This window comes from Pedobacter sp. (genome assembly GCF_045627485.1).
Lineage (GTDB): Bacteria > Bacteroidota > Bacteroidia > Sphingobacteriales > Sphingobacteriaceae > Pedobacter.
The window spans coordinates 1-41,550 of the sequence record NZ_JAZQNU010000175.1; the positions used below are offsets into that span (position 1 = coordinate 1).

The window sequence follows — 41,550 nt, forward strand, 5'->3', positions numbered from 1 at the left end:
GGTGGCGGGTGCATTCTCTGCCTTGCTTTCCGAGTTGACATATTCTTCTACACCATCAATTACATTTAGCTGCACATTGACCTCATTTAACATGCCATCATTAGCCTGTACTTTATCAAGAAAGAACTGTGATTTCGACGAAATGTCGGTTAAACCAATGCTACTTTTATACCCTTCCACATCTTTTTCAGCGAGCGTTAACTCCCCAGTTAGGGAATCAAGCCTTTCGTCAATAAATTTTAAAGTACTTTCTGTTTCCTTCTGTTTTTCGATAATATTCTGCCGTTTAAACGCAGCAATTAAATTATTCAGAATCCTCTCACCACGTTCGGGGACCTCATCGTTTAACTTTAGGTCGATAATAGGTGCATTTTTATTTAACACCGTCCCTATATGCTTTTGGTATGCGGTGATTGTTTTATTTTGGTTTGTTAGGTCAATGCGAATCGTTTTACCTATATATTTATTAAGGTTTGGTGTCGTAACCAATTTCCAGGTGCCGAATCTGTTTTTCAAGGTGTCGCTAAAGGCAGCTTTTAAAGTCCTGTCTTTAGGGTCGGTTAGTCTAAATTCCGAAGGGCTTAGAATCTCAATGTTGAAATAGGTCCTGGGCAGATTGCCGGTTCCATTGATAAGTTTGAAGTGCACAGGTGTATTTGTATAAATATCCTGAGTTTTAAAGCGGGTCGCCTGGGTATATCTTGTCCATAATTGTAATTCTTCAACCACTTGACCAATTAAAGGTCTTGATTTCAACACCTCCATTTCACTTTCTACCAGTTTAGGGCCGGTAGATAAATTTAATTGTTCAAGCGCTGCTGATTTATCAGTTACTGCCTTATTCTTGTCATCCATGATTGCAAGTTTGGCTCTCACCTGGTACACAGGATTTAACCGTTTGAGGTATAAAAATCCAGCTGATAAGGACAGGCATATGAAGAGCAGGAACAAAGGCCAATGGTGCAGGTAGTTACTAATAACTTGTTTAATGTTATTGCCTTTTTCGTCTCCTTTTGTATTAATCGGTGTATAGTAGAATTCTTCTGTACTCATCTTCTAAAATTTTATAAGACATTGGTTAAAATAATCGCAGCAATAGATAGTGCTGAGAGCACTAAGCTGAATGTGCGGTAGCTGCCGTCAACTGTGGCGTATTTTGTTTTATCGGGTTGAACGTAGATGACATCGTTGTTCTTTAGGTAGTAATAAGGAGATTGAAAAATTTTGGATGAACTGATGTCCATTGGAATGTATTCTCTTTTTCCATCGATCTCCCTGATCAGAATAATGTTATTCCGTTTGGCAGTAATGTTTAAATCTCCCGCTAAACTTAAGGCTTCCATAATGGTGATTCTTTCATTAAGCACCTTATAATTGTCGGGCTTTAAAACATCACCCAGTACGGCAATTTTGAAATTTAACATCCGCACATTTACTGTAGGCTCACTAAGGTACGTTTGTAATTTTTGTTCAATCTGCTCTGACACTACACTTGTAGTAAGCCCCGTTACTTTCATTTTTCCAATCATTGGTAGTTTTATTTCTCCATTATGGTCTACCAGGTACCCTGAAATCCGGGTTGTCGAGTCGTTATAAGCTAAAGGATTTAAACTGTTTACACTTACATCAAGAATATCTGAATTTTGAATAGTTAATGCGGTGAAGTTTACAATGTTCTCGCGGGTAGGTTCAGAGCGGTTGATGTTCTGGAAATAAGGTATTTTGTTATAGGAACTACAGGCACTTAAAAACAATAAACCTGCAATTAAAAATAATTTGCTCCGGTATTTAAACATAGACTTTAGATAAGAGGTGAATTTATACGATTTGTAAAGATTTTTATAGAGTTCCTCCACTCCACTTACAGCGGCTGTTTATTAAATGGAAGATTGTATACAGTTCAGAAGCGAAAGAATTTTACTTCTGTTTTTTTTATAAACATAAGGAGAGTATAAAAAATAAAAAAGCGTTTTACACTATTGTACACCTGATTGTGGAACAATTGTGTAGGTTTGTTTCTCAGACTTTTGGTTTCTTAAAAAAGCCACTTTTTGTGCGTTGCGGTGGTTTTTTTTAATTATCGAGTCGGTTTAAGAATTTTTGTGCTGCTAAAATTGCTTCGGGAAAGCTTAGCTAAGCGGATAATTTAAGGGAGTGTTTTTTACCCAGTTTTCTCATGTTTGCTTTACATGAATTTTTACATTTAACTAAAAAAAACGCAAATTTTTTTAATATTTTCTACAGTTATGTGTACTATAAAGTAACTTATGTGGGGGTTTTTAAGTTTAGATCAACAGACTTGTTGACGGTGTTTACAAATGTTTAGTGAAATATGCGATTAAATCTATCGCATCTGTTCTAAAATCTCGTCCACATATTTTCTGTCATTTGCTAAGCGGGGAACTTTATGCTGGCCGCCAAGTTTTCCTTTTGATTTCAGCCAGTTGTAGAAGGTTCCTGCAGGAGCGTTATGGATTTTAGGCCTGCATAACGCCATGTCTTTAAATCGCTTGGCATCATAATCTGAATTGATCTCTCTCAAGGTCTGGTCCAGTACATCAACGAATTTCTCAAAGTCGTCAGGTTGCTTGTCGAACTCTATGATCCATTCATGACCGCCGGCTTTTTCTCCTTCAAAGTAAATAGGGCAGGCGGTATAGTCCAGAAACACAGCGCCAGTAGCACAACAGGCCGCACTAATGGCAAGTTCCGCATTGTCGATAATCACTTCCTCACCAAATGCATTTATAAAATGTTTGGTCCTTCCTGTAATTTTGATTCGAAATGGATTAATCGATGTAAATTGTATGGTATCACCGATCATATAACGCCATAATCCTCCGTTCGTTGAAATGATAATCGCGTAATTTTTATGTAATTCTACTTCATCAAGTGCCAGTGTCAATGGGTTTTCATCGGCAATTTTGTCCATAGGAAGAAACTCGTAATAAATACCATAATCCAGCATCAATAACATTTCTTCAGAATTCATTTGATCCTGGATACCGAAAAAACCTTCCGATGCATTGTAAGTCTCCAGGTAATACATGTCGTCTGATGGAATCAATGCTCTGAACTGCTCTCTGTAAGGTTTAAAGTTAACCGCACCATGAAAGTATAACTCCAGGTTGGGCCAAACTTCCAGTAGGTTTTTCTTACCGGTCATTTCCAATACCTTTTTTGCCAGTACCAATGTCCAGGTCGGAACACCTGAAATATTTGTCACATTTTCCTTGATGGTGGCTTCGGCCATCCGCTCCATTTTGTGTTCGTAGTTATCCATCAGGGCGATGGATATATCGGGCGTGCGATAGTATTCTGCCCACATTGGCAGATTTTTGATTAATACAGCCGATAGATCTCCATAAAAAGAGTCTTCGTTCAGTTGGTTAATCTGGTGACTTCCACCCAATACCAGACCCTTACCGCTTAATAAATGGTTGTCGGGTCTGTTGTTGCAAAATATAGATAGCAAGTCTTTTCCACCTTTAAAATGGCATTCCTGCAATGATTCCTCCGATACAGGAATAAATTTGCTTCGATCACTCGTGGTACCAGATGATTTGGCGAACCATTTAATCTCTGAAGGCCAAAGTATATTTTGTTCACCTTTGAGCATGCGCTCGATATACGGTTTTAGCGTATCATAATTTTGCACGGGAACTCTTTCCTTAAACTGTTCTACCGTATGGATCGATTTATAATCATATTTCTTACCCCATTCAGTATTCTCTGCACTGGAAATTAAGGTGTGAAACCATTCGTCCTGTACATCTAGAGGATACTTCATAAAAAGTTCTATCTGGTGAACTCTTTTTTTCATGTACCAGGTAAAAAGTGAATTAACAATTGCCATGCTCTTTTCTGTGAGTTATAATTTTTTGCGAAGTACAAAGTTGGAACCCAGGTAAACTTTTCGAACCATTTCATTGGCCGCTAGCACTTCTGGTGTTCCCGATTCTAAAATTTTTCCTTCAAAAAGCAGGTAGGCCCTGTCTGTAATAGAAAGGGTTTCCTGTACATTGTGGTCGGTAATTAGAATGCCTATGTTTTTATTTTTCAGCTTGGCCACTATGGATTGTATCTCTTCTACTGCAATGGGATCCACACCTGCAAATGGTTCATCAAGCAAGATGAAATTTGGGTTGGCGGCTAGCGCACGGGCAATTTCCGTTCTTCTTCTCTCTCCACCAGAAAGTAAGTCCCCGCGATTTTTACGAACCTTATGTAAACTGAATTCATTAATCAGCTCTTCCAGTTTCTCGTTGCGTTCTTCCTTGCCCATTTTAGTCATTTCCAATATGGCCATGATATTATCCTCCACAGTAAGCTTTCTAAAAACCGAAGCTTCCTGTGCCAGGTAACCGATGCCTTTTTGGGCACGCTTATACATGGCGTCCTTGGTAATGTCTACATCATCTAAAAATATAGTCCCTTCGTTGGGCTTAATCAAGCCAACAATCATGTAAAAAGAGGTGGTCTTTCCTGCACCATTAGGTCCCAGCAGACCAACAATTTCTCCCTGACTTACACTAAAAGAAACGTCGTTTACAACGGTGCGTTGTTTATATTTTTTAATTAAATTCTCTGCTCTTAATATCATTCAGGTTATTAATTGTCAATTTTGATTGCCTTAATATTTAATTGCAAACGTCTTTGTTCCTTCCACACATTTTCTTCTATGGTGTAACACACGGAAAACGGTTTATGTTGCGTTAAATCCTTTAGGTAATCAGACTGATTAAAGGCTATACAATCAAAAGTAGTTGAATTTTCTTGTTTTATGGCTAACTTCAAGTGTTTTGATCCTACAATATAAGGAATTCCAACACAATAGACTTGGTGGCTTACGAATACCGGGGCAAGGTTTCCTGGTCCGAATGGTGCCATCTGCGCCAGGATCCGGTGAAATTTACCGTCAATCTGTGATAGTGATATTTCTGCATCTATATTAATTTCCGGGCGAAGAAGATGTTCAGGTATACTGTTGGCTACCACCTGCTCAAACCGATCAGAAAATAACTGCATGTTTTCTGGCTTCATGGTTAAGCCTGCTGCAAATTTATGTCCGCCAAACTGTTCCAACAAATCAGCACAGCTCAATAAAGCTTCATACAAATCAAAACCAGGGACTGATCGTGCAGAACCAGTTAAAAATCCGTTAGACAAAGTTAGTACAATGGTAGGGCGGTAGTAAGTTTCGGTTAGCCTGGAAGCCACGATTCCAATTACACCTTTATTCCAGCTCTCATTATAAACAACGGTAGTTTTTCTGTTCGTTAAAATCTCACAATCGCCAATAATGGCCAATGCCGCTGCTGTCGTTAACTGGTCGGTGGTTTTCCGGTCTGTATTGTGAAGATTGATAAAGGAGCTCTGTTCCAAAGCTTCCTCGTCTTCATTACAAATAAGCATTTTAACCGCTTCACTTGCATGGTCCATTCGTCCTGCAGCGTTAATTCGCGGTGCAAGGGTAAACACCACATCAGTTAGGGTAAAAATCTTCCCGTTGCCTGTAGCAGCACTTTGCATGAGCGCTTTTAAACCCATGCAGGGCTTGCTGTTCAATTTCAACAGACCATGATAAGCTAATATCCTGTTCTCTCCTAAAATTGGAACAATATCTGCCGCCGCACTAACCATAACAAGGTCAATATATTGCTCATATTTTTCTTTTGGTAAATCATGCCGCAAGCAGTAGGCTTGTGCCAGCTTAAAACCAATCCCGCAGCCGGCAAGTTCCTTAAAAGGATAGGGGCAGTCATTTCTTTTAGGATCCAGTACGGCTACTGCATCCGGTATGTCATCTCCAGGTAGGTGGTGATCGCAAATAATAAAATCGATGCCTAAAGACTTGGCATAGCTCACCTTATCTACCGATTTAATCCCACAATCCAGGGCAATAATTAAAGTATAACCATGTGCCTTGGCGTAATCAATCCCCTGTGTAGAAATACCATAACCTTCCTTATGCCTGTCGGGAATGTAATAGGTAATGTGCTCCGTAAAGTGTTTTAAAAAGCTGTAAGCCAGGGCTACCGAAGTTGTGCCATCTACGTCGTAATCGCCATAAATCAATATCGGTTCTTGTGTAGCCAGTGCCTTGTCAATGCGGTCTATGGCTTTATCCATATCCTTCATTAAAAAAGGGTCGTGAAGGTCACTCAGCTGTGGACGAAAAAAATCACGTGCTTCATCGAATGAAGTCACCCCACGTTGCACCAGAATCTGGGCTAAACTACGGTCAATATTTAATTGTTGTGCGAGCGAATCAATGATCTCTTTATTCCCCTGTACTGCCTGCACCCATCTTTTTTCCATATCTTTACAAAGTGATTCGTAAAGATATCATTAATTTTTTTTTTACAAATAACTATGTCCTTGCAAGTATTCACTTTATTCGAAGGTTCCTATTCTGTTGATATCAGTAAGAAATTTATACCTTTTAACCCTGAGGTCGACAGTCCAAAAGACCGTCCGGCATCTTTATTTATTAGCGTACAGCCTTTTCTGGTTAAAATAAATAACCTTCTTGTGCTTTTAGATACAGGTTTGGGGTATAGCAATGCCGATGGTCAGCTAATTCTCCATGAGAATATAAAAAAGGCTGGCTTTGATCCAGACGATGTTGATTACGTTTTAATGTCGCATTTGCATTATGATCATTCCGGCGGTATGGTGCATCATTACAACGGCAATATGGAGCTTAGTTTTCCACATGCTACCTATGTGATCCAGCAAGGTGAATGGGAAACCGCTTTTTCCAGTAGCTCTTCCTCATACCACACTGAGATTTTTGATTTCTTACAAAGGAATGCCCAGATTCAGTTTATTGAAGGCTCAGGCACATTAGTAGACGGTATTCATTATCAATTAACAGGAGCCCATTGCCCTTACCACCAGACTTTTCTTTTAGAAGATGGTACAGATAAAGTCTTTTTTGGCGCCGATGTGCTGCCTGAGCATGAAGAGTTGTTACGCAAGTTTATTGCTAAATATGATTTTGACGGCAGGAAAGCCATGGAACTTCGCGAAGAATTTGGCAAACGTGCTGCTTCAGAAAACTGGAATTGCCTTTTCTATCATGGAAAGAAAAAGGCTACAGGATACGTGCTTTACGAAGACGGTGTCTTTAAAGTGGTATAAACCAATTAAGCTGAAACGGCTCTAAACAATTCTATTAAACGGTCTATAGATAGGGGTTTCGAAATAAATCCCTTTACTACTTTATACGTTTTAGCTTTTTCAATATCATTTTCATAAACCGACGACGACAACATGTACATATCCACTGGTTTGGTGATGTTCATTTTCTCATAAGCTTCAATAAATTCCCACCCGTTAAGCACCGGCATATTAATGTCTATTAATATAAGATGTGGGAATTGTTCAGCGTCCCCAGCAATTTCGTTCAGGTATTCTATTGCTAACTGTCCATTGGTTTTTGCTACCATATTAACAGAGAAGCCCGTTTTCTCTACGATCTTTTTAATGATGAATATATTAATATCATCATCATCGATAACAAGTAAATTGATCTTAAAATCCATGTATGTTTAGTGAAATTGAGCCGTATATAAATTAAAGATATAAAATAGATATGTAATTGCAGGATAAAAAAAAGGCCATTTGTCGATAAATGGCCTTTTTTATTAGTTATATCGCTACTGAATCTTCAATATAGCTTTCAATTGGGGGGCAAGCACATACTAATGACCTGTCTCCGTAAGAGTCATTAACTCTTCCTACCGACGGCCAAAACTTGTTTGCCATTACATAAGGCAGTGGAAATGCTGCAGATTGTCTGCTGTATTGATGGCTCCATTCGTCACCAGTAACATTTACTGCAGTATGCGGCGCATTTTTTAATGCATTGTCGGTTTTATCACTTTTACCATTTTCAATGTCATTGATTTCGCCTTTGATTGCAATTAATGCATCACAGAACCTATCTAACTCATGTTTTGGTTCGCTTTCTGTTGGCTCTACCATTAAGGTTCCTGCAACCGGGAAAGATACGGTTGGGGCATGGAAACCATAATCCATCAATCGTTTAGCAATATCAACTACTTCAATACCGAAGTTTTTAAAGCTTCTGCAATCCAAAATCATTTCATGTGCACAACGGCCTTTACTTCCAGAATATAACACCGGATAGTATTGCTCTAAGCGTGCTTTCATGTAGTTTGCATTTAAAATTGCATACTTCGTTGCATTGGTTAGTCCATCAGCTCCCATCATGGCGATGTACGCATGAGAGATAATCAGAATAGAAGCCGAACCCCATGGTGCAGATGATACCGCAGGAATAGATTTTTCTCTGTTAATGTCAACTACAGCATGTCCAGGTAAATATTTTACCAGGTGTTTAGCTACGCCGATTGGTCCCATACCTGGGCCACCACCACCGTGAGGGATACAGAAAGTTTTATGCAGATTTAAGTGACAAACGTCTGCACCAATATTAGCCGGACTGGTTAAACCAACCTGTGCATTCATATTGGCACCGTCCATGTAAACCTGTCCGCCATTGGCATGAATCGTTTCACAGATCTCAACAATACTTTCCTCAAATACACCATGTGTAGAAGGATAAGTTACCATTAAGCAGGAAAGATCATCCTTATGTTGTTCAGCTTTGGCTTTTAAATCTTCAACATCAATATTTCCGTTTTCTAAAGATTTTACTACCACTACCTTCATGCCGGCCATTGCTGCCGAAGCAGGGTTTGTGCCATGTGCAGAAGAAGGAATTAAAGCCACATTACGGTGATGATCACCGCGATCCTGGTGATAAGCCCTGATGACCATTAAACCTGCATATTCACCCTGAGCACCAGCATTAGGCTGTAAACTCATGGCTGCAAAACCTGTGATCTCACTTAACCATTTGTCTAATTCATTAAATACAGCATAGTACCCGCCTACCTGATCAGCAGGGGCAAAGGGATGTATTTTTGAAAATTCTGGCCAGGTGATAGGAATCATTTCAGAAGTTGCGTTTAACTTCATGGTACATGATCCTAAAGCAATCATCGAATGAGTAAGTGACAGATCTTTCGCTTCTAACGATTTAATGAAACGCAGCATCTCATGCTCTGAGTGGTGCGAATTAAATACTGGATGTGTTAAATATGTAGAAGTACGTTGCAATGCTGCTGGAATAACCGTGTTAATGTTTTCTTCCTGTAGCTCTGCCTCGTCAGCAGCAATGCCTTTCACTTTTGAGAAAATGCGGTTCAATAACCTGATGTCTTCTACTGTAGTGGTTTCATCTAATGCGATGGTGGCAATTGTGCCTTTATAATTTAAGTTAATTTCATTGTCAATACACGTTCCATGAATGGCATCTTTTAAATCGCCTAATTCTACTTGTATCGTGTCGAAATACGATTGCGTCAATACCTTGTAGCCTATTCTCTCTAACGAAGTAGCTAAAGATATCGATAGACCATGAATACGCTCTGCGATCAATTTAAGGCCCTTCGGACCATGGTAAACGGCATAAAAGCCAGCCATAATTGCTAAAAGCGCCTGTGCTGTACAAATGTTGGAAGTTGCTTTATCCCTGCGGATGTGTTGCTCCCTTGTTTGCAATGCCATACGTAAAGCATAGTTATTATTGCTGTCGATGGTTACCCCGATAATACGGCCTGGAATTGACCTTTTGTAGGCGTCTTTAGTTGCGAAATATGCCGCATGCGGACCACCGAATCCGATGGAAACACCAAACCGCTGGGTAGTACCTACTACAACATCTGCTCCCCATTCTCCTGGAGGCGTTAATAGGGTTAAGCTTAATAAATCAGCTACTACTGTAACTTTTACATTTTTTTCATGTGCATTTTGTGCAAATGAAGTGTAGTCAAATACTTCACCGTTACCCGCCGGATATTGAATAATGGCACCGAAAAACTCTTCGTTTAATTCAATCTCCTGGTGGTTTCCAATAACCAGTTCTATACCGAATGGATTAGCACGTGTGTTTAAGACATCAATAGTTTGAGGAAACAACAATTCAGATACAAAAAATTTCTTTGCACCCTTGTTTTTGCTCAAGCTATATTGCATAAACATAGCTTCTGCAGCAGCAGTACCTTCGTCTAGCAAAGAAGCATTGGCAATCTCCATACCGGTTAAATCAATAACCATCGTTTGGAAATTCAACAAAGCCTGTAAACGACCCTGTGCAATTTCTGCCTGGTATGGGGTATATTGGGTATACCATCCCGGATTTTCCAATACATTACGTAAAATAACACCCGGGGTAATCGTATCATAATACCCTTGTCCGATATAAGATTTAAATACTTTATTTAAAGAAGCCGTCTGTTTTAAGGTGGCTAAGTAATCTGCTTCCGATTTTGCTTTAGGCAAATTTAATGGCTGCTTTAACCTGATTTGCTGAGGAATAGTTTCTTCAATCAACTGATCAACAGAATCAACGCCAATTGTACTCAACATAGCAGCTGTATCAGCTGTATTTGTAGCAATATGACGGTTTTTAAAGTCTTCTTTGTAATGGATGTTTAAACTCATGAATGGTGACTATAATGTTGGCGCAAAGGTAAATATTTTCAGCTTAGTTTTTTGTCAGCTTAATTTGATAATTGTAACAAGTACATTTTAATTGTATTTTCCAGGCCTAAATATAGCGCATCTGCTATAAGTGCATGACCAATAGAAACTTCCAGCAGATTTGGAATTTGCTTTGCAAAGTATTGTAAGTTATAAAGGTCAAGGTCGTGACCTGCGTTCAATCCAAGTCCTAGCATGCTGGCGTGCGTTGCAGCTTTTAGGTAAGGGGCGATGGCCAATTCCTTGTTTTGATGGTAGCCTTGTGCATAAGCTTCGGTATAAAGCTCTATGCGGTCGGTGCCTGTAGTGGCAGCGGCTTCAATCATTTCAACTACCGGATCTACAAATATCGATACGCGTATACCAGCTTGATGAAAAATCTTAACCATATCCTGCAGGTAGTGCTGGTGTTTTATGGTATCCCAGCCATGATTGGAGGTAATTTGCCCTTCCGTGTCTGGAACAAGTGTTACTTGCGCAGGTTTATTAGCCAATACCAGGTCTACAAACTTTTGTTCTTTGCAATTGCCTTCAATATTAAATTCAGTGGCAATGACCGCTTTCAGGTCAAAAACATCCTGATACCGGATATGTCTTTCATCGGGGCGGGGATGCACCGTGATACCTTGTGCACCAAAACGCTCGCAGTCTAAAGCTACTTTTACCAGGTTTGGATTGTTGCCTCCCCGGCTGTTACGCAGGGTGGCAATCTTGTTGATATTTACAGAAAGATTGGCCATACTGCAAAGATAAAGTTTTACCCGGGATCGATTGCATACTTTCTAAGCTGGTTATTCGCTCCTTATTACTTTAGTTCCTATCTTGTTTGATATTTTATAAGAGCAAGCTAACCAAATATAACACCTTCCTTTTAAGCCGCCTTATTATAAATATGACCTCTTTATTTCAAACTAAAGGTTGTAAATTTTATGGAAAACAATTCAGAAAATTCAAGAAGAAGCTTTATCAAAAAAGCATCGCTCGTTACGGGGGTAATGGGTTTATCGGCAATGGGAATCAATGCCAAAAGTTATAGCCGCATTATTGGCGCAAACGACAGGGTGCAAGTGGGCATCATCGGTTTCTCTAACCGTTTCAAAGACTCCCTGTTCCCATCTTTTATGGACCATGCCAAGAAACTAAATTTTGAGTTCGTCGGGGTATCTGATATCTGGAACCGGCGGCAGAACGAAGCGCAGGCATTTGTGAAGTCAAAAACTGGTAATAGCATTAAAATTTACCGTAATAATGATGAACTGCATGCCGCAAAAGGCATTGACGCTGTGATCATCAGTACTGCCGATTTTCAACATGCATTAATGTCGGCTGAAGCCGTGCGTAATGGCAAAGATGTCTATGTGGAAAAACCGATGGCCGAGACTTTAGAAGACGCTAAAATTCTGTTAAAGGCAGTAAAGGAAACCGGAAAAATATTGCAGGTAGGCTCTCAACGCAGAAGTGCACCTAATTATATCGCTGCAAACGAATATATCCGCTCTGGGAAGTTTGGCAACATCAACATGGTGGAAATGACCTGGAACGTTAACCAGCCGGGTCGCTGGCGACTACCAAAACTGGTAAGTGAAATCCGCAAGGAAGATACCGACTGGGATCGCTTTTTAATGAACCGCCCTAAAGTAGCCTGGGATCCTCGTAAATATTTGGAATACCGCTTGTTCTGGCCTTACTCTTCAGGAATCTGGGGTCAATGGATGGCTCACCAGATCGATACGGTGCATTGGTTTTCCGGGCTGAAACACCCAAGAAGTGTGGCTGCAAATGGTGGTATTTACACCTGGAATGATGGTCGTGAAAACCCGGATACTGTATCAGCCGTGTTTGACTATGGTCCTGCTAACGATATGAAAAAAGGTTTTCAGGTCCTTTATTCCTCACGTTTTACCAACTCGGCAGGTGGTACCAAAGAGCTATATTATTCTAACGCTGGTATGCTTAACCTGGATACAAATCAGGTAAGCTCAGAAGGTGGCCTGCAGGAGAACCACGCGTCAGCGATGGGCATGAAGGCAAACTTATTAACACCCTTTACCTTATCAAATGCCACAAAAATGGAAACAGCAGCCAATACAGGCAGCGATCCAATGACTTCGCTCCACATGTTAAACTGGATGCAATGTGTGCTTGATCGCAAAACACCAAATGCTTCGGTTGAAGCAGGATATAACCACTCTGTAGCCAATATCATGTCACGTACCGCTATGGAAACTGGTAAAAGGGTAACGTTTAATGATGCAACCCAGGAAGTGGTAGCCGGATAATTAACTTTTAAATAGGTGTTTTAGAAAGTATATACAATGATTAAACCTCATCAAAAATTGGGTGTAATGCTGCTGACGGCCGGTGTGCTGTTGGGGGCTGCAGTCACACTAAGCAGTTTTAAAACCATTAATTTGGCTAGCTTAAATAAAGACAAACGTTTTAAGGTTACAGAGAATAAAACCCAGAAAAGGGTAGATATCACCATTGATGGAAAACCTTTTACCTCTTATATCTATCCGGATGAACTGATGAAACCGGTCTTGTATCCAATACACACATCAACCGGTACTTTGGTTACCCGTGGCTGGCCGATGGACCCGCGTCCCGGAGAACGTGTTGATCATCCGCACCATGTAGGTTTGTGGTTTAACTATGGCGATGTGAACGGCCTCGACTTTTGGAACAACTCTACAGCCATCGCACCAGAAAAGAAAAATGGCTACGGTACCATAACGCATATCTCGGTAAACCAGGTGCTTGCAACCGACGATCGTGCAGAATTATCGGTAACCAAACATTGGAAGAAACCTGACGGCACGATTCTGGTGAATGAAGATGCCAAATACATATTTACTGCGCAAGGTGGGCAGCGTGCAATTGAAATGGTGGTTAAGTTGACGGCCTTGAAGGAAGATGTGTCGTTCAAAGACAACAAAGAGGGGCTAATCGGACTTCGTGTAGCCCGAGAGCTGGAACATCCTTCTGATAAACCAGAAAAATTTACCGATGCCAATGGTATAGCTACTGATGTGGCCAAAATGAATAACGATGGGGTTTCAGGCATATACCGCAGTAGTGATGGTGTTGAAGGTGATGCCGTTTGGGCCACCCGTGCTAAATGGGTGAATTTAAACGGTAAGGTTAAAGATGAAGCAGTTTCTGTAGTGATTATTGATCACCCCAAGAACGTTGGGTATCCAACTTACTGGCACGCCAGGGGATATGGCCTTTTTGCTGCCAATCCTTTAGGCCAACACGAATTTAGTAAAGGAAAAGAACGGTTAGACTTTAAACTGAAAGCTGGCCAATCGGTAGTGTTTAAATATAAAGTACTTATTAATGCCGGAGCCAACCTGAGCGATGCACAGGTAAACAACGCATTTAAAACCTTTTCTTCCTCAAAGTAGCAATACCAGAATAGCGCAACATCCATAAAAAAAGGCGGGTACCCAATTTGGAACCCGCCTTTTAGTTATTAAACGCTTTTTTTTAGTATCTGTATGCGTCAGATTTAAAAGGACCTTCAACTGGTACGCCAATATAATCAGCTTGTGTTTGATCTAATACATCTAATTCTGCACCTACTTTAGCTAAGTGTAAACGTGCTACTTTCTCGTCCAAATGTTTAGGTAAAACATAAACTTTGTTTTCGTAGGCAGCTGTGTTAGTCCACAATTCTATTTGTGCTAATGTTTGGTTAGTGAAAGAGTTGGACATTACAAAACTTGGGTGGCCGGTAGCACATCCTAAATTTACCAAACGACCTTCAGCTAAAAGAATGATGTCTTTGCCATCAATGGTGTATTTATCAACCTGTGGTTTGATTTCTACTTTAGTATCACCATAGTTTGTATTTAACCAGGCAACATCAATTTCATTATCAAAGTGGCCAATGTTACATACAATCACTTTATCCTTCATGGTTTTAAAGTGTTCTGCACGAACGATGTTACAGTTTCCTGTAGTCGTTACCACAATGTCAGCTTGTTTAACCGCATTAGCGAATTTCTGAACCTGGTAACCTTCCATTGCTGCTTGCAATGCACAGATCGGATCGATTTCAGAAACAATTACCCTAACACCTTGTGAACTTAATGATTCTGCAGAACCTTTACCTACATCACCGTAACCAGCAACAACAGCAACTTTACCTGCCATCATTACATCAGTAGCACGACGGATCGCATCTACCAATGATTCACGACAACCGTATTTGTTGTCAAATTTGGATTTAGTTACTGAATCGTTTACGTTAATTGCAGGAATATGCAATGTTCCGTTTTTCATGCGCTCGTATAAGCGGTGAACACCGGTAGTGGTTTCTTCTGATAAACCTTTAATCGCAGCGATTAATTCAGGGAACCTATCGAAAACCATATTGGTTAAATCTCCACCATCATCCAAAATCATGTTTAATGGCTGACGTTCCGGACCGAAATGCAATGTTTGTTCGATGCACCAGTCAAATTCTTCTTCGTTTAGACCTTTCCAGGCATAAACTTGAATACCAGCAGCAGCAATAGCAGCAGCAGCGTGATCTTGAGTGGAGAAAATATTACATGAAGACCAGGTAACTTCAGCACCTAGTTCAACTAAGGTTTCGATAAGAACTGCAGTTTGGATGGTCATGTGAAGGCAACCTGCAATGCGGGCACCTTTTAATGGTTTTGACGGACCGAATTCTTCGCGTAATGACATTAGACCTGGCATTTCTGCTTCGGCTAATCCAATTTCTTTACGGCCCCATTCTGCCAGTGAAATGTCCTTAACTTTGTAAGGAACGTAAGTTGTCTCTACTGATGACATATATTTATTGTTAAATGATTGATTTTATATACTTAACATTAATCAAAAAATGCTTCTCAGGTGAGACCGCTTTAATTGGAAATGGCAGTATTTTAATTACAAAATTACGGAATACTTTTTTTAAATAACAATTACTGTAGAAAGCTGACGTCTGGGTGATACCAATAAAACAATTTGTGAGATAGAATTCCACTGCATAAGAATACCAAAGTAATTTCCAGGTAAAAACTTTTGCAAATCTAGTCATCGTTTTGATGCTATGTCTCAGTACAGTACCTTTGTTATTCAATAGAGATAAACCAACATAATTTAAAGATATGTATCCAGAATATTTAGTTGAACCAATGCGTGCCGAACTTACTAAAGTAGGGTTTGAAGAAATGAAAACGGCTGAAGACGTAGAAAACGCCATCAATACAGAAGGTACTGTATTTGTTGTTGTCAATTCTGTATGTGGTTGTGCGGCTGCAAATGCACGCCCTGCTGCAAGAATTGCTGCTGCAAATGAAAAACACCCTACTAAACTGATCACAGTTTTCGCAGGCATGGAAAAAGAAGCGGTAGATAAAGCTAGAAGCTTTATGTTGCCTTTCCCTCCATCATCTCCAGCAATGGCATTATTCAAAGACGGTAAATTGGTTCACATGATCGAACGCCATCAAATTGAAGGTCGTCCGGCACAAATGATTGCTGATAGCCTGATTGGTGCTTTCGAACAACACTGCTAATCATTTAGCTCCTTAACAAAAAGAGGTTAATCATTTTATAAATGATTAACCTCTTTTTGTTTTACGTGCAACTCGAGTGTAGCCCTTAAAGCGTGCAAATTCCCTGCATATTAAATCTACCATAAGTCCAAGTATTTTCACTAAAAACTTGGTTTCAACTTGGACTTAACTCGGACTTAACCCGGTGGGAGGATTAGCCGATGTCGAATTTTAATGGTCAATTACTTACCTTCCATGAGCCCGGTTAGAAATCCTTATTCAGCAGTTTCTCCAGTTCCCCGAATGAAACGTTCATACGCACCCTGCCTTGTTTAGCATAGGCAATTTCGCCGGTTTCTTCAGAAATGATGACCGCAACGGCATCCGTATTTTCAGAAATACCAATACCTGCGCGATGGCGTAAACCAAATTGTGGCGGTAGTTTATCGTTTTCGGTTAAGGGTAAAATACAACTGGCACTTTTTATTTTATTCTCTGCAATAACAACCGCACCATCATGCAGGGGGCTATTTTTCTGGAATATGCTTTCTAATAAACGTTTTGATATCTTCGCATCGATCACTTCGCAGCTGTTAGCAAAAAGCTGGTCGTCATAAAATTTAACAAATACAATCAAGGCACCGGTTCTCGATTTTTTCATGCTTTTGCAGGCATCGATAATAGGTTTAATGCGCAGCAGGTTATCCCTGTCGGTGTCTTTATGACCAAACAGGTAACCCCACCAGGCCTTGTTTTTCTGTAAAAAGGTGTTCTTGCCAATGAGCAGGAGGAAACGCCGGATTTCGGGCTGGAAGATCACAATCAGGGCAATGATACCCACACTCATGAATTTATTGATAATGGTAGATAACAAACTCATGTGCAGGGCATCTACCACTACATAAAGAATCAGGATAATGAACATACCCAGCAATAAATTTACCGCCAGGGTGTTTTTAATCAGACTGTAAATATAATAAATGAGGACAGCCACAAATAAAATGTCGACCACATCTGTGATAGTTACCTTTAAAAAATCAAAATCAAAACCTTTCATTATCGCCAAGTTAGCAAATTATTGCAGATTAAGCTTGTTGCATTTTTTGTACAAGGGTTATGCATTCAGCAGCTTCCTTCACATCGTGTACCCTTAATATATTAGCGCCTTTTTGCAGGGCAATGGTGTTTAAAACCGTAGTACCGTTTAAGGCTTCTTCGGGGGTAATATCAAGGGTTCTGTAAACCATCCCCTTTCGGGAGAACCCTACCAGCAGGGGCAAACCAAAAATGTGCAGGTCGCACATCTCCTGCAACAGTTTATAATTATGCTGTGTATTTTTTGCAAAGCCAAAACCAGGATCAAGAATAATATCTTTTACGCCTAATGCCTTCAATTTGGCTATTTTCTCTACAAAATAACTTGCCACTTCTAAAGTGACGTCTTCGTAAAAAGGGTCCTTCTGCATGGTTTGCGGGGTGCCTTTCATGTGCATCAGGATATAGGGCACCTGCAATTTGGCCACCATGTCAAACATGTATTGATCGAGTTCACCTCCCGAAATGTCGTTAATGATATGTGCACCAGCTGCGATACTTTCTGCGGCCACAGCTGCACGAAAAGTATCAATGGATAAGACGGCTTCGGGAAAGGCCTTACTGATGGCTTCAATGACTGGAACTACACGGTCGGTTTCTTCTGCAGCACTTACATCCTGTGCACCAGGCCGGGAGGAATAACCACCGATGTCAATGAATTTTGCACCTTCCTCCAGTAATTTCCCTGTCTTATCAAGAGCCATGTCAACGTTTGCATGACGGCTTTCAGAGAAGAAAGAATCAGGCGTAACATTCACAATTCCCATCACCGATGGGGTACTTAAATCAAGCAATTGGCCATTGAGGTTAAGTGTGGTCTTTCGGTTTAAAAATGTATCTTTATCCATTGTTAAGTACAAAATTACAGTATTAATATAGCTTTAAACTAAATATTTCAATTGTTTTGGCAGCAAACACCTCACAAGAATACGACGCCGTTATAGCGGTTTGTAAATCGCTTTTTATAAAAAAAACTAATGATTACGGTACCGCATGGCGTATCCTTCGTCCGCAATCAATTACCGATCAGTTATTTATCAAAGCACAGCGCATCCGTACGCTGGAAGAGAAAAAAGTTTCCAAGATCGATGAAAGCATCACCTCCGAATACATTGCCATTGTTAACTATTGTGTAATTGCCATGATGCAGCTACAGCTTACGGATGCAGATCCGTACGAACTGGACAGTGCTGTTGTAGAGAAACTTTTCGATACCCAGGTGCAGGCAACCAAACAACTGATGATGGACAAAAATCACGATTATGGAGAAGCCTGGCGTGATATGAGAATTAGTTCGCTAACCGACCTTATTCTGATGAAACTGTTAAGGGTAAAACAAATTGAAGATAACCAGGGCGCTACCCTGGCCTCTGAAGGTGTACATGCAAACTACCAGGATATGTTAAATTATGCTGTATTTGCACTAATCAAACTAAATGTTGCCTAGTATGAATAAGATAGCTTTAAACTTTGCCAGGATCTTCGTTGGCGTCCTCTTTATCTTTTCGGGTTTAATTAAGGCCAATGACCCACTTGGTTTTGGCTATAAATTACAAGAGTATTTCGAGGTTTTCCACATGCCTTTTCTCAGTGGTTTTGCCACCGGAATAGCTATATTTTTGTGTGTACTGGAGATTGTATTGGGTGGTTTATTGTTACTCGGCTTGTGGAGCCGAAAGGTAACAACGGGTTTACTGGCCATCATTATCTTCTTTACGTTTTTAACTTTTGTTTCTGCCGTATTCAAAGTGGTTACTTCCTGTGGCTGTTTTGGCGATGCTATTCCATTAACGCCATGGCAGTCGTTCATGAAGGATATTGTGCTCCTGGTGCTAATTGTTTACCTGTTTATTTACCGCGACAAGATTACCCCACTGGTTCATAGTGTGAAAGCACAACGAGCATGGGTGATATTTTTACTCCTGGGTTCCCTTGCCTTTTCTTTGGTTACCTATAGCCGCCAGCCGTTTGTAGACTTCCTGCCTTATAAAATTGGGGCAAACCTGCCAGAACTCATGAAAATTCCTGAAGGGGCCGTACTTGATGAATACCTCATCATGTATAACCTGGAAAACAAAAAAACTGGTGAAAAGAAACAACTGTCTGATAAGGAGTATCTGGCGACAGAAATCTGGAAAGATGAGAACTGGGAAATTGTAGGCGACCCCGATAAAAAGTTGGTTAAAAAAGGTTTTGAGCCTAAGATTAAAGATTTATTTATCAGCGATGCTTCGGGAACCGACTATACTAAGGAGTTGATCGAAAACCCTTATTATAACCTGGTCATCGTGGCTTATAATCTTGACGGGACCAACGAAAAAGCATTGTCAGAACTGAATACGATTGCGTTTAAGGCTGCACAGGAATACAACATGAGAACGGTGTTGCTTACCTCTAACGCTGCACAGGACGCAGATGCGCTAAATAAAAGAATGAAACTTTTTGCGGAGGTGTTTTATGCTGATGCCGTGCCTTTGAAGAGTATGGTACGTGCAAACCCGGGTTTGCTGCTGTTGAAAAATGGCACCGTCATTAATAAATGGCATTATAACCAGGCACCTACTTTTGAAGAGCTGGCCAAACAATATTTCGATAAATAAACATGTTATCCTACGCAATCAAAAAGTTTTTGTATGGCCTGGCCGTCCTGGCTGGTGTGATTGTAGTAGTGTTTTTTTTATTTAATATCCTTCCTGGCGATCCCGCAAGGATGACCATGGGGCAGCGTTCTGATGTACAATCGCTGGAAGCTGTGCGTAAAGAATTTGGTTTGGACAAGTCTAAACCTGAACAGTTTTTATTGTATGTAAACGACCTGTCGGTAATTGGGGTATATGAAAATTCTGCTGCTGCGCAGGAGAAATATGGTTATGTAAAGTTGTTTGGTGTAGGGAAGGATGTGGTTGCGTTGAAATGGCCTTACCTACGGCGGTCGTACCAAACTAAACGTAATGTAACTACCATTTTAGCCGAAACAGTACCCAATACTTTTATCCTGGCTTTAACGTCAATGCTTTTTGCCACTGCGGTAGGTGTGCCGCTTGGAGTGGTTTCTGCCGTTCACTGTGATACCTGGATCGATAAGGCGGCTAATTCGTTTGCCATATTGGGTATTTCTGCGCCATCTTTCTTTGCGGCTATCATTATTGCTTGGGTATTCGGCTTCGTATTGAGCGACTATACCGGCCTGAACATGTCGGGCAGTTTATTCAGTTACGACCCTTTTGAAGGAGAAGTAACCACCTGGAAGAATTTATGGTTACCCATGTTTACCCTTGGCCTCAGGCCTTTGGCCGTCATTGTGCAGTTAACGCGCAGTGCCATGCTCGATGTGCTGGGTCAGGATTATATCCGTACTGCCAGGGCAAAAGGCTTGGGCAGGCATGCAATTATTTATAAACATGCTTTAAAAAATGCCCTTAACCCGGTTATTACCGCCATCTCTGGTTGGTTTGCCTCCCTGTTGGCAGGGTCCTTTTTTGTGGAATATGTATTTGGCTATAATGGCCTGGGCCGAACCACTGTAGCTGCACTGGAAATGTCGGATTTTCCTGTGGTGATGGGCTCCATTTTATTCATTGCCTTTATATTTGTGCTCGTCAATATTTTAGTAGATATTATATACGCCCTGGTAGATCCAAGGGTAAAACTGGCTTAATCATGAAGATTTTTTTAATAGGATTTATGGGCTGTGGAAAGACCACCATCGCCAAGAAATTGGCTTCCCGTTTAGGGTGTCAATTGGTAGATCTCGACCTGGAAATAGAAAAGACCATAGGCAAGAATGTAGCCGGTTATTTTGCTGAGCACGGCGAGGCTGCTTTCCGAAAGCAGGAAAGCGACCTGCTGAAGGGCTTTCCTTACGAAGATCTGGCAGTGGTAGCTACCGGTGGCGGTGCGCCGTGTTATTTTGATAACATGGACTGGATGAACGCCAATGGCATTACGGTGTACATTAATATGCCACCGCTGGCTTTGGCCAAACGGTTGGAAGGTGGCAAAGCCAAAAGGCCCCTGATTAAAGATCTTGACGAAGCTGGTTTAATCAGCTTTATAGAACAAAAATTACAGGAAAGAGCGGCTTTTTACGAAAAAGCGCAGCTTAAGGTTAATGGTCTTGGCCTTACTGCCGAAGAGCTGAGTAAGCAGCTGAACTTCGGTTAATTATTGGTTGTGGCCTTGGAACTGCTCTTCAATAAACTTGATTTTAGTTTTTCCATGTGCTTTTGGATTTCCATATTGATCTACGTTGACAAAGACCATTTTGTCGATTGTTAAAATGCTTTTACGGGTAATTTTATTCCGTACTTCACAGCGCATGGTTAAAGAGGTGTTCCCAAAGTCTGTAGCCGTGATACCCATTTCAATAATATCGCCTTGCCTGGCCGAACTCACAAAGTTGATCTCGGAGATATATTTAGTAACCACATGGTGGTTTTCTAATTGTACAATAGCGTAAATTGCGGCTTCTTCATCGATCCATCTTAATAAACTACCCCCGAAAAGTGTTCCATTAGGATTTAAATCTTCTGGTTTTACCCATTTTCTAGTGTGGAAATTCATAATTGCTTTTTCTGCAAAATTACTGAATTTGCGCTAGCTGAATCTCATTTTAATTTCCTTTTCATGGATTCGTCCACAGATAAGGGGCCGGAGCCAACTACCCAGAATACGATTAACAGGATTAAAACAAGTACAGAAAGCCAGAGCTCGGAGTTAAGCACGGTAAATCCTTTGCCAATATTAACAAAGAAAATAGCGCAAAGCAGGATAGGAATTTGAATGACTACAGCAAAGCGCGTTAACAAACCTATCGTTATTAACAAACCGCCAACAAGGTGTACAAAAGCTACAATATGAATGGCGACGCTGGCCATCATACCTGAGAAGCCGAAAACATTGTTGTGATAAATAAGTTCTTGTGCTACCTGGTGGTTACTAATAAGGGCAATGCCTTTAAAAAAGATAAGCAGACCCAGGGCAATGCGAATCATGTCGAGCCATTTGGTTCTATGTTCATCTCCCCAATGCTCTATTTTATTTACAACATTCATAGTTGAACCCCCATTTTAGCGAAGGCCTCTATTAAAGTTAAATAATAAGTTCTAAATAATCAAGTAGTTAGCGCTGTTGTTACAGGGGTTTCCAAAGCTGATCTTCCTGGTTTGGCAGGATGGATGAAAAAGAGAATCGCGGTGGTAAATTTAAATAGGGGTACACCACTTTGGAGAGATATAAACCTTGTGGATGTGCAGGGGTGATGAGCGCCGGGGTGACCTTACTGATCAGGTGGCCCTCAAATTCATCAACGCTAAGTTCATTTGTGCCAATCTTGAGCAACTGTCCCATCAGAATCCTAATCATTTTCCCAAGAAACCGGTTAGATGAAATCTGGAAACGGATGCGTTCAGCGTTGTCGTCGATGAGCAGGTTGGCCGACTTTACATAGCATAGGGTGTGTTCATACTTATCCGGACTGGTACAGAAAGCCCGGTAATCATTGTATTTGGGTAGTAAGGCAACGGCCTTTTTCATGTTATCCAGGTTCAGGTTATCTAAGAGGTAATATGAACTCAAGCCATTAAGAAAGGGGTTTTTGTAGGTATGAAGGAAATAATCGTAAGCGCGCTGTACGGCATCAAAGCGTGCATGGGGCAATCCTTCCATAGGGATAACGTCATAGACCGCAATGCTTGGCGGCAGAATTTTGTTGAGGCGAAAGACCAGGTCGAAATCCCACTGCTGCTCCAGGTCAACATGGAAGTAAAACTGACTGGCATGCACCTGTGCATCTGTACGGCCGCAGCCATTGATAGCAACAGGGGTTTTAAACACCTGAGTAAATGCTTTTTCAAGCACCCCCTGTACGTTTAAAACCCCTGGCTGTTTTTGCCAGCCTCCATAGTTTAAGCCATGGTAACTTATGTGAACAAAATACCTCAATGTTGTAATTATTTACCTGCTCGTTTTTTCAATTCCTCAATAGGCATGGTTAACATGCGGCCAACAGGTTCTTTACCTTTATAGGTAATGACGCGTAATTGTGTGGCATCTTTTGGTGGCAACAGTTTTTCTGTGTATTTCGGATAAAAGCGGTCCGGATACGAGTTGTCAAAACTATAATAAATGTCCAGTCCCTTCACTTCAGTCGTTAAATCGATGAGGATTTGCTTATCTGCCGTTCTGGTAACATTAAAGATCGGATCGTATACACTTGGGGCATATTTGGTTTCCGACATGTCCAGGCGCTTAAAATGCTGTTCCACTTTCGGGAAAAAGGTATCCCAGTTTTTCTTTTCTTTTGGCGACCATACTGATTCTGCAATGGCCATGGCTCTTGGCCAGGTCATGTACTCAGCCTGACGGATATTATATATTTGTTCGGCCCACAGATTTGCCTGGCCACCTTTAATGTATTTAGCGTCAACTCCAGCAGGGATAGGATCGAATTCATACGATTTACTTAAACGCAAGCTGGCGTATACTCTTGGCTCAAACATCACATCGCTCTGCATGTAATCCAGGTAAGCGTAAGTGGTAGGGCTCATTACCACTTCATGTTTTTTGTGTGTGGCTTCAACGCCGTATTTCACACCTCTCCAACTCATAATGGCTGCATTAGATGGAATGCCACCGTCAAGGATCTCATCCCATCCGATAAACTTCTTGCCTTTTGCCTCTACCATTTTCAGTATTCTTTTTTCAAAATAGCCCTGAACCTGGTCCATATTCTTTAATCCTTCTCTTTTCATCAGGGCAAGAACAGCAGGAGATTTCGTCCAGAAGTTTCTCGGTGCTTCATCACCACCCATGTGAATATATTCGAACGGAAATAAGGCTGCAACCTGTGAAATGATAGTATCCAGGAATTCATATACTTTTTCATTGGCAGGGCAGAGGGTGTTATCAACCAAAGCTGTTGGCGGAGCACCGCGCGACCAGTCCATGATTTTTTCTCCTGAGCGTACCTGGTATTTTTCTGCACCTGGTGTGCACGACAGTTCAGGGTAAGCTGCAATGGCTGCTAAACTGTGACCTGGAACATCTATTTCGGGAAGGATGTTAACAAATCTTTCCTGTGCATAAGCAATGATTTCTTTTAAATCGTCTTGTGTGTAAAAGCCACCATAGGTTCTCGGTTCATCAGCTGTTGGCGGCGTAAAATCGCCAAAAGTACCCACTTTTTTTACGCTCCAGGCACCAACTTCGGTAAGTTTAGGTAAGCCTTTAATCTCGATTCGCCAGCCTTCATCGTCGGTTAAGTGCAGGTGTAATACGTTGTATTTATAACGGACCATAGCATCGATGTACTGTTTCACCTCGTCTTTTGTGAAGAAGTGACGGGCCACATCAAACATTAAACCGCGCCAGCCCACACGTGGGTAGTCTGTAATTTCTACACTGGGTGCTTTCCATTCAATGCCCTTCATCACCTCGGCCGATTCTATTTCTTTTGGAAAGAGTTGCAGGAGGGTTTGCACACCGTAAAATAACCCGGCAGCTTTATTGGCTTTAATAACTATTTGTGCCGGAGTAACTGATAACTGGTAACCTTCGTTACCTATCTGTGGGTTTACCTTGTTGTTTAAGATTAACACGATTGTTGCTTTGCTATCGGCGCTATTGTTAGTCGATACAAAGTAACCAGTAGCGGCTGAAAGTTTTTCTTGCAGGTGATCGCTCACTGCTTTCATTGCTGGGCCAGCCTGAATGGTAATATTTTCTGGCAGTATAAAGTGCCCGTTGTTTTTGATAAGAGAAACTGGTTCTGGGATAATTGCAATTTCCGGCTGATAGGCCATCATCGCTTCTGTAGTGGTATTAGTAGTAACCGTCGATATTTCCTGTGCACCGGCTTGTGTGGCCAACAATGCACAAAACATAAAGGGAAAAATTTTTCTCATGGTAAAAGGTGGTTTATTTTGTGTGCTGCAAGTTATTAATAAAAATTATAATGCGCCGAAGCTTACTTTAAGGCATCTAAAGTTTTAAAAAGTTTCTTGTTGATGCCTCCACCAGTGTAGTTATTGATGTTGATAACCACAATATATTTCCTGCCGGCAGCATTGGTATAATATCCGGCATAAGCTGATACATCTTTGATGCTTCCGCTTTTAATGGCCATACCATTGTTTATCGGGAGGGATTTATAAAAATCAGGATACCACTCCTCCTTTTGTGCGTGAAATAAAATGGTGGCCATCGCATAAGTGGTTACCCGGTTAGCCGGAGATAAGCCGCTACCATCAATCATGTTCAATGCATTTTTATCAAGGCCTTTTTTTGTCCAGAAGTTAATGAGCTCATCCACTCCATTTGCCGTAGTTGCAGGTTTTCCAGCTTTCCAGGCTAGTGTTCTGAGGAGGTTCTCTCCATAAAGATTGATACTTTTTTTGTTAAACCAATAGATGATTTCACTTAGCGAGGGAGAGGTTATCGTGTTTAATTGCTTGCTAACAAGGGGTAGGGGAAACTTATCGGCCAGGATTTGTCGGCTTGTGGTTACTTCTCCAGCAGTAATGCCAATCCTTTTAAGTGTGTCGTGTAAACGGTAGGCGGCATCGTAAGCTGGATCGGGTAGGGCGGCAGAGATGCCAGTTTTTTGAATACCCATGCCCCAGGTGCCTCTTAAGTAAGCAGTAGAAGCTAGTGGCGGTAAATAGGCATAAGCATTGTCGCCTGTTCCACTTGCGCCAGTACTGAGCTCATTTACCACCTGTAAATAAGGCATTGCAGGAACAATGCTGGTAATTACTGCCGGTTGATTTACTCTTGTACCAGCTCTTAAGTTAATATCAAATTGATTTTCCCGCCAGCTTAGTGCCGATGGCGCTGCCCCATAGTAATTGCCCATATCCTGCCACGTCCATCCGTCTGGCGTGGAGCTGCTGCCCCAGGCGCTGTCGTCACCAATAATGCGCCCTTGTATTTTACTGATGCCAGCCGCTTTAATGGCGCCCACCCATTGGTTGAGTACCATGTTTTCCTTTTGGTTCGCATACCTGAAAGAGCCAAGGGTAGGGTCGCCGCCACCAATTATAATGAGGTCACCTTGCAGTACGCCATTAATTACGTTTCCACTATAAGCCAGTGTGGTTTGATAGCGAAAATCTTTGCCAAGCAGGCTATAGGCCGTTGCTGCGGTTATTGTTTTTAAAGTAGAGGCGGTTGCAACACCCGTGTTTTCATTTTTTGCAAAAATTATCTTTCCAGTATTGGCATCTAATACACATAGTGATGTTGTGGCATATTTAGCCTGCGGATCAGCGTTTAGTACCTGAAAGGCGCGATCTAGTTTTTGTTCAACGGTTTGTCCGATACTTTGTAAAGAAACGCCGCTAAAGAATAGTGCAAGGGCCAGGTGTTTTATTTTCATGGGTGGTGCATTTTAATCAAAAAAAAATGTGATGTACAAACGGTAAAATCCGCCTGAACATCACATCCTATGGTGTATTGTTTTATTAAATTAATTCTGATCTTAACAGGTATTCTGCAATTTGCACTGCATTGGTTGCAGCACCTTTACGCAAGTTATCTGCAACGATCCACATGTTAAGGGTATTAGGTAATGACTCGTCACGTCTAATACGGCCTACAAAAACTTCATCCTTATTGTGTGCGTCAAGTGGCATTGGGTACTTAAGATTGGCAATGTCATCAACAACAACAATTCCCTCTGTTTTTTCCAATAACTCTCTTACTTCAGCTAGGTCAAATTCATTTTCAAATTCTACGTTTACTGATTCAGAGTGTCCACCCATTACAGGGATACGTACGGTAGTTGCCGTAACTTTAATGCTCTCGTCGCCCATAATTTTACGGGTTTCCAAAATCATCTTCATCTCTTCTTTGGTGTAGCCATTTTCCTGGAACACGTCAATCTGTGGAATCACGTTTAAATCGATCGGGTAGGCATAAGCCATTGGGCCGTCCACACCTTTGCGCTCATTCATCATCTGTTCAACCGCTTTTACGCCTGTACCTGTTACCGACTGGTAAGTAGACACAACCACACGTTTGATTTTGTATTTATCATGAAGTGGTTTTAAAGCCACTACCATTTGAATCGTTGAGCAGTTAGGGTTAGCAATGATTTTATCGTCTATAGACAATTCATTTGCGTTAACTTCTGGAACAATCAGCTTTTTAGCCGGATCCATACGCCATGCCGAAGAATTATCAATAACAATGGTACCTGCTTCTGCAAAACGAGGAGCATGTTCCAAAGAGGTTTGACCACCAGCAGAGAATAAAGCGATATCAGGTTTCATAGAAATCGCAGTATCCATATTTACAACAGCAAACTTCTTACCCTTAAAAGTGATTTCTTTGCCTACACTCTTTTCTGACGCAACCGGAATTAATTCGGTTAACGGGAAATTACGTTCTTCTAACACTTTTAACATCACAGTGCCTACTAAGCCAGTGGCACCTACAACTGCGACTTTCATTGAATAATTCTGTTCTAAATTTTTAAAAATTGATCTACTTATATGCTCAAATATGACGAAAAAATCTTTGTTTAACGTATTAATTCATTTTTGAGGTAATTATAGCTTGTTTTAATGCTCTCATAGGGATCGGTACCGAAATTTTCCTGTTCTAAAAAGGGATACTCCAATCCGGCAAGTTTTGCGTCGGCGAAAATCTTTTTGAAATCGATACTTCCAGAACCAACCTCTGTGTTTAGCTCTTCATTAGCTTTGTCCATATCTTTAACGTGCCACATAGGGAAACGGCCAGGGTTATCGGTAAACAATTTTATTGGATCGTTACCTGAACGCATTACCCAGTATAAATCAAGTTCAAAACTTACAAGCTCTGGATTAGTTTCTTTTAACATCACATCGTAACCAGTCGTGTCACCAAATTTTTGGAATTCGAAGTTGTGGTTATGATACGCTAATTTTAATCCGGAAGTTTTACAAATTTCACCCGCCTGGTTCAGTTTTTCTGACACAGATTTATAGCCGTCTAGGTCCTTTCTTAAGTTTTCGCCTAAGAACGGTACAGTGAGGTATTTACTACCGATTGCATTAGCGGCTTCAATATATGCTTTTAACTCATCGGTATCGCCGTCAGTAAAGTACTTGTCTAGGCCATAATGGCCACTTGGGGCTGTTAAGCCGTTCTCTGCTAGCACGCCTTTAAACTCTGCTGGCGTTAGTCCCCAGAATTTTCCTTCCACCGAGTAACCATAAGTTTCAACATCATTATAGCCTGCTTCAGCAACTTTTTTGATTACGCCTTTAACGTCCTTGGGTAAATAATCTCTTAAAGAATAGAGTTGGATACCTATTCTTTTCTCTACTGCTCCTGCCGGGCTACAAGCAAATGAGGGCACTAAAATTACCCCTGCTGCTGCGAGGCCAGTTAATTTGATAAAATTTCTTCTCGAATTCATAGCTGTTAATTTAAATATCGCAAATGGTTACTGCAGTCCTTAAGGACTGCAGTTTGTCTTTTTTGATTGGAAGAAATTCCTGAGCAACAAAACCCTTGAATCCGGTTTTCTGGATGGCACGCATGATTGCAGGATAATTTAATTCCTGGTTTTCCTCAATTTCGTTTCTGCCTGGAACTCCCGCTGTATGGTAGTGGGCAATATATTCATGACTTTTCCTGATGGTGTTAATTACATCACCTTCGTCGATCTGCATATGATAAATATCATAAAGCAGTTTGAAATTAGGAGAGCCAAGTCTTTTTGCTAGTTCCACACCCCATGCTGTTCGGTCGCATTGGTAGTCTTTGTGGTCTACTTTACTATTTAGCAGTTCCATAACCAATACCACGTTATGCTTTTCAGCTAATTTGATAATTCTTTTTAAGCCCGTAACACAGTTGTTCCATCCGGTCTCATCATCTTTACCACGGCGGTTTCCGCTAAAACAGATCAGGTTTGTGTAACCCGCTGCGGCAACTTTAGGAATCATCTCCGTGTAGTTTTTAACCAGGGTGTCATGAAACTGTGGATCATTAAAGCCATCAACCAGGTTAATCTCTGCACCATTACACATGGAAGAAGTTAGCCCGTATTTTTTTAGAATTGGCCAGTCTTTAGGACCCACAAGGTCAATGCCCTTGATGCCCATCTTACTTGCTTCCTTGCATAAAGTTTCCACATCCATGTCGCTAAAGCACCACTGGCAAACTGCATGGTTAATATTCCCTTTCAAAGGAGCGTGCGTAGTTTTTTCAGCAGAGGTGAAACTTTGTAAAGCACCAGAGGCACCTAAGGCTACTGTACCCATAACGATATTTTTTAAAGCAGTCCTTCTGCCGTTATCATTTTCCATCATTCTCAAATTAAATGGTTACCTCTTTAACTGCCGAATCTTTGTCGTTAAAGAAGACGGTAAATAATAGGAAAACTACGGCAGCAATTGCAGCTGGGATAATCCAGATTGTTTGCCAGTCAAAAGAACCATCGGCAAGTTTATAAGTATCTGTAATCATACCTGCAACCTCAAAACCGATAAGCATACCTACACCATAAGTAGCCAGTGTAATTAAGCCTTGTGCAGAACTTTTGTATTTATCGCCCGCTTTAGAGTTCGTGTAAATCTGTCCAGATACAAAGAAGAAATCATAACAAACACCATGAAGTGCAATTCCAATGATAAGCATAAAGCTTAAGTCAGACGCGTTTCCGTAGGCAAATAATGCATAACGCACTGCCCAGGCAAGCATACCAACCAGGATTGTTTTCTTAAAACCGAATCTCGAAAAGAATAAAGGAAGTAATAATAAAAATAGTGCTTCTGAAACTTGTCCGATTGCCATTTTACCAGTTGGATTGTCCATACCAGCACTGGTGAGGAATGGATGCGCATTTTGGTAATAAAAAGCTAAAGGAATACAAATTAAAATAGACGCAATAAAGAAGATGGCGAAGTTTTTATCCTTCAGCAATTTCAATGCATCAAGTCCTAAAAGTTCAGTTATTTTAACTTTCTCTCCTGTAGGAACTTTAGGCGGCGTTTTTGGTAGCGTAAAACTAAATAACCCCAGTATTAATGAACCGATTCCAGCCATTAAGAAAGTGTTTTTTAACAGCCCCGATGCAGTACCTTCTGATGTGTCCCAGTGAAATACGAAACTAATCAATAAACCTGCAACGATCCAGCCAATTGTTCCCCAAACCCTAATGTTAGAGAACTCCTTTTCAGGATCTTTCATTTGGTTAAAGGATACGGAGTTTACTAATGCCAGGGTAGGCATAAACAGGATCATATACGATAATACGTAAGGGTAAAATAGAGAAACATCAGTGGCAGTGTACATTTGGTACATTAACACCGCCCCGATGAGGTGAAGCACCCCCAGGATCTTTTCTGCATTAAAAAATCGATCGGCAATCAACCCAATGATAAAAGGGGCAATAATAGCACCCCATGACTGCGTAGAGAAAACAGCAGCTGTTTCTCCTCCGGTAGCCTTCAGATTGTTGCCAAGAAATGTTCCCAGGGTTACAAACCAGGATCCCCAGATGAAAAATTCCAGGAACATCATCCCTGATAGCTTAATGCGGTTGTTTAAATTCATGTTTGGTTAGATTTTTTTATATGCGGTTATAACTCTTTGATGGATATATTTCGGTACCAAACTTCATCACCATGATCTTGTAAGGCAATTTTACCTGACTTAAAAGTTCCATAGTTTTCCCATTTTGCAAACTTGCTACCTGCAATCAGGTTCTTCCAGTTCTCATCCCATAGGGTAGTGGATACGATTTTGACACCATTCAGCATGAACTCCAATTGTCCATTATTGCTGATGATATCAACTTTATTCCATTCACCAACAGGTTTTACCGGTTCGCTGCTGCTTTTAATCAAATCGTATAAATCACCTGAACGGTGTTTGGTAATCTGACCATCCTTGTGGCCTTCATTATCCAATACCTGCATTTCCAGACCAGTACTGTAAGGCTGATTGTACTTTTTAGGGTCTTCGTGTACAAATAAAATAATTCCACTATTGGCTTTAGGCGCAACTTTCCATTCTAATTTCAAATGGAAGTTGCTGTACTCTTTATCGGTAACCAGGTCACCATCGTCATTTTGTTTTGCTTTGGGATCTAAACGTAAGGCGCCGTCTTCCACTTTCCAGCCTGCACCAACTGTGGTTTTCCCATAGCTGTGCCAGCCTGTGGTTGTTTTTCCATCAAAAAGCTTAGTCCAGCCCTTATCACTTTGTTGTGCCCTGGTCGAACAGCCACTGAATACTGTCAATATAATTGCAGAAAATATGTAATTCTTCATCTATCTTTTGGTTATGCCCCTAAAGTCCATCCTTTACGGTACTCGCGTTTTACAAATTGGTTAACATCATCAAAATTGGTGACTTTCATGTTGTCGTTATCCCACAACAATTTAATGTTTCTGCCTGGATAGGTAATTTTACCCGATTGATCCTTGCGTTGAACATCTACACCTCTAATGGCAAGGTTGGCCATCAATAGTGCTTCAGTAAGCGGTCCGGCAATTTCAAATGGTGAGCTTAGGGGTTTTTTGCCATAGCCGGCAATACTTGCTTCTACCCATTGTGCATAATGGCCATCGGCGCCACCTTTAACCCTGGCTAATTTTTCAGGAACTTTGATGTCGTTGTTACGGCTCAAAGGAAGTAAACGTGGATTAGCACTGTAGGTGCTTGCCATCATTTTTCCTTTTGTTCCAATAAACAAGGTACCATTTCCACCATCACCAAAAACTTCATTTGCTTCCAGTTCTGCTGGTCTTTCTGGCTGTATACCTCCGTCCATCCAATGTACCACAACATCGCCCTTGGTTTTATCTGTTTTTGGGAATTTTAAGGTAACGTGACTTGAAGGTGGGCAGCTGTCTGGGAAATATCCGCGTTTAAATTCATCTACATACACAGAACCTACACTCGCCTCAACTTCACTTGCATACTTAAGGTTTAACACGCTAAATGGGGCTTCTAACAAATGGCATCCCATGTCGCCTAATGCGCCGGTTCCATAATCCCACCAGCCGCGCCAGTTAAAAGGAACTAATTTGTCAACAAAATCTTTATAAGGAGCGGTACCCAACCATAAATCCCAATCTAATTCTTTTGGTATTTCAGCTTTGTTGGCAGACCATGGAATTCCCTGAGGCCACACTGGTCTGTCGGTCCACGCATATATAGTATGTACATCACCAATTAAACCTGCATCATACCATTCTTTCATTTGGCGTGGTCCATCGTTTGATGCACCCTGGTTTCCCATTTGGGTAACCACTTTGTATTTTTGAGCGGCAGCAGTCAAAGCCCTTGCCTCATAGATATCATGGGTAAGCGGTTTTTGAACATATACGTGTTTACCCAATTGCATAGCAGCAAGGGTGGTAATAGCATGATTATGATCAGGTGTAGAAACCGAAACAGCGTCAAAGTTTTTACTTTCTTTGTCGAACATTTCACGCCAGTCTTTGTAAAACTTAGCCTTAGGGAATGCTTTTACAGAGTTTGCAGCCCTGCGGGTGTCTACATCACATAGGAATCCGATATCTGCCTTTCCACTTTTATAGAAACTTGCAATATCTGACTGGCCTTTTCCACCAACCCCTACGCCGGCTACGATCAGACGGTCGCTAGGTGCTAAAAATCCTTTTCCGCCCAGAACATGACGGGGTACGATCATAAATGCTGCCGAAGCAATTGCCGCAGACTTAATAAAAGATCTTCTACTTGCTGCGTTTTTATCTATAACTGGTTTTTCCATAATTTATATTTTGGTTTTATGTGTGGTTAATCAATATCTATTCTTTAAGAGATAGGATGTATCTCGCCATTTCCTTGGCATCATCTGGCGCGATGGTAGGGTGTGGCGTCATTGGAACTTCTCCCCAAACACCTTGACCACCACTAATAATCTTATCAGCCAGGTAATCAACATTTTTGTCGTTCAATTCGTATTTCTTTGCTACCTCTACATAGGCCGGGCCTACAACTTTCTGCGTTTTGTTATGGCAACCGATGCAGTCTGATGTTGCAATTAATTTTTCACCAGGCAACATGGGTGTGTCTGAAGCACCAGGTGCTGTTGTTTCTGTTGCTGCACTGCTGTCTTCGTTTGTTTTTGAAGAATCCCCTCCACACGAAGCCATCGCTAATGTTAAGCAGCTTAATATTAATAATGTCTTTTTCATTTTTATGTTATTAGTAGTTGAGCGGTATAGAAAGGCAACAATAACTAACTGTTGCCCTTTCTTTACCAAATTATTTTGTAATGCCTAAAATGATATTGTTAAAATCATCATTACCACCAGAAGCGGCAAAATCGTCAAATGCACGGCTTGTTACCGGAATGATATGTTTTTTTATAAATTCAGCACCTTCTCTTGCTCCCGTATTTGAATCTTTGATGCAGCATTCCCATTCCATTACAGCCCATCCTTTATAGTCGTATTGTGCTAATTTGCTGAAGATCGTTTTAAAGTCAACCTGGCCATCGCCTGGAGAACGGTAGCGACCCGCACGGTCGGCCCAGTTTTGATAGCCACCGAAAGTGCCTTGTCGTCCTGTAGGATTAAATTCTGCATCTTTTACGTGGAATGCTTTAATCCGTTCATGGTAAAAATCAATATATTGGATATAGTCTAATTGTTGCAACACAAAATGCGACGGATCATATAATAAACAAGCACGAGGGTGGTTGTTTACTTTTTCCAAAAACATCTCATACGTTTGGCCATCAAAAAGGTCTTCTCCAGGGTGGATCTCATAACATACATCAACACCATTGGCATCAAATTCATTTAAGATTGGTAACCAGCGTTTTGCAAGTTCGGTAAAACCTGCTTCAACCAATCCTGCCGGGCGTTGAGGCCACGGATGGAACATGTGCCATAGCAATGAACCACTAAAGGTTGCATGTGCATTCAGACCAAGATTTTTGGAAGCCTGAGCTGCATACTTCATTTGTTGAATGGCCCATTCTGTTCTTGCTTTAGGATTGTTACGGTAAGCTTCTGGTGCAAATGCATCAAAAGCAAGGTCGTATGCCGGGTTAACAGCAATTAGTTGTCCTTGTAAGTGTGTAGAAAGCTCGGTAATCTCCAAGCCAAAAGAAGCTACTTTTCCTTTCAGTTCGTCGGCATAAGTAACACTCTCCGCTGCTTGTTTAAGGTCTATGAAGCGGCTGTCTGTAGTAGGCATCTGTATGCCTTTAAACCCCAGGTCTGCTGCCCATTGGCAAATTCCTTCCAACGTGTTGAAAGGGGCTTCGTCATTAATAAATTGCGCTAAAAAAACTGCTGGTCCTTTAATTGTCGTCATTTGTTAAATTTTAAAGTCAAACCACTTCTGATCCGATTGTCCAGAAGCCACTACATTTTCAATAAAAGCCATTCCTCTAACTCCGTCACTGGCATCAGGGAAATCCAACATTTCTTCTGTAGGAGTTTCACCGTTTAGACGCGCATTTAACGTTAGCGCAAAGTTCCTGTAAATATTAGCGAAAGCTTCCAGGTATCCTTCAGGGTGACCGGCAGGCGTTCTGCTGTTATGCGATGCAAAAGATGATAAATAGCCGTTTCCTGTACGGTAGATTTGTGAAGGCGCATTATGCCATTTCACAATTAAGGTATTAGGTTCTTCCTGGTGCCATTCAAGGCCACCAGTTTCGCCATATACCCTAATGGATAACGCGTTTTCTTCTCCGGCAGCAATTTGTGAAGCCATTAATATACCGTTAGCACCGTTGTTGAACTTTAGTAATACATTTCCATCATCATCTAACTGGCGGCCATCAACCACCCGGTTCAGGTCTGCACACATTTTTGTAATCTCCAGTGAAGAAATATACTCAGCCAGCTGTGCAGCATGCGTACCGATATCACCCATACAACCACTAATACCACTTTTATTAGGGTCTGTTCTCCAAGCGGCCTGTTGGTTACCTTCATGTTCAGAAGGCTGACATAGCCAACCTTGAGGATATTCTACACAAACTTTTCTAATCTTGCCGAATTTGCCTTCTTTAACCATCTGACGGGCTTGTTTTACCATAGGGTAACCCGAATACGTATGCGTTAAACAAACTATTAATCCGGTTTCTTTGGCCTTGGTTTCCAGTTTTTTAGCTTCTTCAAGCGTTAAAGTAATAGGCTTGTCGATCACCACATGAAATCCATTTTCCAATGCCATCATGGCGGGTTCAAAATGTGCAAAGTTTGGTGTAACAATACTCACGAAATGCATGCGCTTTTCGGCTGGTAAGTTACGCTCGGCTTCAATCATTTCTTTATAACTTCCATAGTTCCTGTCTTCTGGTAAAAACAGGTCGCGACCAGATAATTTTGCGGTCTCCGGATTAGAACTCAATGCGCCACAGCTTAGCTCAATGAGTCCATCAATATTTGCTGCTATGCGATGAACGGCGCCGATGAAAGCATTTCTTCCGCCACCGATCATCCCCATCCTCAATTTTTCTGCCATTAAATATTTTGTTTTTTTAACTCATTTACTGCGAAATCACATGCTCTGGCCGTTAATGCCATATAGGTTAATGAAGGATTCTGACAAGCTGCAGAAGGCATACATGAGCCATCGGTAACAAATACGTTTTTCACTTCATGCATTTGGTTCCATTTATTCAATACAGAGTTTTTCGGGTCATTACCCATTCTGGCAGTACCCATTTCGTGGATAGCCATACCTGGAGATGATCCGTTATCGTAGGTATATACATCTTTAATGCCCGCTGCTTCCAACATTTCGGCAGCATCGTTCATCATGTCTACACGCATTTTTCGCTCGTTATCTTTAAATTCACAGTCAATGGCTAGAACAGGCTGGCCCCACTTATCTTTTTTAGATTTATCAATGTATACGCGGTTTTCGTAGTAAGGTAGTGATTCCCCAAAGCCACCTAATCCCATATTCCATGCTCCAGGAACGGTCATTTGATCTTTGAAGTCACCTCCAAAAGCCATTTCGGCAACATCAGCATGCCAGTTTCCTCTGCTGGCACCACCTTGGTAACCAAATCCCCTTACGTAATCGCGTTTATCGTTACCAACGTTTCTATACCTTGGTACATATATTCCATTGGCTCTTTTACCATAAACATATTTGTCATCAAAACCTTCGGCTCTGCCTGAAGCACCGCAACGGAAATGGTGATCCATTAAGTTGTGGCCTAACTGTCCGCTACCATTCCCTAAGCCATCAGGGAATACGTCAGAAGTTGAGTTTAATAATAAGAAGGTTGAACCTAAAGTAGAACCGTTTACGAAAACGATTTTAGCGTAGAATTCCATGTTCTCGTTAGTCTCTGAATCGATAACCAATACACCGGTTGCTTTCTGAGTTTCCTTATCATATAAGATCTGGTTAACCAAAGAGAAAGGGCGTACTGTTAAATTTCCAGTAGCCATTGCCGCCGGAAGGGTAGAAGATTGCGTACTAAAGTAAGCACCAAAAGGACAGCCTCTGCTACACAAGTTACGATATTGGCATTTTCCACGGCCACCATGAGGAACTGTTAAGTTGGCGGTACGTCCCATAGTCAAAATACGCGACCTGTTCCATTTTTCTTCTACACGTTTTTTAACTGATTTTTCAACACAGTTCATCTCCATTGGAGGAAGAAAATGACCATCTGGAAAGTGTGGATAGTTTTCTACTGATCCGCTGATCCCAGCAAACTTTTCAACATAATCGTACCAAGGTTCAATATCTTTATAACGGATTGGCCAGTCATTACCATGGCCATCCTTTAAATTTTCTTCAAAGTTCAAATCACTTAAACGGTAGCTTTGACGGCCCCACATCAATGATTTACCACCTACATGAAATCCACGGTACCAGTCGAATCGTTTAACTTCAGTATATGGGCATTCCAAGTCATCTACCCAAAAACTCTCATTATATTCCTGGTATGGGTAATCTCTTTTTTGTACCGGGTGCGTTCTTTTTTGTTCTTCTGTTAAACGACCCCGGTGTTCAAATTCCCATGGCTTTTTCATGGCCGTGGTATAGTCTTTTATATGCTCAATGTTTCTGCCTCTTTCCAGCATTAAAACTTTAAGACCTTTTTCAGTTAATTCTTTTGCAGCCCAACCACCACTGATACCCGATCCGATTACGATGGCGTCATATGTATTTTGAGCTGTTGCTTTAGTATTTAAGTTAATCATGATTCTTTTTTAGTTTATTATGCCCAAACTTTTTGACCTGGCTTCAAATCTACACAGCCGTCATAACGACCCGGTATCTCCACATATGCATAGGCTTTTGTCTGGCCAATTTCAGAGGTGAAATAACCCAATAATGTTAAGTCACGCATGATAGCAAAGAAATAAGGTTTGCTTGGTTCCGCTTCTTTAGCGTTCATCGGTCTTCCGGCTTCCTCTTTTTCAGATTTCTTTTCCAGTTTGTTTTCTGCCGCTATACGCTTTGCTTCATTTTCTTCTTTTTCTTTTTTCTGCGCAGCAACGGTTTCATCTCTTATTTTTCCGAGCAGTTGTTCACGTTCTTTTACGCTCATTTCTAAAAACGATTTACTGAATTCTTTTTTAGAACGATCTTCCACATCATCAAGGCCTTTTATAAATGCTTTTTGTGCATCCTCAGGATAACAATCTTTCACCATCATCGGAATCCATGGCCCTACACCCGCAGCTTTTGCGCCTGGTGTGGAAGTTGTTGGAACGATAATATCTGCGATTTCGGTGATTAGTTGCTCGTGTTGAGGAGAAAATAAGTTCTTATTGTCTTTGTTGCCAGAAGGACTACATCCTTCCAGAAACACGCCAATTGTTGTGGCAGAAAGTGCTCCTCCCAGTAAAAAAGCAACACTTTTGACTGCGTCTCTTCTGTCCATATAAGTTTAATTTTTGGGTTTTATATTGGGTGTTAATACTGTTTTAATTTTCTAAAATAATAAAAAGGCTTTGCAAAGTGTAATACTCACACAAAATGATTTCAATTTATATTGATTTTGTTACTTAAATAAATATCCCTCATTTTTTTACCTTTGGCAAAATCTATTTGAATGACGGAAAGAATTGTAGTATTAGGGTCTAACGGCCAAATTGGTACTGAACTAGTTACCGCTTTAAGAAAAACTTACGGTGAAAATTGTGTAGTCGCTTGTGATATCAGAAGACCAGATTATGATATTAAAAATGCAGGACCATTTGAATTTGTTAATGTACTCGAAAAAGACACACTTAATAACATTTTCAAAAAATATAAGCCAACACAAGTTTATCTTCTTGCCGCTTTATTGTCGGCAACTGGCGAACAAAACCCCAAATTAGCATGGGATTTAAATATGAACGGGCTGTTAAATATTCTGGACCTGGCGTTAGTCTATAAAACGGCTAAAGTTTATTGGCCTAGTTCAATTGCGGTGTTTGGGCCTAGCTCCCCAAAACAACAAACTCCTCAATTTTGTGTAATGGATCCAAACACAATTTATGGGATTAGTAAATTGGCTGGCGAACGCTGGTGCGAATATTATTTTCAGAAATACGGATTGGATGTTCGCAGTATCCGTTATCCAGGTCTCATTAGTTGGAAAGCAGCACCAGGTGGTGGCACAACAGATTATGCCATACATATTTTTCATGATGCGCTGAAGAAACAAAGTTATTCGTCATTCTTAAATGCGGAAACTGAATTGCCGATGATGTATATGGACGATGCTATACGTGGAACAATTGAATTGATGGATGCTGAATCAAGTAAATTAAACATTCGTTCCAGTTATAATTTCGCGGGCATGAGCTTTACACCTGAAGTGCTTGCTGAGGAAATCAGGAAACATATTCCAGAATTTAAATTAACTTACACAGAGAATGATCCGCGTCAAAATATCGCTAACGGCTGGCCGCAATCTATTGATGACAGTTACGCTGTAAAAGATTGGAACTGGAAACCAGCTTTCGATCTGGCTACAATGACATCAGACATGCTTGAAAATTTAAAAAATACCAAGTAATAAAAACTTTATACCACAATGGGAAGAGCATTTGAGTTTAGAAAAGAAAGAAAGTTTAAACGTTGGGCTAAAATGGCCGTTCAGTTTACCCGTATAGGTAAAGAAATTGTAATGGCTGTGAAGGACGGAGGCCCTCATCCGGAAACAAATTCACGTCTTCGCACGGCTATTCAAAATGGTAAGGCTGTTAACATGCCGAAAGACCGTATTGATGCGGCCATTAAAAGAGCAGCTAATAAAGACGAGAACGGTTACGAAGAGTTTGTTTACGAAGGTTATGCACAACATGGCGTTGCCGTTTTAATCGAAACAGCTACTGATAATACCAACAGAACGGTGGCTAACGTACGTAGTTATTTTAATAAAACCGGTGGTACTTTAGGAAAAACAGGTTCCCTGGATTTCATCTTTAACCGGAAATCGGTTTTCAGATTTTTACCTGGAGAACGCGACCTGGAAGAACTGGAGCTTGATCTGATCGACGCCGGCCTGGAAGAATTGTACCTGGAAGCAGACGAAGAGGGAAATGATATCGCAGTGGTACAAACGGCATTCGAAGACTTCGGGAAAATGCAAAAGGCCCTTGAAGATCTGGGTGTAGAAATGAAAAGTGCAAAATTAGAACGTATCGCTTTATCTACTAAATCAGTAACAGAAGAGGAGGCAGCAGATGTCTTTAAACTAATTGATAAATTAGAGGAAGATGATGATGTACAGGCAGTATATCATAACATGGAAGACTAATTTCCTTACTTACTGTGAGAAAATAACCAAGGTAATAACTGTGGTTCAGCGAAGGCTGAATCCCAGCTATTATGGTTGTCATCGGCATATAATGTGAATTTTACTTCTTTGCCAATAATCTTTAAATGGTCCGCAATCTCCTTAGATAGTTCCGGACTCACAACATCATCCTTCCCACCGTGAAAAATCCAGAGGGGAACATGTCTGTATTTTTTCACATTGGCCAGGTTGTCGCCGCCACAGATGGCAAAAGCCGCTGCAAATGTTTTAGGCTTACGTCGAAGCAACTCATAAGTGCCCATCGCACCCATCGATAATCCACCTACATATACCTGTTTGCGGTCAACATAGGATTTCTTTAAAAATTCATTTGTCATCCTGGTAAGCGCATGCATGGTTGCTGTAGGTTTACCGCCTTTTTTGAACTCAAAGGCGTTTTTACCTGTTTTACCTGGGATACGTTTCGATGCAGTCCAGCGGTCATCCTCCGGACATTGCGGAAAGACAATAATAGCCGGGAAATTCTTACGTACAGCAGAATCCAAAAAAAGCTTCCCACCATGCGTAAGTTGTTTCTCATTTTCTGATCCGCGCTCCCCACTACCATGTAAAAAGATCAACAAAGGATATTTTTGATTCGCATCAAAGTTTTCTGGCAGCAGCACACGGTATTGGATACTGTCTTTACCTTTAACATAACTCTCCTTATTGTATAGGTTTAGATCCTGAGCATGCACCCGTATGGCAGTGAACAGTATCGTCAGCATAATGAGTTGCAAATGTTTCATTCCTTGTTACTTAATGGTGGTGTTGGAAAGGAAAGCTAAATAATATTTATGACATTTTGTTAAGTAAAATAAAATCACAAAAAAATATGTTGTGTTAAACTATTTCTTGCTTGTTTATTTCAAAAGATGAGGTGTGATTTCCTTTATCCAAATGTCGTAACCAGCCTGCTTCATATGCAGTTGGTCCTTCAGAAACAGTTCTGGCCTGGGTTGTCCATTCTTTAACATCTTGCTGTTTACGTCAACAAATTTTGTATTGGAATAGGAAGAAAGATAATCTTTAATCAAGGCGTTAGCGTGTAGTATCGTTTCTGCATTCTGCATACGCGAAGGACTCATCTTCATAGATATATAAAGCACCGCAGTTTTAGGGTGTTTTATTCTGATGCGGGTAAAAAATGCTGCAAACCTGTTCAGTGTTTCCAGGGCGCTGGTCTGATCAATGGCGATGTCGTTTTCACCACTGTAAATGACCACCTGACGGGGCTCATAGGGGTAAACCACGTCGGCAATATAATCATTAGCCTGGGCCAGGGTAGAGCCACCAAAGCCCCGGTTTATTGCACCATAAGTCTTGTAAACATTTTCCAGGTCGGTCCATTTCGTAAATGAAGAACTACCTACAAACACAATCCCATTTTTTGCAGGTTTATGCAGGCTGTCCATTTTTTTGAAACGCTGGATGTTGTCCCAAAACGCAGGTTTGTTTTGGGCATCACTTTGTTGTGTATTGAAGGCGATTAAAATGAATAAGAGGTAAAAGATTTTTTTCATGGTGGTGTTATAGGGTTTATCAATGCAGGTAAAGATAAAATTTGCTGCCAGCTGTTTGGGAAATAATTGAATATTTTTGAAGAGTGAGCGTACT

General features: G+C 40.9%; 39 protein-coding genes. 10 read left to right on the forward strand and 29 right to left on the reverse strand.

The features are described 5' to 3' along the window. The 5 genes from ACR2F3_RS13320 to recJ form a co-directional block, all read right to left on the reverse strand. The coding region (locus tag ACR2F3_RS13320) for a Wzz/FepE/Etk N-terminal domain-containing protein (RefSeq protein ID WP_432710464.1) at positions 1-1,053 on the reverse strand (1,053 nt) is incomplete at its 3' end. Positions 1,054-1,064: 11 nt separating this feature from the next. Then, positions 1,065-1,796 (reverse strand): polysaccharide biosynthesis/export family protein, encoded by a 732-nt coding sequence (locus ACR2F3_RS13325; protein WP_432710465.1) that lies wholly within the window; start codon positions 1,794-1,796, stop codon positions 1,065-1,067. Positions 1,797-2,344: 548 nt separating this feature from the next. Beyond that, positions 2,345-3,856, reverse strand: a complete 1,512-nt coding sequence (locus tag ACR2F3_RS13330; RefSeq protein ID WP_432710466.1) for a GH3 auxin-responsive promoter family protein — start codon at positions 3,854-3,856, stop codon at positions 2,345-2,347. Positions 3,857-3,871: 15 nt separating this feature from the next. Beyond that, entirely contained in the window at positions 3,872-4,603 is a 732-nt protein-coding gene (gene lptB, locus ACR2F3_RS13335) for an LPS export ABC transporter ATP-binding protein (protein ID WP_432710467.1), read from the reverse strand. An 8-nt stretch (positions 4,604-4,611) separates the two neighbouring features. Beyond that, on the reverse strand, positions 4,612-6,321 hold the full coding sequence (gene recJ, locus ACR2F3_RS13340; RefSeq protein WP_432710468.1) for a single-stranded-DNA-specific exonuclease RecJ: 1,710 nt from the start codon (positions 6,319-6,321) through the stop codon (positions 4,612-4,614). A 60-nt stretch (positions 6,322-6,381) separates the two neighbouring features. On the opposite strand from recJ, the gene ACR2F3_RS13345 reads away from it, so the two are divergent. Continuing rightward, a complete protein-coding gene (locus tag ACR2F3_RS13345) occupies positions 6,382-7,146 on the forward strand; it encodes an MBL fold metallo-hydrolase (RefSeq protein WP_432710502.1) in 765 nt (254 codons plus the stop codon). 5 nt (positions 7,147-7,151) lie between these two features. Here ACR2F3_RS13345 and ACR2F3_RS13350 read toward each other — a convergent pair whose 3' ends face one another. From ACR2F3_RS13350 to ACR2F3_RS13360, 3 genes are all read right to left on the reverse strand, one after another. Further along, entirely contained in the window at positions 7,152-7,550 is a 399-nt protein-coding gene (locus ACR2F3_RS13350) for a response regulator (RefSeq protein ID WP_432710469.1), read from the reverse strand. A 106-nt stretch (positions 7,551-7,656) separates the two neighbouring features. Further along, positions 7,657-10,539 (reverse strand): aminomethyl-transferring glycine dehydrogenase, encoded by a 2,883-nt coding sequence (gcvP, locus tag ACR2F3_RS13355; protein ID WP_432710470.1) that lies wholly within the window; start codon positions 10,537-10,539, stop codon positions 7,657-7,659. 59 nt (positions 10,540-10,598) lie between these two features. After that, a complete protein-coding gene (locus ACR2F3_RS13360; RefSeq protein ID WP_432710471.1) occupies positions 10,599-11,318 on the reverse strand; it encodes a pyridoxine 5'-phosphate synthase in 720 nt (239 codons plus the stop codon). A gap of 189 nt (positions 11,319-11,507) precedes the next feature. Here ACR2F3_RS13360 and ACR2F3_RS13365 point away from each other — a divergent pair, with 189 nt between their 5' ends. Further along, positions 11,508-12,857: a Gfo/Idh/MocA family protein gene (locus tag ACR2F3_RS13365; protein ID WP_432710472.1), complete on the forward strand. Its 1,350-nt coding sequence runs from the start codon at positions 11,508-11,510 to the stop codon at positions 12,855-12,857. Between the two features lie 36 nt (positions 12,858-12,893). Further along, positions 12,894-13,985, forward strand: coding sequence for a PmoA family protein (locus tag ACR2F3_RS13370; protein ID WP_432710473.1), 1,092 nt, complete (start codon positions 12,894-12,896; stop codon positions 13,983-13,985). A gap of 82 nt (positions 13,986-14,067) precedes the next feature. Here the strand turns inward: ACR2F3_RS13370 and ahcY are convergent, their stop codons facing one another. Next, positions 14,068-15,384 (reverse strand): adenosylhomocysteinase, encoded by a 1,317-nt coding sequence (gene ahcY, locus ACR2F3_RS13375; protein ID WP_432710474.1) that lies wholly within the window; start codon positions 15,382-15,384, stop codon positions 14,068-14,070. 317 nt (positions 15,385-15,701) lie between these two features. Between ahcY and ACR2F3_RS13380 the strand changes: the two genes are divergently transcribed. Continuing rightward, on the forward strand, positions 15,702-16,112 hold the full coding sequence (locus tag ACR2F3_RS13380) for a BrxA/BrxB family bacilliredoxin (protein WP_432710475.1): 411 nt from the start codon (positions 15,702-15,704) through the stop codon (positions 16,110-16,112). Between the two features lie 244 nt (positions 16,113-16,356). Here the strand turns inward: ACR2F3_RS13380 and cdaA are convergent, their stop codons facing one another. Then, positions 16,357-17,148: a diadenylate cyclase CdaA gene (cdaA, locus tag ACR2F3_RS13385; RefSeq protein ID WP_432710476.1), complete on the reverse strand. Its 792-nt coding sequence runs from the start codon at positions 17,146-17,148 to the stop codon at positions 16,357-16,359. Positions 17,149-17,176: 28 nt separating this feature from the next. After that, entirely contained in the window at positions 17,177-18,034 is an 858-nt protein-coding gene (gene folP / locus ACR2F3_RS13390) for a dihydropteroate synthase (RefSeq protein ID WP_432710477.1), read from the reverse strand. A gap of 56 nt (positions 18,035-18,090) precedes the next feature. Here folP and ACR2F3_RS13395 point away from each other — a divergent pair, with 56 nt between their 5' ends. Genes ACR2F3_RS13395 through ACR2F3_RS13410 form a run of 4 tightly spaced genes read left to right on the forward strand, consistent with a single transcriptional unit; the run spans position 18,091 to position 21,350 of the window. Next, on the forward strand, positions 18,091-18,633 hold the full coding sequence (locus tag ACR2F3_RS13395) for a DUF1599 domain-containing protein (RefSeq protein ID WP_432710478.1): 543 nt from the start codon (positions 18,091-18,093) through the stop codon (positions 18,631-18,633). A gap of 1 nt (position 18,634) precedes the next feature. Next, a complete protein-coding gene (locus ACR2F3_RS13400) occupies positions 18,635-19,786 on the forward strand; it encodes a BT_3928 family protein (RefSeq protein ID WP_432710479.1) in 1,152 nt (383 codons plus the stop codon). Between the two features lie 2 nt (positions 19,787-19,788). Continuing rightward, positions 19,789-20,844: an ABC transporter permease gene (locus tag ACR2F3_RS13405; protein ID WP_432710480.1), complete on the forward strand. Its 1,056-nt coding sequence runs from the start codon at positions 19,789-19,791 to the stop codon at positions 20,842-20,844. 2 nt (positions 20,845-20,846) lie between these two features. Then, on the forward strand, positions 20,847-21,350 hold the full coding sequence (locus ACR2F3_RS13410; protein WP_432710481.1) for a shikimate kinase: 504 nt from the start codon (positions 20,847-20,849) through the stop codon (positions 21,348-21,350). Here ACR2F3_RS13410 and ACR2F3_RS13415 read toward each other — a convergent pair whose 3' ends face one another. From ACR2F3_RS13415 to ACR2F3_RS13490, 16 genes are all read right to left on the reverse strand, one after another. Continuing rightward, the gene (locus tag ACR2F3_RS13415; protein WP_432710482.1) at positions 21,351-21,749 is read right to left on the reverse strand and encodes an acyl-CoA thioesterase; all 399 of its coding nucleotides are present in this window, start codon (positions 21,747-21,749) and stop codon (positions 21,351-21,353) included. 44 nt (positions 21,750-21,793) lie between these two features. Then, positions 21,794-22,240, reverse strand: coding sequence for a DoxX family protein (locus ACR2F3_RS13420; protein ID WP_432710483.1), 447 nt, complete (start codon positions 22,238-22,240; stop codon positions 21,794-21,796). Between the two features lie 79 nt (positions 22,241-22,319). Further along, the gene (locus ACR2F3_RS13425) at positions 22,320-23,129 is read right to left on the reverse strand and encodes a tRNA pseudouridine synthase A (RefSeq protein ID WP_432710484.1); all 810 of its coding nucleotides are present in this window, start codon (positions 23,127-23,129) and stop codon (positions 22,320-22,322) included. A gap of 8 nt (positions 23,130-23,137) precedes the next feature. After that, positions 23,138-25,090, reverse strand: a complete 1,953-nt coding sequence (locus ACR2F3_RS13430) for a beta-N-acetylhexosaminidase (protein WP_432710485.1) — start codon at positions 25,088-25,090, stop codon at positions 23,138-23,140. Between the two features lie 62 nt (positions 25,091-25,152). Next, positions 25,153-26,562 carry a D-alanyl-D-alanine carboxypeptidase/D-alanyl-D-alanine endopeptidase gene (gene dacB / locus ACR2F3_RS13435; protein ID WP_432710486.1) on the reverse strand — a complete coding sequence of 470 codons (1,410 nt, stop codon included), beginning with the start codon at positions 26,560-26,562 and terminating at the stop codon, positions 25,153-25,155. A gap of 85 nt (positions 26,563-26,647) precedes the next feature. Beyond that, a complete protein-coding gene (locus tag ACR2F3_RS13440) occupies positions 26,648-27,637 on the reverse strand; it encodes an aspartate-semialdehyde dehydrogenase (protein ID WP_432710487.1) in 990 nt (329 codons plus the stop codon). A gap of 71 nt (positions 27,638-27,708) precedes the next feature. Further along, positions 27,709-28,590 carry a sugar phosphate isomerase/epimerase family protein gene (locus ACR2F3_RS13445; RefSeq protein WP_432710488.1) on the reverse strand — a complete coding sequence of 294 codons (882 nt, stop codon included), beginning with the start codon at positions 28,588-28,590 and terminating at the stop codon, positions 27,709-27,711. Between the two features lie 10 nt (positions 28,591-28,600). After that, positions 28,601-29,488, reverse strand: coding sequence for a hydroxypyruvate isomerase family protein (locus tag ACR2F3_RS13450; protein WP_432710489.1), 888 nt, complete (start codon positions 29,486-29,488; stop codon positions 28,601-28,603). Positions 29,489-29,495: 7 nt separating this feature from the next. Continuing rightward, the gene (locus ACR2F3_RS13455) at positions 29,496-30,734 is read right to left on the reverse strand and encodes an MFS transporter (RefSeq protein WP_432710490.1); all 1,239 of its coding nucleotides are present in this window, start codon (positions 30,732-30,734) and stop codon (positions 29,496-29,498) included. Positions 30,735-30,760: 26 nt separating this feature from the next. Beyond that, on the reverse strand, positions 30,761-31,453 hold the full coding sequence (locus ACR2F3_RS13460; RefSeq protein WP_432710491.1) for a 3-keto-disaccharide hydrolase: 693 nt from the start codon (positions 31,451-31,453) through the stop codon (positions 30,761-30,763). Between the two features lie 11 nt (positions 31,454-31,464). After that, on the reverse strand, positions 31,465-32,922 hold the full coding sequence (locus ACR2F3_RS13465; RefSeq protein ID WP_432710492.1) for a Gfo/Idh/MocA family protein: 1,458 nt from the start codon (positions 32,920-32,922) through the stop codon (positions 31,465-31,467). A gap of 37 nt (positions 32,923-32,959) precedes the next feature. After that, positions 32,960-33,349, reverse strand: a complete 390-nt coding sequence (locus ACR2F3_RS13470) for a c-type cytochrome (protein ID WP_432710493.1) — start codon at positions 33,347-33,349, stop codon at positions 32,960-32,962. 70 nt (positions 33,350-33,419) lie between these two features. After that, complete coding sequence (locus ACR2F3_RS13475; RefSeq protein ID WP_432710494.1) at positions 33,420-34,478, reverse strand: sugar phosphate isomerase/epimerase family protein; 1,059 nt, start codon at positions 34,476-34,478, stop codon at positions 33,420-33,422. Between the two features lie 3 nt (positions 34,479-34,481). Next, on the reverse strand, positions 34,482-35,639 hold the full coding sequence (locus ACR2F3_RS13480; protein WP_432710495.1) for a Gfo/Idh/MocA family protein: 1,158 nt from the start codon (positions 35,637-35,639) through the stop codon (positions 34,482-34,484). After that, a complete protein-coding gene (locus ACR2F3_RS13485; protein ID WP_432710496.1) occupies positions 35,639-37,342 on the reverse strand; it encodes a GMC oxidoreductase in 1,704 nt (567 codons plus the stop codon). The genes ACR2F3_RS13480 and ACR2F3_RS13485 overlap by 1 nt, the downstream gene beginning before the upstream one ends. Positions 37,343-37,359: 17 nt before the next feature. Continuing rightward, positions 37,360-38,028 (reverse strand): gluconate 2-dehydrogenase subunit 3 family protein, encoded by a 669-nt coding sequence (locus tag ACR2F3_RS13490; protein WP_432710497.1) that lies wholly within the window; start codon positions 38,026-38,028, stop codon positions 37,360-37,362. A 171-nt stretch (positions 38,029-38,199) separates the two neighbouring features. On the opposite strand from ACR2F3_RS13490, the gene ACR2F3_RS13495 reads away from it, so the two are divergent. After that, positions 38,200-39,150 carry an NAD-dependent epimerase/dehydratase family protein gene (locus tag ACR2F3_RS13495; protein ID WP_432710498.1) on the forward strand — a complete coding sequence of 317 codons (951 nt, stop codon included), beginning with the start codon at positions 38,200-38,202 and terminating at the stop codon, positions 39,148-39,150. Between the two features lie 18 nt (positions 39,151-39,168). Beyond that, the gene (locus ACR2F3_RS13500) at positions 39,169-39,894 is read left to right on the forward strand and encodes a YebC/PmpR family DNA-binding transcriptional regulator (RefSeq protein ID WP_432710499.1); all 726 of its coding nucleotides are present in this window, start codon (positions 39,169-39,171) and stop codon (positions 39,892-39,894) included. A gap of 5 nt (positions 39,895-39,899) precedes the next feature. On the opposite strand, the gene ACR2F3_RS13505 is transcribed toward ACR2F3_RS13500, so the two are convergent. Next, entirely contained in the window at positions 39,900-40,682 is a 783-nt protein-coding gene (locus ACR2F3_RS13505; RefSeq protein WP_432710500.1) for an alpha/beta hydrolase-fold protein, read from the reverse strand. Between the two features lie 114 nt (positions 40,683-40,796). Further along, on the reverse strand, positions 40,797-41,550 hold a 754-nt coding region (locus ACR2F3_RS13510; protein WP_432710501.1), incomplete at its 5' end, for a GDSL-type esterase/lipase family protein.

What these genes read in the sequence shown, in the direction of transcription:
- ACR2F3_RS13325 (WP_432710465.1), bottom strand. Translation starts at nt 1,796, where the DNA reads ATGTTTAAATACCGGAGCAAATTATTTTTAATTGCAGGTTTATTGTTT.
- ACR2F3_RS13330 (WP_432710466.1), bottom strand. Translation starts at nt 3,856, where the DNA reads ATGGCAATTGTTAATTCACTTTTTACCTGGTACATGAAAAAAAGAGTT.
- lptB (WP_432710467.1), bottom strand. Translation starts at nt 4,603, where the DNA reads ATGATATTAAGAGCAGAGAATTTAATTAAAAAATATAAACAACGCACC.
- recJ (WP_432710468.1), bottom strand. Translation starts at nt 6,321, where the DNA reads ATGGAAAAAAGATGGGTGCAGGCAGTACAGGGGAATAAAGAGATCATT.
- ACR2F3_RS13350 (WP_432710469.1), bottom strand. Translation starts at nt 7,550, where the DNA reads ATGGATTTTAAGATCAATTTACTTGTTATCGATGATGATGATATTAAT.
- gcvP (WP_432710470.1), bottom strand. Translation starts at nt 10,539, where the DNA reads ATGAGTTTAAACATCCATTACAAAGAAGACTTTAAAAACCGTCATATT.
- ACR2F3_RS13360 (WP_432710471.1), bottom strand. Translation starts at nt 11,318, where the DNA reads ATGGCCAATCTTTCTGTAAATATCAACAAGATTGCCACCCTGCGTAAC.
- ACR2F3_RS13365 (WP_432710472.1), top strand. Translation starts at nt 11,508, where the DNA reads ATGGAAAACAATTCAGAAAATTCAAGAAGAAGCTTTATCAAAAAAGCA.
- ACR2F3_RS13370 (WP_432710473.1), top strand. Translation starts at nt 12,894, where the DNA reads ATGATTAAACCTCATCAAAAATTGGGTGTAATGCTGCTGACGGCCGGT.
- ahcY (WP_432710474.1), bottom strand. Translation starts at nt 15,384, where the DNA reads ATGTCATCAGTAGAGACAACTTACGTTCCTTACAAAGTTAAGGACATT.
- ACR2F3_RS13380 (WP_432710475.1), top strand. Translation starts at nt 15,702, where the DNA reads ATGTATCCAGAATATTTAGTTGAACCAATGCGTGCCGAACTTACTAAA.
- cdaA (WP_432710476.1), bottom strand. Translation starts at nt 17,148, where the DNA reads ATGAAAGGTTTTGATTTTGATTTTTTAAAGGTAACTATCACAGATGTG.
- folP (WP_432710477.1), bottom strand. Translation starts at nt 18,034, where the DNA reads ATGGATAAAGATACATTTTTAAACCGAAAGACCACACTTAACCTCAAT.
- ACR2F3_RS13400 (WP_432710479.1), top strand. Translation starts at nt 18,635, where the DNA reads ATGAATAAGATAGCTTTAAACTTTGCCAGGATCTTCGTTGGCGTCCTC.
- ACR2F3_RS13405 (WP_432710480.1), top strand. Translation starts at nt 19,789, where the DNA reads ATGTTATCCTACGCAATCAAAAAGTTTTTGTATGGCCTGGCCGTCCTG.
- ACR2F3_RS13410 (WP_432710481.1), top strand. Translation starts at nt 20,847, where the DNA reads ATGAAGATTTTTTTAATAGGATTTATGGGCTGTGGAAAGACCACCATC.
- ACR2F3_RS13415 (WP_432710482.1), bottom strand. Translation starts at nt 21,749, where the DNA reads ATGAATTTCCACACTAGAAAATGGGTAAAACCAGAAGATTTAAATCCT.
- ACR2F3_RS13420 (WP_432710483.1), bottom strand. Translation starts at nt 22,240, where the DNA reads ATGAATGTTGTAAATAAAATAGAGCATTGGGGAGATGAACATAGAACC.
- ACR2F3_RS13430 (WP_432710485.1), bottom strand. Translation starts at nt 25,090, where the DNA reads ATGAGAAAAATTTTTCCCTTTATGTTTTGTGCATTGTTGGCCACACAA.
- dacB (WP_432710486.1), bottom strand. Translation starts at nt 26,562, where the DNA reads ATGAAAATAAAACACCTGGCCCTTGCACTATTCTTTAGCGGCGTTTCT.
- ACR2F3_RS13440 (WP_432710487.1), bottom strand. Translation starts at nt 27,637, where the DNA reads ATGAAAGTCGCAGTTGTAGGTGCCACTGGCTTAGTAGGCACTGTGATG.
- ACR2F3_RS13445 (WP_432710488.1), bottom strand. Translation starts at nt 28,590, where the DNA reads ATGAATTCGAGAAGAAATTTTATCAAATTAACTGGCCTCGCAGCAGCA.
- ACR2F3_RS13450 (WP_432710489.1), bottom strand. Translation starts at nt 29,488, where the DNA reads ATGATGGAAAATGATAACGGCAGAAGGACTGCTTTAAAAAATATCGTT.
- ACR2F3_RS13455 (WP_432710490.1), bottom strand. Translation starts at nt 30,734, where the DNA reads ATGAATTTAAACAACCGCATTAAGCTATCAGGGATGATGTTCCTGGAA.
- ACR2F3_RS13460 (WP_432710491.1), bottom strand. Translation starts at nt 31,453, where the DNA reads ATGAAGAATTACATATTTTCTGCAATTATATTGACAGTATTCAGTGGC.
- ACR2F3_RS13465 (WP_432710492.1), bottom strand. Translation starts at nt 32,922, where the DNA reads ATGGAAAAACCAGTTATAGATAAAAACGCAGCAAGTAGAAGATCTTTT.
- ACR2F3_RS13470 (WP_432710493.1), bottom strand. Translation starts at nt 33,349, where the DNA reads ATGAAAAAGACATTATTAATATTAAGCTGCTTAACATTAGCGATGGCT.
- ACR2F3_RS13475 (WP_432710494.1), bottom strand. Translation starts at nt 34,478, where the DNA reads ATGACGACAATTAAAGGACCAGCAGTTTTTTTAGCGCAATTTATTAAT.
- ACR2F3_RS13480 (WP_432710495.1), bottom strand. Translation starts at nt 35,639, where the DNA reads ATGGCAGAAAAATTGAGGATGGGGATGATCGGTGGCGGAAGAAATGCT.
- ACR2F3_RS13485 (WP_432710496.1), bottom strand. Translation starts at nt 37,342, where the DNA reads ATGATTAACTTAAATACTAAAGCAACAGCTCAAAATACATATGACGCC.
- ACR2F3_RS13490 (WP_432710497.1), bottom strand. Translation starts at nt 38,028, where the DNA reads ATGGACAGAAGAGACGCAGTCAAAAGTGTTGCTTTTTTACTGGGAGGA.
- ACR2F3_RS13495 (WP_432710498.1), top strand. Translation starts at nt 38,200, where the DNA reads ATGACGGAAAGAATTGTAGTATTAGGGTCTAACGGCCAAATTGGTACT.
- ACR2F3_RS13500 (WP_432710499.1), top strand. Translation starts at nt 39,169, where the DNA reads ATGGGAAGAGCATTTGAGTTTAGAAAAGAAAGAAAGTTTAAACGTTGG.
- ACR2F3_RS13505 (WP_432710500.1), bottom strand. Translation starts at nt 40,682, where the DNA reads ATGAAACATTTGCAACTCATTATGCTGACGATACTGTTCACTGCCATA.